Source organism: Actinophytocola oryzae (genome assembly GCF_004364325.1).
GTDB classification, from domain to species: domain Bacteria; phylum Actinomycetota; class Actinomycetes; order Mycobacteriales; family Pseudonocardiaceae; genus Actinophytocola; species Actinophytocola oryzae.
In genome coordinates this window covers 1-45003 of the sequence record NZ_SOCP01000034.1, presented here as the reverse complement: position 1 = coordinate 45003, position 45003 = coordinate 1, and the positions used below count along the sequence as shown (strand labels likewise).

At 68.7% G+C, this 45003-nt stretch carries 34 protein-coding genes and 2 tRNA genes; 19 read left to right on the top strand and 17 right to left on the bottom strand.

The genetic code is table 11. The features are described from left to right. The first annotated feature begins 339 nt into the window (after positions 1-339). The gene (locus CLV71_RS46410) at positions 340-1329 is read left to right on the top strand and encodes a DUF1996 domain-containing protein (RefSeq protein ID WP_208298064.1); all 990 of its coding nucleotides are present in this window, start codon (positions 340-342) and stop codon (positions 1327-1329) included. 3 nt (positions 1330-1332) lie between these two features. On the opposite strand, the gene CLV71_RS46405 is transcribed toward CLV71_RS46410, so the two are convergent. From CLV71_RS46405 to CLV71_RS46395, 3 genes are read right to left on the bottom strand one after another with little or no spacing between them, the layout of a single operon-like run. Next, the gene (locus CLV71_RS46405; RefSeq protein WP_133909373.1) at positions 1333-2019 is read right to left on the bottom strand and encodes a carbohydrate-binding protein; all 687 of its coding nucleotides are present in this window, start codon (positions 2017-2019) and stop codon (positions 1333-1335) included. A gap of 6 nt (positions 2020-2025) precedes the next feature. Then, positions 2026-2685, bottom strand: coding sequence for a response regulator (locus CLV71_RS46400; protein ID WP_133909372.1), 660 nt, complete (start codon positions 2683-2685; stop codon positions 2026-2028). Beyond that, positions 2682-3866: a sensor histidine kinase gene (locus tag CLV71_RS46395; RefSeq protein WP_133909371.1), complete on the bottom strand. Its 1185-nt coding sequence runs from the start codon at positions 3864-3866 to the stop codon at positions 2682-2684. Before CLV71_RS46395 ends, CLV71_RS46400 begins: the two co-directional genes overlap by 4 nt. A gap of 294 nt (positions 3867-4160) precedes the next feature. Here CLV71_RS46395 and CLV71_RS46390 point away from each other — a divergent pair, with 294 nt between their 5' ends. From CLV71_RS46390 to CLV71_RS46335, 12 genes are all read left to right on the top strand, one after another. Further along, positions 4161-4973: an Asp23/Gls24 family envelope stress response protein gene (locus tag CLV71_RS46390; RefSeq protein WP_133909370.1), complete on the top strand. Its 813-nt coding sequence runs from the start codon at positions 4161-4163 to the stop codon at positions 4971-4973. A gap of 121 nt (positions 4974-5094) precedes the next feature. After that, positions 5095-8760: an nSTAND1 domain-containing NTPase gene (locus CLV71_RS46385; RefSeq protein WP_166664543.1), complete on the top strand. Its 3666-nt coding sequence runs from the start codon at positions 5095-5097 to the stop codon at positions 8758-8760. Between the two features lie 51 nt (positions 8761-8811). Next, positions 8812-9078: a hypothetical protein gene (locus tag CLV71_RS46380; RefSeq protein ID WP_133909368.1), complete on the top strand. Its 267-nt coding sequence runs from the start codon at positions 8812-8814 to the stop codon at positions 9076-9078. Positions 9079-9134: 56 nt separating this feature from the next. Next, positions 9135-9824, top strand: a complete 690-nt coding sequence (locus CLV71_RS46375) for a hypothetical protein (protein ID WP_133909367.1) — start codon at positions 9135-9137, stop codon at positions 9822-9824. A 29-nt stretch (positions 9825-9853) separates the two neighbouring features. Beyond that, positions 9854-10516: a YwqJ-related putative deaminase gene (locus CLV71_RS46370; protein ID WP_133909366.1), complete on the top strand. Its 663-nt coding sequence runs from the start codon at positions 9854-9856 to the stop codon at positions 10514-10516. A 481-nt stretch (positions 10517-10997) separates the two neighbouring features. Further along, positions 10998-12779, top strand: a complete 1782-nt coding sequence (locus CLV71_RS46365) for a serine/threonine-protein kinase (RefSeq protein WP_166664542.1) — start codon at positions 10998-11000, stop codon at positions 12777-12779. Positions 12780-12914: 135 nt separating this feature from the next. Further along, complete coding sequence (locus CLV71_RS46360) at positions 12915-13640, top strand: FHA domain-containing protein (RefSeq protein WP_243867518.1); 726 nt, start codon at positions 12915-12917, stop codon at positions 13638-13640. A 216-nt stretch (positions 13641-13856) separates the two neighbouring features. Further along, entirely contained in the window at positions 13857-16064 is a 2208-nt protein-coding gene (locus CLV71_RS46355; RefSeq protein ID WP_133909363.1) for a septum formation family protein, read from the top strand. Beyond that, positions 16061-17134, top strand: coding sequence for a serine/threonine-protein kinase (locus tag CLV71_RS46350; RefSeq protein ID WP_243867516.1), 1074 nt, complete (start codon positions 16061-16063; stop codon positions 17132-17134). The genes CLV71_RS46355 and CLV71_RS46350 overlap by 4 nt, the downstream gene beginning before the upstream one ends. Continuing rightward, positions 17131-17664 (top strand): hypothetical protein, encoded by a 534-nt coding sequence (locus tag CLV71_RS46345; protein WP_133909362.1) that lies wholly within the window; start codon positions 17131-17133, stop codon positions 17662-17664. Before CLV71_RS46350 ends, CLV71_RS46345 begins: the two co-directional genes overlap by 4 nt. After that, positions 17657-20140, top strand: coding sequence for an Hsp70 family protein (locus CLV71_RS46340; RefSeq protein WP_133909361.1), 2484 nt, complete (start codon positions 17657-17659; stop codon positions 20138-20140). Before CLV71_RS46345 ends, CLV71_RS46340 begins: the two co-directional genes overlap by 8 nt. Beyond that, on the top strand, positions 20137-21087 hold the full coding sequence (locus CLV71_RS46335; protein WP_133909360.1) for a hypothetical protein: 951 nt from the start codon (positions 20137-20139) through the stop codon (positions 21085-21087). The genes CLV71_RS46340 and CLV71_RS46335 overlap by 4 nt, the downstream gene beginning before the upstream one ends. Positions 21088-21624: 537 nt before the next feature. Here the strand turns inward: CLV71_RS46335 and CLV71_RS46330 are convergent. The 10 genes from CLV71_RS46330 to CLV71_RS46290 all read right to left on the bottom strand — a co-directional run bounded on the left by CLV71_RS46330 (position 21625) and on the right by CLV71_RS46290 (position 33866). Then, complete coding sequence (locus tag CLV71_RS46330; RefSeq protein WP_133909359.1) at positions 21625-22077, bottom strand: PIN domain-containing protein; 453 nt, start codon at positions 22075-22077, stop codon at positions 21625-21627. A 545-nt stretch (positions 22078-22622) separates the two neighbouring features. Next, entirely contained in the window at positions 22623-23195 is a 573-nt protein-coding gene (locus CLV71_RS49040) for a hypothetical protein (RefSeq protein WP_208298063.1), read from the bottom strand. 119 nt (positions 23196-23314) lie between these two features. Beyond that, complete coding sequence (locus CLV71_RS46320) at positions 23315-24655, bottom strand: FixG Ig-like domain-containing protein (RefSeq protein WP_133909358.1); 1341 nt, start codon at positions 24653-24655, stop codon at positions 23315-23317. Between the two features lie 8 nt (positions 24656-24663). Next, positions 24664-25326: a hypothetical protein gene (locus tag CLV71_RS46315; RefSeq protein ID WP_243867514.1), complete on the bottom strand. Its 663-nt coding sequence runs from the start codon at positions 25324-25326 to the stop codon at positions 24664-24666. A 718-nt stretch (positions 25327-26044) separates the two neighbouring features. Then, positions 26045-26215, bottom strand: a complete 171-nt coding sequence (locus tag CLV71_RS48275; protein WP_166664541.1) for a hypothetical protein — start codon at positions 26213-26215, stop codon at positions 26045-26047. A gap of 186 nt (positions 26216-26401) precedes the next feature. Continuing rightward, a complete protein-coding gene (locus tag CLV71_RS46310) occupies positions 26402-27382 on the bottom strand; it encodes a hypothetical protein (protein WP_133909357.1) in 981 nt (326 codons plus the stop codon). Next, a complete protein-coding gene (locus CLV71_RS46305; RefSeq protein ID WP_133909356.1) occupies positions 27382-29343 on the bottom strand; it encodes a dynamin family protein in 1962 nt (653 codons plus the stop codon). The genes CLV71_RS46310 and CLV71_RS46305 overlap by 1 nt, the downstream gene beginning before the upstream one ends. Continuing rightward, positions 29343-31154 (bottom strand): dynamin family protein, encoded by a 1812-nt coding sequence (locus CLV71_RS46300; protein WP_133909355.1) that lies wholly within the window; start codon positions 31152-31154, stop codon positions 29343-29345. The genes CLV71_RS46305 and CLV71_RS46300 overlap by 1 nt, the downstream gene beginning before the upstream one ends. Then, positions 31151-33004 carry a dynamin family protein gene (locus tag CLV71_RS46295; protein ID WP_133909354.1) on the bottom strand — a complete coding sequence of 618 codons (1854 nt, stop codon included), beginning with the start codon at positions 33002-33004 and terminating at the stop codon, positions 31151-31153. The genes CLV71_RS46300 and CLV71_RS46295 overlap by 4 nt, the downstream gene beginning before the upstream one ends. 73 nt (positions 33005-33077) lie before the next feature. Beyond that, the gene (locus CLV71_RS46290; RefSeq protein ID WP_133909353.1) at positions 33078-33866 is read right to left on the bottom strand and encodes a Crp/Fnr family transcriptional regulator; all 789 of its coding nucleotides are present in this window, start codon (positions 33864-33866) and stop codon (positions 33078-33080) included. 1107 nt (positions 33867-34973) lie between these two features. Between CLV71_RS46290 and CLV71_RS46285 the strand changes: the two genes are divergently transcribed. Continuing rightward, positions 34974-35276 (top strand): hypothetical protein, encoded by a 303-nt coding sequence (locus CLV71_RS46285; RefSeq protein ID WP_133909352.1) that lies wholly within the window; start codon positions 34974-34976, stop codon positions 35274-35276. Between the two features lie 345 nt (positions 35277-35621). Here CLV71_RS46285 and CLV71_RS46280 read toward each other — a convergent pair. From CLV71_RS46280 to CLV71_RS46270, 3 genes are all read right to left on the bottom strand, one after another. Further along, positions 35622-35694 (bottom strand) — tRNA-Glu (locus tag CLV71_RS46280). A gap of 43 nt (positions 35695-35737) precedes the next feature. Beyond that, positions 35738-35809: transfer RNA gene (locus tag CLV71_RS46275), tRNA-Gln, on the bottom strand. A gap of 46 nt (positions 35810-35855) precedes the next feature. Next, positions 35856-36674, bottom strand: a complete 819-nt coding sequence (locus CLV71_RS46270) for an HAD family hydrolase (RefSeq protein ID WP_133909351.1) — start codon at positions 36672-36674, stop codon at positions 35856-35858. 305 nt (positions 36675-36979) lie between these two features. Between CLV71_RS46270 and CLV71_RS46265 the strand changes: the two genes are divergently transcribed. The 3 genes from CLV71_RS46265 (at position 36980) to CLV71_RS46255 (ending at position 41882) form a co-directional block, all read left to right on the top strand. After that, entirely contained in the window at positions 36980-38242 is a 1263-nt protein-coding gene (locus CLV71_RS46265) for an FAD-dependent oxidoreductase (RefSeq protein WP_133909350.1), read from the top strand. Between the two features lie 75 nt (positions 38243-38317). Then, complete coding sequence (locus tag CLV71_RS46260) at positions 38318-40360, top strand: hypothetical protein (protein WP_133909349.1); 2043 nt, start codon at positions 38318-38320, stop codon at positions 40358-40360. Beyond that, positions 40353-41882: a hypothetical protein gene (locus tag CLV71_RS46255; protein ID WP_133909348.1), complete on the top strand. Its 1530-nt coding sequence runs from the start codon at positions 40353-40355 to the stop codon at positions 41880-41882. Before CLV71_RS46260 ends, CLV71_RS46255 begins: the two co-directional genes overlap by 8 nt. A gap of 39 nt (positions 41883-41921) precedes the next feature. Here CLV71_RS46255 and CLV71_RS46250 read toward each other — a convergent pair whose 3' ends face one another. Further along, positions 41922-42623 carry an IclR family transcriptional regulator gene (locus CLV71_RS46250; RefSeq protein WP_208298062.1) on the bottom strand — a complete coding sequence of 234 codons (702 nt, stop codon included), beginning with the start codon at positions 42621-42623 and terminating at the stop codon, positions 41922-41924. Between the two features lie 89 nt (positions 42624-42712). Between CLV71_RS46250 and leuC the strand changes: the two genes are divergently transcribed. Next, entirely contained in the window at positions 42713-44149 is a 1437-nt protein-coding gene (gene leuC / locus CLV71_RS46245) for a 3-isopropylmalate dehydratase large subunit (protein ID WP_424923968.1), read from the top strand. A gap of 14 nt (positions 44150-44163) precedes the next feature. Then, positions 44164-44763 (top strand): 3-isopropylmalate dehydratase small subunit, encoded by a 600-nt coding sequence (leuD, locus tag CLV71_RS46240; RefSeq protein ID WP_133909346.1) that lies wholly within the window; start codon positions 44164-44166, stop codon positions 44761-44763. The last annotated feature ends 240 nt before the right edge of the window (positions 44764-45003 follow it).

Here is a 45003-nt window from a genome sequence, read left to right as displayed (position 1 = left end):
ATAGACCTAACAACCGGGCCGATCTCTTTGACGGCCTCATACTCGGGAGTGTAATGGTGATCCGTTCGAGTGTCGTGTCCGCCACCGCAAAAGAGCCGGAGTCGGCCCGACGCGGTCTGTACACAGCGGACACTGAGCGGGTCCCGTCGTCCCCCCTCCACGCGGTACCCCGTCGTCGATTTGGGCCCTGTACCTGCGGCTGCTGGGACTTTTGACTCACGACCCGCAGGCGGCGGCGACCTACCTTTCGGCTGGGAACGTCGTTTCCCGCGAGTGAAGGAGGAACCTGTGTCAGGTGACAGGAGAAGTCCGCGTCGGGCAGTGAAGCCGGTCGACAGAGTGACACCTGCGGGTCGGCTCTGGCTGGTCGTCGCAGGCGCTGTGCTGGCGGTGGTCGGGGCTGTGGTGGTGCGGGGCGGGGACACGGAGGCGGTTTCGGCGTCCGGGCACCAGCACGCCGGCATGACCATGGCGGCCGGTACGTGGATCCCGGTGGACCAGGCGAAGTGGAACGCGCAGCTGGCCGCGTTCCGGGCGATGACACCCCGACCGGTGCCGCCCAACGCGAACCGCAACGCCGAGTTCAACGCCACGTGCACGTACGGCCATTCGGCGCCGGATGACCCGATCGTGTTTCCCGGGCAGCCGGGGGCGTCGCACATGCACTCGTTCATCGGCAACGACCGCACCAACGCGAGTACCCAGTTCGAGGACCTGATGCGGTTCACCGCGTCGAGCTGCCAACCGCTGCAGGACCATTCCGCGTACTGGGTCCCCACGCTGTACGAGCGCGACCAGCCCGTTCAGCCGAGGCAGGTGGTCGTGTACTACGGGTCGCTGCTCAGTGACAAGTCGCGGACGGTCCCGCTGCCGCAGGGACTGCGGATGGTCGTGGGGGACGCCATGCGTCAGGTGCCGACCCCGGTCGGTGCGGTCAACCAGTTCTACTGCGCGGGTGGCCCGCTGGACGGGGCGAGCCGCAGCCGGGACGGCAACTGGCCGGTGTGCCAGGGCGGCACCCTGCACTTCACGATGCGCTTCCCCGACTGCTGGGACGGCCAGCACCTGGACAGCCCGGACCACAAGAGCCACGTCGCGTGGGGTGTGGGCGGCCGGTGCACCGAACAGTTCCCGGTGCCCATCCCGGCGATCACGTTCTCCATCTCCTACCCGACCAGCGGCAGCGTGGACGGTTTCCGGCTGGCTTCGGGGATGGCCTCGTCCATGCACGGTGACGTGTTCGCCGCGTGGGACGAGGACGCGATGGGGCATCGAGTGAAGGACTGTGTCGTCCAGGTGGTGCAGTGCAACACCGCCGGGCAGTACTGACCGCTAGCTCAGCACGATCTCGTTGATGTCCGGTGCCGAGCCGGTGTCGTTGAAGAACCTGATCCAGCTGTCCCCGGCGGGCACGAACACCTCGAGTGTCGTGGTCGCCGGGATCAGCAGGCTCGCCGCACCGGCGAGCTGTCGGGTCTGCGTGGTGCCGTCGTTCACCGCGACCTTGAGCGTGCGCGGTTCCTCTGTCTCGTAGACGATCGTCAGGGTACGGGTGCCGGCCGTGGGCACCGCGGCGACGCGGACGGCGAGCAGGTTCGGCCCGCCGATGTAACCCACCCGGCTGCCGCCGCGACAACTCGCGCACTCGATGACGCGTGCGCCGGTACGGAGGTTCGCCGGATCGGCCGCGTGCACGGTGATGCTCTGGAAGGCGGGCGGCGGGGATGACGTCACCGGGGCCCGCGGTGGCGGTTCTGCCGCAGGCGGCGTACCGGGTGAGGCGGCGGCCGACAGGGTGACGACGGGCGGCATGACGAGAACGGGCGTGGTGACAACGGAAGGGGGAGTGGTGGACGACGGTGGCGGCGTCACCGGAGTGGGCGGGGGGAACGGCACGACCAGCGGCGACACGAGTACCGCCGTCGCCGCGACCCCGACGGCGAGCACTGTCCACCCCAGACGCCGCAGCAACACCCGGCGGTCGCGGGCACCTTCCCGGTCCGACCCGTCCTGTTCCACCGCGGCCTACCGCTTGCTCGTCCAGCGCAGGACGGCCTCGGTGCGGTTGCCCACGCGCAGCTTCGCGAAGGCGCGGTGCAGGTGGTTCTTCACCGTCTTCTCGGTGACCACCAGCCTGCGCGCGACGGCCGCGTTGGACAGCCCTTCCGCCACCAACGCCAACACGTCCTCCTCGCGCCGCGTCAGTCCCAACCGGAGGCGGTGCAGGCGCTGCCACTCGAGCTGTTCGTGTGCCGCCCGTTCACGGTCTGCCTGCTCGCGTACGGCGGCCACGGCGACGGCGGCGGCAGGGGCGGAGAGCCACCCGTCACCACGGGCGACCGCGAGCACCGCCCTGAGCAGCTCGTCGGGACCGAACTCGCCGTGCACCAGGTAACCACGCGCGCCGCCGCGCAGCATGCCGCCCACGAGCCCGGGATCCGCGTCACTGGTGAGCACGAGCACAGTGGTGTACCGGCACAGTTCGCCGAGCACCGACAGCCCGTCCGCGACGGGCATGCGGTGGTCCAACAGGGTCACGGCGGGGCGCAGCCGCCGCGCGAAGGTCAGCGCCTGTCGCCCGTCCCCGGCTTCGGCCACGACCCGCACGGCGTCGGTGCCGTCGAGGAAGCCGCGGATCGCCGCCCGCACGATCGGGTTGTCGTCGACGACCAGGACGTCGGTCATGACGCGAGCCGAGCAGGGAAGGCGACGGGCACCGACACCTCGATCGTCGTGCCGTGACCAGGCTTCGACGTCACGGCCAGCACGCCACCGGCGTTGCGAGCACGCTCCGCCATGCCCACGAGGCCGTAGTGGTTCGCGGTGGTGAGGACGGACAGGTCACCGGGCACGCGGAAGCCGCTGCCGTTGTCATGCACCCGCAGCCGGAGGTGATCGGTCAGGGTGAGGGTGACCGTGACCTGTCCGGGTTGGCCGTGCTCGACGGCGTTGCGCAGGGCCTCGTGGAGGATCCGACTCAGTTCGTAGCGCACGCCGGCAGGCGGGTCCACCGGCACGGCGGTGAGACTCACCGGGATCCCGGACAACGTGCCGCAGTGCGCGCAGATCCGCGACAGTGTGGTGGCGAAGTCCTGGTCAGGTGCGTCCAGCCGAAGCCCGGTCAGCAGTTCGCGTGCTTCCCGCGCGGCTGCCATGGCCCCGCGGGACACCGTGCTCGCCAACTGCTCGGCGAGCTCGGGCTGTCTGCGCAACGAGGACGGCAACGCGAGCGCGGCGAACGAGACGCCACGCAGGGTCTTGCCGACCGAGTCGTGCAGTTCACGGGCGAGCCGCGCCCGCTCGGAGGCGGCCGCCGAACGCTGGGCAGAGGCGACCACGTCCACGGAGAGGTCGACGTACCGCACGAGGGCGCCGGTGGCGACCGCCGCCGCGATCCCGGCAAGGATCTCGATCGGCGGAAACGCCAACGTGAACACGGTGATGTGCGGGCTCGAGGCGCTGGACCGCAACAGGTGTCCGGCGACCGCGTAGCCGAGCGCGGCGTGCAGTGCCCAGAGCCCCAGCCCACGCAAGCCGAGCACCACACCGCCAAGCGCACAGGCTCCGGCCGCGAAGCAGAAGAAGGGCACCCCGCCCCCGCAGACGATCAGAACTCCCAGCACCACGATCGAGTCCACCGCGACCACGGGCACCGGATGCCGCACCACCGAGGGGTGGCGAGCGAGGACCACGAGCGCAGTGGCCGTGGCGACCACGACGACGACGAGAACGGCAAGTGCGGACCTCGGATCGGGAAGAACCCGCAACCCGACACCGGCGGCCGTCAGGGTGAGCGCGGCCCGCCCGAGCAGCACGGCACGCCCCAACGCGGCGGCAGCCACGACCCGGTTCGCGGGGAGAGTCACGCGCCCAGCACCTCCCACCACTCCACATGACCTCGTCGTCAGCACTGAGGGTGACTGAACTGTAGCGCAGATCGACCCTGCTGTGAGAGCGCTCTCTCAGCGTTCGCGGTCTCGCCCCACGGCACCAGATTCGGCACAGTTTCCCCGCTACCCGTAACGAGATCGGCCGGTCACGGGAGCGACTGGACAAAGAGAGCCCAAAGGTGGGGGTATGTGACGGGGATCACGATTGGTCCCCCTATCATATCGCCGTCTGCTCGCTCCCTTCCCCGCTCCCGAAAGGGGTCCCCACCCATGTCCGACATCATGAACAACATCTTCGGTCGTTCCCGGAACGAGTCGTCCGCACCCACTGAGCACGCCGCGGTCGGGACCACCGCACCGGTCGAACCTGTCCAGTCGGACCTGGCCGTGAACCAGGAAGCCAGTGACACCACGGTGATCGACGCCGACCCGGCAGGCGACCCCACCGCCACCGAGGACGCCGAGACCGCGGAGCACGCCGACGCCGAGAACGTGGACGACGCCGAGGACACCGACGCGCCGGGTGACGGCGAAGCCACCGACGAGACGGCCGTAGACGCAGACGCCGAGAACGCCGACGCCGAGAACGCAGACGACGACGGCGAAGCGGTCACGGACGTCACCGAGGAGAGCGACGAGACCACCGAGAACGCGGCCGACGACACCGATGACGACGCGACCGCGGAGCAGGCCGAGGACGCCGTGACCGACGTGGAGAACGACGACGCCCCGGTCGCGGAGACCGAGGCCGTCGTCGTGCCCGTCGTGGTGGAAACCCGTGCCGCCGCTGACACTCGGGGCAGCACGACCGTCGGCGACGGCGTCGTCGCGAAGCTCGTGCACATGGTGGTCCGTAGGACCGGCGGTGTGCACGACCTCGACGAGGAGGGCAGCTCGATCGCCGTGGACGACGACGTCGCCACGATCAAGGTCTCGCTCGTGGTCGAGTACGGCCACGCGGTCAAGCCGCTCGCCGGGCAGATCCGGGTCGACGTGATCGAGGCCGTCGAGCAGTTCCTCGGTCTCGACGTGGCGGCGGTCGACGTCCACGTCAGCGACATCCACCAGCCGGACGCCCTCTGAGCTGAACGCGACTCGGTCCCGGGTGCGACGCCCACCCGGGACCGAGCCGGCGCCGCCGCTGGATCAGTGGTGGGACTCGTGTAGAGATGGGTGAGGCGACCAGGTTGGCAGGGGGATGTGTATGCCTCGCCCCGAGAGGGAGTTGGCCGGCTCCGGTCCGATCGTGTCGTTTGCCGCCGGGTTGCGGGAGTTGCGTCGACAGGCAGGTGGGCCGGGGTACCGGGAACTGTCCGCGCGGGCCGGGTTCTCGGCCGCGACGTTGGCCAACGCCGCCGGTGGGAACCGGCTGCCGAGCTTGGCCGTGACGCTGGCCTACGTCCGGGCGTGTGACGGAGACCCGGTCGTCTGGGAGCAGCTGTGGCGGCAGGCCGCCGCGACCCGCCCGTCGGAGGCGGACGAGGATCCGCCTTACCAGGGGCTGTTCAGCTACGGCGTGCACGACGGCGCCCGGTTCTTCGGGCGGGAAGCGATGGTGGCGCGGCTCGTCCGACTGTTGGAGCGGCAACGGTTCGTGGCGGTGTTCGGGGCCTCGGGCAGCGGTAAGTCCTCGTTGCTGCGCGCGGGGCTGGTTCCGGTCCTGTCCACTGTCACGGACAGGACCGGGGACGACGTGGAACCTGCCGGGCGTGCCGTCGTGCTGATGACGCCAGGCGGCGATCCCGAGACGGCGGCGACGGAGGCGATCGGATCGACACCGGCCGACGGCGAGCTGGTCCTGATCGTCGACCAGTTCGAGGAAGTGTTCAAGCTCTGCCCGGACCCGGCCCGGCGCACGGCGTTCGTGGACCGCATCGCGGCACTGGTCACAGATCCTGCCCCGAAGGCAACAGTGGTACTGGGAATCAGAGCGGACTTCTACGCCCGCTGCGCGGATCTGCCGGTGCTGGCCGGGTTGCTGGCCGGCGCGAACGTTCCCGTCCCGATGCTGACCGAGGACGAGTTGCGGGACGTGGTGACCAAACCCGCCGCCCTGGCCGGTTCGACCGTCGAACGCGCTCTGGTGACGAAGATCCTCACCGAGGCGTCCGGACAACCCGGCGCGCTGCCGCTGCTGTCGCACGCGTTGTTGGAGACGTGGCGACAGCGCCGAGGTGACGTGTTGGGCGTGACCGGCTACGAGGCCGCGGGCGGGGTGGCAGGCGCGATCGCCCGCACCGCGGAAACCCTCTACGACAGCTTCGACGACGACCTGCGCGACACCGCGCGGCAGGTGTTGATCCGGCTCGTCGCGTTCGGCGAGGGTGTCGAGGACACCCGCCGCCGGATCCCACGCGCCGAGCTGGACCTGCCCGGCGTCGACTCGGTACTCGACCGGCTCGCCGCGGCCCGGCTCGTCGTGCTCGGTGAGGACACCGTCGAGATCGCACATGAGGCTCTCATCCGTGCCTGGCCACGACTGCGACGCTGGCTGACCACCGACCGGGAAGGTCTGCGCACGCACCGACAGCTCGGCGAGGCGGCGCAGACGTGGATATCGCTGGACCGCGACCCTGGCGCGTTGTACCGGGGTGCTCGACTCGCTGTCGCCCGTGAGTGGGCCACCCGCAACGCCGGGCGCGCCGCCACGACCGCGACAGAACGGGCGTTCCTGGACGCGTCGATCGGCCTGGCCGACCGGGAACGTGCCGCCACCGCCCGCCGCCAGCGACAGCTGCGCTACCTCGTCACCGCGTTGAGCGTGTTGTTGGTGGCCGCCGTCGGCGCCGGTGCCGTCGCACTCGTCCAACGCAGGGACGCGGTCGCGCAGCGGCAGACCGCGGTGTCCCGCCAACTCGCCGCCGAATCGCTAGGGCTGGCAGGCACCGAACCCGTCACCGCCATGCTGCTCGCCGCGCAGGCCTACCGCACGGCACCGACGACCGAGGCACGCGGTGCTCTGCTCGGCATGTCGCGCTTTCGAGGTCACCTCGGCAAACTCCGCGGCCATACCGGCGCCGTCTCCGAGATGGCCTTCCTCCCGGACGGCAACACGTTGCTCAGCGTCGGCCGCGACCAGAACCTCGTCCTGTGGGACACCGGCCGACGCGCCAGAAACGCGAGGCTCACGGGCCACCACACCTGGTTGACCGCCGCCGCCGTGAGTCCGGACGGGCACACGGCCGCCACCGGCGGTGACGACGACCAGATCGCGATCTGGGACCTCGACCGCCGTGCCCGCGTCGCGACCATGCCCAGCTCCACCGAACGGGTGCGGGACATCGTGTTCAGCCCGGACGGCCGCGTCCTGGCCACGACCGCCGACAACGAGGTGATCCTCTGGGACGTGGCCCGACGCACCCGCCTGACCACGCTGTCAGGTCACACGAAACCCGTGCGTGCACTGGCGTTCAGCCCTGACGGAGGCACCGTCGCCACCGCCTCAGAGGACTCGACGGTGATCCTGTGGGACATCAACAGGTCCGCTCCGGTGGCCACGTTGACCGGCCACGCGGAGGGTGCCTACGCCGCAGCCTTCAGCCCGGACGGCGCGATGTTGGCCGTAGGTGCCGACGACACGACCGCGGTCGTGTGGGACGTGCCCACCCGCACCCGGCTGACCACCTTCACCCACCACAAGTCCGGACAGATCCTGGCACTGGCGTTCAGCCCCGACGGCCGCACTCTCGCCACTGCCGGAGACGACACGGCGGTGCTGTTGTGGGACACCCGTCATCGGGTCCTGCGGGGGCGGCTGACCGGTCCCCGCACGGCGGTCTACACCATGGCGTTCAGCCCAAGGACCTCGATGCTCGCCGCCGGCGGCGAGGACGGCTCCATCCTGCTGTGGGATCCCGACCAGCCTGCCGTCGCCGAACACCCCAACATGGTGAGCGCTGTGGCGTTCGGTCCCGGCGGTCACACCGTCGCCACGGCGAGCGGCAACCGGACAACCCTGTGGAACACCACCGACCGCAGCCTCCGCGCGGTCCTCAGCGATGGTGCGGTGTTCACCAACGCCGTCGCCTTCAGCCCTGCCGGCCACCTGCTGGCCACCGTCACCCAGCCGTTCCCCTGCTGCCCGGACGGTGCCGAGGGCAACACACTCACCCTGTGGGACCTCGACACCGGCATCCCCACCCGGCTGACCGGACACACCGGGCAGGTACTCAACGTCGCGTTCAGCCCCGACGGCCGCCGCATCGCCACCGCCAGTGTCGACCGGACCGCCCGCATCTGGGACGCCGCCACCGGCGCGGTGCTCAGGACGTTGACAGGGCACGCCGGAGCGGTCAACGGCGTCCAGTTCAGCCCTGACGGCCGGCTGCTGGCCACCGCAGGCCACGACCAGACAGTCAAGCTCTGGAACCCTGTCACCGGGGCGCTTCTCGCCACGCTCACCGGCCACACCAGCTGGGCAAGAACCGTCACGTTCAGCCCGGACGGGCGCCTCCTCGCCTCCGCAGGCCACGACCAGACCATCATCCTTTGGGACGTCGCCACCCGCACCCGGCTGACCACCCTCACCGACCACGCCGACGCGGACTTCACCGGCGTGGCGTTCAGCCCGGACGGACACACGCTCGCCTACACCAGCGGCGAAGCGACCATCACCCTCTGGGACATCCCGCGCCGGGCCATCACGGCCCGCCTCACCGGCCACACGCAACCCGTCCACGCCATCGCGTTCAGCCCCGACGGGAGCACCCTCGCCAGCGCGGGCTCAGACCAGACCCTGATCCTCTGGGACGTCAATCCCGAGCAGGCGATCACCCACATCTGCACCGCGGCGAACCGAGATCTCACCCCCGACGAATGGCGCCACCACCTACCCGCAACGCCATACACCCATACCTGCACGAACAACTGAACGACGTCGAGGTCCGCGTCGACCGGCGCGACTGCCAGACCCCTCCGGTGGGTGGGCATCGACACCGATGACATCGACGCCCGTTATCCCGGCCTGCTCGGCGCGGTGACAACCGGTTGGCGGGACCCGCAAGTCGGCCCGGACTTCGTCGCGGCCGTCGAGCAGCAGTTCGGCGCGGGCCGCACCACTGCCGCGCTGGCCCGGAGCCGAGATCGCCGAGGCCTTCCGACACGGCCACCGCTTGGCGACGGCACGGACAGTTCCCTGACGGGCAGTGAATCCCGCCCCGAAGCGGTGCCTCGTCGAGGTGGGGTGTGACCATGGCGTGGCCTAGCGTGACTCTGTGTTGCCGGACACAGGGAGCGGATCGCACCATGGCTGTGCTCGAAGAGACCTGGGAATGGGTCTACCCGTCGTTGCGGGATCTCGAGGCCGACGTTGTCGAGAACCCCGATCGGACATGGGAGGAGCGGCGCGCCTACCTGGTCGAGCGGCTCGGTCTCACCGACCCGGCCGACCATCCGGTGGCCGAGGCGTTGGTCCGGTGGCTCGACGAGCTGCCGGACGACGATCGTGCCGTGCTGATCGGTGGTGAGGACCTCGAACGCCAGGCCTACGAGGTGATACGCGTGTTCGTCGACGCCGCCTCCGAGGTAGCCGGGGACGAGCCCGCGGACGAGTCCTACGACCAGGCGGCGTGGCAGTCCTTCCTGCTGGAGTACGGCCCGCACTGGGACGGGACAGCGCAGACGTGGGAACAGTTCCGGGACTGGTTCGACTACCACGGCCGTGAACGCGGCCTCGGTGTGCCGACCAACGGCCTGCTCGCGTATCTCGCGGCACAGTCGCCGGAAGAGCGAGTCGCCACCTTCGCCCAGTACGGCGTCGTGATCGCGGTGGCCCAGAACGCAGCCGAGAACTCGCCGCAGCTCCCGTCGGTGGCCGAGGTCGAGGACGCGCACATGTCCGACCTGCTGGCCGAGGAACCGGCGTTCGCGCAGATTCCCGAGGACCGCAGGCGTGAGCTGATCGCGGAAGCGCTCGGAGAACTGACCCAACGCTAGTCCACTGACTCACGAGGAGGTTTCGGGCAATGGAACCGAACGGCGAGAAGCTCGAGCTGGAGTTCAAGGAGGCCGTGCGCAAACGGGTGACGTTCAACCTGCCCGACGACGGTGACCGGGTGTCGGCGCTGCGTACCGTCGGCCCGCCTCAACCGGAGGGCGACTGGACGGACCGGACCGGAGCCGACAGCAACCACGCGGCCGAGGGACCCGGCCCGGCAGGCCACCCACTGCGTCAGCCCACGGCGCTCGAGAACGACTCCACCTACATGGGCGAGCAACTGGTCACCGACTTCAGCAAGGCGAAACGCCCGGGAATGTCGGGCGCGCTGCTGGTCGGCGATGACATCGAGGTCAGCTCCAGCATGAAGGGCGGCACCCCCGACCTGCACCCGCTGGTAGCCGAGATCCTCGACGAACTGGAGGGCGATGGCGGCAGAACCGGCCGCGGACACGGCCGCTGCGCCGAGGTAGGCGCGATCTCCAACCATCTGTGGATGATCGACCCCGACGCGACCATGACCCGCACGGAGGCCCAGGCGTACTTCGAGAGGCGCGGCGCGGCGACGATCGCGCACACCCTCACCGCGCAGGACACCCTCCAGGTCACGGCGGCGTGCCCAAGCTGCGAGTACCTCACCGACAAGCTCTGCGTGGCGACGATTCGGCGTCCGCCCCCGGACATGAGCTGACGCTTTCGGGCGTCGGCGCGGGCGCGGTATCGGTTGTGGGTGGGGGAGTTGACGAGGCCCCCCGGCGATGATGCGAGTCCCAGTGCACGGCGCACCGACACCCTTTCCTTTGACTACCGAATCGGTCGAACACCACCACACGACTGGCGTACCTCAGGAGCAGCGCCGTCACGCATCGTTGCTGTGCCAGGTGAATCGCGATCTCGTGTCGTCGGACATCACTTCCCGCGCGGCAACCAGTGCGGATCCTGGTTCGCGTTGAACCGCCTGTTTACCTTCGGTAGACAGGACGAGTGACGAGAGATGGCGGTCGGGGCGCACCTTTGCCGTGGAAGTCATCGCGCTCGTGGGCAAGTACCACTACGTTCTCCTCTTCGAGAAGGAGCTGTTCGCCGGCATGCCGCGACGGTCTGGGAGGATTCCCAGCGAAGTCGGAAAGCGGCTCGTCCGAACGGATACGACGCGACGAGGAGGGCGAATCGTGCAGACGGAGCGAGTCGTGGCCAACAGGTACCGGCTGGAAGAACAGATTGGCTCCGGGGGCGGCGGAATTGTGTGGCGGGCCACCGACGAACGCCTCGGCAGGCCGGTCGCGCTGAAGCGAGCCCTGGACGGGGACGGGGACCCGCGGCGGTTCCGGCAGTTGGAGCGCGAGGCGAAGCTGCTCGCCCAGTTGAACCACCGGCATGTCGTGACGATCTACGATGTGCTGGACGACAACGGCGAGTGCTGGCTGATCATGGAGTACGTGCCGGCGCGGAGCATGGCCGAGGTGGACGTCCTCGCCCCTCGGCAGGCGGCGAAGCTGGGCGCGCAGATCGCCGACGCGCTCGCGGCGGTGCACGCGAAGGGCATCCTGCACCGCGACATCAAGCCCGGCAACGTTCTCATGATCTCCGACGACGAGGTCAAGCTCGCCGACTTCGGCATCTCCCATGACGCCGCGGGTGACGCGACCGTGACCGGCTCTGGTCTGCTCACCGGGTCACCGGGGTACGTGGCGCCGGAAGTGGCCAACGGTGCCGCGCCGACGGCGGCGTCCGACGTGTTCTCGCTGGCATCCACGCTGTTCGCCATGGTGGAGGGCGAGTCACCAGTCGGGTCGACGACCGACGACATGCGGCTGCGCCTTCGACGGGCCGCCAACGGCGCCATCGCCTCGCCGCGCAGGAGTGGCCCGCTCACGCCGATACTGGAGCGAATGCTGCGGGTCGACGCCGGACAACGTCCCACCGCGGCCGAGGCGCACGAGATCCTCGCGGACGTCGCCGGCGTGCAGGCGACCCGGCGCGCGGAGCGCCCGAGGCGCGCTGGGCGCCGCAGGCTTGTCGTGACCGCCGGAGCGCTGGTCGCGGTCGCGGCATTGGTGGTGGCGAGCGGCATCGTGTTCTTCGATGAGCCCGGCACACCGATAGGGCCCGTGCTCGGTGCCGACGAGCGCACCGCCGATCCGTGCTCGCTGATCCGTGACGCGGCCTTGGACCCGTTCGGCAACCCCAACCTTGTCTCGGACGATTCCGGGTTCAACCAGTGCAACGTCATCGTCAAGGAGGACGGGAAGGAGGCGAACCTCAAAGCGTTGATCGACATCACACCCAGCGAGCCGTCGCCCGTGCAGTCACAGGACAAGGGGCGGTACCGGCTCGTGACCGAACCGGCGGGTGAGGGGTCCTGCAGCCGCCGGCTGCTGTTGCCCGACCGCTACGAGATCCGGCTCGAGGTGACCAGGGCCGACGCCATCGACGCCGACGCGTGCGCGATGGCCGACATCGCCGTCCAGAGCGCCGACGCGGTGATCACCACAGGACCGATTCCGGCGCGCTCACCCGGTAGCCAGATGTCGGACCCGGACTCCTTCAGCTGGAAGGACGCGTGCAGGGCCAAGGACTCGCCGTCGTTCCCGAATCGGCCCGGGATCGACCGCGAGAACCCGGATGTCGGCTTCGGTCGCTGGACGTGCACCTGGACCAGTACTACCGACGGGATCGTTTACGTCCTGCGCTTCACCCGGTCGAGGCCGTTGAGCAAGTCCGATGCGAAGAGTTTGCTGATCGACGGCCGGTATTCCGTGATCGGGGTTCCCGGAGACGCACCTGGCGACGACACGTGCGAGATCGACACGCACAACTTGACCTACCGGGACGCGTACGGCTTTCCCAAGGACGAGGTGTTGGAAACCACCATTGTCGGCAGGAGCCTGTCGCCGGACGAGCGGTGTGACCTCGCGATCCAGTTGGCCACCGCCTTCTTCCCGCCACGGTGACGTGGGAACCCTCCCGCGGGTTCCGGGCAGGCTGGTGGGCGTGCTGCTCCCACGAGGCGCCAGGAGGCGGACATGCGAGGAGAACGGCTGAACGAGCTGCCTGCGAACCACCACAGCCTCGCCCTCGGAGTCCCCGTGAGTGTCGCACCGAACAGGCTGCACGTGCTTGCTGCGACCGGCGGCATCACCGTCGGCTCCAAGGAGGGGCGGACCATCCTCTTCGGACGGAGCAGGCCGGATGTGCACGTCTGCGTCGGCGAGGACGACCTGCGCATCAGCAGGGAGCACGGGGCGCTCACCTGGCGTGGTGACCAGTGGTGGATCAGCACACTGGGTCGCCTGCCGTTGCGGCTGCCCGGGTCCCGCCTGCTGTTCCGGCAGGACGAGCCGATCCCGTTGCGGACGGGATACACCCCGCTGTTCGTCCGCGGTTCCCACGAACGACTGCACCTGCTCGAAGTGCACGTGCAACCCAGGGACGGTGACCGACCACCGACCGACCACCACGCGCCGACCATGCCTCCACGGACGTGGCACCTCACCCCCGTGGAGAAGCGCGTGGTCGTCGTGCTCGCCCAGCGGTACCTCCTGCACGAGAACCACCCGAATCCCCTGACCTGGCGTCAGGTCGCGGAACACCTCAACGAGATCCGGCCCACCGACGACTGGAACCACAAGAAGGTCGAGCGTGTCGTCGCCGAGGTGCGGAACCGGCTGAGCGGCCACGGTGTGTCCGGCCTGACCCGCGAAGAGGTCGGTGAGCCCATCGGGAACACGCTGAACCACAACCTCATCCGCGAACTGATGGAGAGCACCACTCTCGTACCACCGGACCTGCGCATCCTCGACCACGACGGCTGAGACCCGCACGGGGAGGGCTCGTGCACACGCTCGCACCGCCCTTCGCTCGGAGGAGCGTTCGCGACCTGACTCGCCGTCAACGGATCGCTGTCGGGACCCCTCCCGAACCCCTGCTGCCATGGTTGCGGACATGACGCCGACGGGAACCGCTTTCCAGAGCTGTCCTCGGCGAGCCGGATCGCGCTTTCCACGTATCACGTCGTGATTGGAGCAGGCGTGCGGGACGACGGGGCACGAGGGGAGCGGAGCCGGGCGGTCGCCGCCGCCGTCAGAACGGCGTTGCGGGACGTCGGTGGGCCGGATCTGTACCGGCACAACGCCTTCCGGCTCACCGGCCTGCCCACCGACGCGGGACGCCAGGCTGTCCGGCAGCGGCAGCGGCAGGTGCTGCCTGCGTTGCGCATGGGCGCGGACGTCGATCTCGGGCACGGTATCCCGGTCACCGCAGAGGAAGTGAACCAGGCGTTCGACCGCATTCTCGAGGATCCTCGGCGGCGGCTCGTTGACGAACTGTTCTGGTTGTGGGGAAGCGTGCACGGCGGCTGCGAGTGCACCACGAAGCTGCACGCCGACCACGACGCGGCGGTGCGGGCGCACTGCGCCGTGCTCGACCTGGAAGCCGATCCCCCGTTGGACGACCAGCTCGACGACATCGAGCGACTGTGGCGGGAGTCGGGCCGGTTGTGGGAACAGGTCCTGCGCCGGGACGGGTTCTGGGGGCACGTCCGGCACCGGATCGCGGCACTGGACGAGCGGCAGCTCGACGAGTCCGTCATCGACGTCCTGCGCGAGCAGGTCCCCGTCACCCTGCTACGGCCGTTGGTCGTCCTCGCCACCCGGGCAGACGAGGGAGACGAGGGCTGGCTGGCCGACGAGGCCCGCCGGTGGCCCCTGCCCGCGCGGATCGTCGACGACGAGCTGGAGGGCGCCGTGAAGCCGCTCTACGAGGAGGTGGAGAGCGCCACCACCACCGCGCGCGACCACTGTCTGTCCGACCGGCCGTCGCGCGCCGGGGAGATCATCCTCGAGGAGGTCGTACCCCGGCTGGAGCGGCTGACCGCGCTGGTCCCCCCGGCCCGGCATCGCCGTACCGGCACCGCGCGCGACGGCGCCGCCATAGTGCTCAACAACTCCGCGATGGCTCTGTTCGACAAACGCGGCCTGGTCTCGAAGTCCCGGGTGCGCGAGTGGCTGGCCACCGCCACGACACTCGCGTCGGATCCGCACACCGTCTCGGCCGTCGAGGACAACCGGGCGACTCTGAACCAGGTGTTGTCGGTCCTGGAGCACACCAGGACCCAGGTGGACCAGCTGGTCGAGGTCGGGCGCACCGAGGTGGCGCGAAGGATGCTGCGCGACCTCCGGCGGCGCCTGGCCGGATCGACCCTGGCCAAGGACATCGACCGGATGCTTGCCGAACTGGGTGAGGTGAAACCGGCCCGGGCCGCCCGGACGTCCTACGATCCAGTGCCGTCCCAACGAAACGGGTACGACCGACCCTACGGCGGTCACCCGGTTCGGCGCCGCCCGGTGGCACGGTTCTTCCGCAGGCTCGTGGCGTTCGCGGCGAGTGCCGCCGCCGTGTTCGGGCTCGGCGCTCTCCTGTGGCACTGGCTCAGCCCCTCGTTCCAGGTGCAGGGTGTGATCATCTATGGGGAGACGGTGTCCCAGAACGTCGAAGTGGGCACCTGTATACCGGAGAAGAACGACGTGACGGGCGATCTGGGCAACGTCCCGGTGGTCGTCTGTGGTGCCGAGCACTGGGGCGAGGTGCTGGGATACGTCCGGCTCGCGGCGACACCGTCGCCCTATCCCGGCACCGACCAGGCCCATCGCCTCGCCGAGTACCGGTGCAGGGAGCTGCTGGCGCGGCAGGGGCTTTCCCAGCGCCTCTACGGGGTCTGGCACACCTCTCCCGACAAGGACGTCTGGAACGACGGCGGACGGCGGTTCGAGAACTACGCGACATGCGTGGCGCACCGCCTCGACAACCGTCCATTGCCCACCAGGCAACTGGTTCACCCCGGTCGCGCGAAGCTGGATGTTCCGGTCCGGATGGGGGTGTTCGACTCCGACGTACGGACCAACGCGCCCGTGGGCACCTGTGTCAAGGACAAACAGAGCTTGGACGAGTCGGCCTGGGACGTACCCATCGTCGACTGCGACCAGTGGCACTGGGCGGAGATCCTGGGCTACCCCCAGTTGTACCGCCCCGAGGACCCCTGGCCAGGCGACGCCACGGTCTACGCGGCGGCTCGGACGGCATGCCAGCGGCTGGCCACCACGCGTGCCCTCCCCGTGGACTTCCGGGTGGACGTCCTGTATCCGGGGCAGGAATGGTGGCAGGAAGAGATTCCTAACATCTACGCCGCTTGTGTGGCAGCCCGAACCGACGACGGCACCTTCAAGGGCGGGACATCGTGACAGGGTTGCTCAACCGGGGTGACCACGTCACCGACACGCTCGTGGTCGACCGCAGACTCGGCGAGGGCGCGTTCGCCGAGGTCTACCGCGTCCGGCACGCGCACCTGGGCCCGCAGGCGTTGAAGATCTTCAAGCGGGTCGCCTCGGTCGAAGGCACGAAGGCGCTGCTCGGCGAGGCCCAGCTGCTGTCCACCCTGGGGCACCCCAACATCATCCGGGTCTTCGACGCGAACACGGTGCGGACGCCGGAAGGCATGCGCGGCTACTTCACGATGGAGTACATCCCCGGTGGGAACCTCGAGCAGCTGATCAGGGAGCACCGGCCCGCGGTACCGACGGAGATCGTGATCACGGTGCTCGAGCAGATCGCCGAGGGACTGGCGATCGCCCACGACCAGACTCCGCCGGTGCTGCACCGGGACGTGACGCTCGCGAACATCCTGGTCGGCCGCGAGGACACCGGCCCGAGGGTGCGGATCAGCGACTTCGGGCTGGCCAAGCGCGCGGACCCGGTCACGCGGCTGGCCGCCGCGCAGGGCACCTACGCGTTCATGGCGCCGGAGGTACTGCGCAACGAGGACTACTCGTGCGCCGGCGACGTCTGGTCGGTCGGCACCATCGCCTACCTGCTGCTCACCAACCGATTCCCGTTCGACGACGACGGGCCGTTCCCGTGGTTCTCCCGCACCGGCTTCAGCCGAGGGCCGCTTCCGCCGAGCAGCTACAACCCAGAAGTCGACGCCGAGCTGGACCGCCTTGTCCTCGCCGCGCTCGAGACCGACCAGCGCGACCGCCCCGCGACGGCCCGCGTGCTCGCGGACGCGCTGCGCGAGCGTCGTGCGGCCGCCGGAGACGATCGCACACCGGTATCCCACGCCGAACCCGCCACCACCGTCCCGCCGTGCGAGCGGGCCAGACGGCTCGCCGAGGCCGCGATCGCACTGTCGCGCGTTCCCGGCGAGTTGGCACACGCCGCCGATCTCATGGAGGAAGCCATCGACATCGCCTCCGCCTACCGGCGGCTTCACCAGTTCCGGATCGAACTCTGGCGACGAGGGGTGACACTGTGAGCCGCCAACTCGCGCGCCTGCGTGCGGAACTGCGGCAACGCAGGCACCACCGCGCCTTCCGGATCCCGCCACCGGTGTGGGACGAGCCGGTGCGTGCGCAGCTGGCCGGCCTGATCGCGGCCACGAAGCCGTCCGGCGACCCCCGGTCCGAACTGGACGACAGGGCGCTCGCCGCCGCCGTGACGGACCTGTGGCACGCCGAACGCAAACTCGGCCAGCCGACCGAGAACCCGCTCACCCTGACCCGCCAGGCCACGCGCTACCTGCGCGGCTGCCGCAGGATGCTGGCCGACGCCGGGCTGGTCATTCAGGACCACGACGGAGACCTGCTGCACCACGGCCGGTCCATCACGGTGCTCGTCTCCCACGAGGATCCCGCGCTCACCGACGAACTGGTCCTGGAAACCGTGAAACCGACCATCTACCTCCGCGACCGCCGCATCCAGAAAGGCGAGGTGATCGTCGGTCGCCCGCCGTCGGGCGGCGCCACGCGGCACGACACGGACCCTCCGAGAGGCGATCATGCGTGACACCATCGATTTCGGCATCGACCTCGGCACCACGAACAGTGCGATCGCGGTAGTAGAGGACGGCGCCGTCACTGTGATCAAGAACGAGGACGGGGCGGACATCACGCCATCCGCGGTCTGGATCCCCAAGCCCAACGAGATTCAGATCGGCCGCTGGGCTCGCAACGGTTTCGAGATCGACCCGGAGAACTACGCGTCGGAGTTCAAGCTGGAGATGGGACTCGCGGACGCCGGCAGGTCGTTCCACAGCGGGCAGGTGACCATGACCCCGCAGCAGCTGTCGGCCGAGATCCTCAAGGCACTCCGCGCGGACGCGGCGAGCCACTGCGGTGCCGCGCCCGACATCGCGGTCATCACGGTCCCCGCCGCCTTCGCGTTGAACCAGAACAAGGCCACGAGCGACGCGGCCACGCTCGCGGGCCTCGGCACGATGTGCCCACTGGTACAGGAACCGACGGCCGCCGCCTTCGCCTACGGCTTCCAGGAATCCGACGAGCGGGCCTACTGGATGGTGTTCGACTTCGGCGGCGGGACGTTCGACGCCGCGGTGGTCAGCAAGCGCGACGGTGACCTGCGGGTACTCAACCACGCGGGCGATCCCTACCTCGGTGGGAAACTGATCGACTGGGCGGTCGTGGAGCGCATCCTCGCCCCCGCGGTGAGCCGCGACCTCGACCTCCGGGACTTTCGCCGGGACAACCCCGCGTGGCGCGAGAACTTCGCGAAGCTGAAGTCCGCCGCGGAGACCGCGAAGATCCAGCTCTCCCGCCGCGACCAGGTCAACCTCCGCGCCGAACTGGCCACCGTGGAAGGGCGGAGCCAGACGTTCGAGTACGCGTTGCGTCGTGACGAGGTGGACGCGATCGCGGAACCCTTCTACGCCAGGGCCGTCAACCTGTGCCGCAGGGCGCTCGCCGAGGCTTCGCTCACGTCGGACGACATCGACCGCCTGCTTCTGGTCGGCGGTGTCACGCTCTCCCCGGGGCTGCGAGAACGGCTGAGCGACCCCCGGGAGGGGCTCGGCATCGAGTTCGCGCTCAACCTCGATCCGACCACGGTGGTCGCCCGAGGTGCGGCCATCTTCGCCAGCACGGTCCGTCGCCCGCGGTCGCGGCAGGCACCCCCGGCACCGGGCGAGTACGCCGTGGAACTGGACTACGAGCCCAGCGTCACCACGACCAGGCCCACCATCGCGGGCCGCCTGAGCGGTTCGGCCTCGATCGACTGGACCACCTACTCGGTGACCGTGAGCAACCCCGACGGCAGGCCGCCGTTCCGCTCCGGCCGCATCGCGCTCAACGCCGACGGCGTCTTCGTGACCGAGGTCGAGATCGACGAGCACCAGACCTCGAGGTTCACCGTCGAGCTGACCGACGAGACCGGGACACGGAGGAAGCTGTCCCCCAACAGTCTGTCGATCACGCACCGCGACGTGGAGTTCGGTGGCGTGCGGCTGGCACGGTCGCTGGGCATCCAGCTCGTCGACCGCACGTTCGCCCCGTTGCTGAGCAAGGGAACGACGCTGCCCACCGACGTCAGGAAGGTGTTCCGCACGTCGGACGCGTTCCACCGCTCCGACTCCGACGCGGTGGTCCGCATTCCGGTGATACAGGGCGAGCGTGACCGCGCGGACCGCAACCAGCAGGTCGGTGTGCTCGAGATCCGCCCCACGGATGTGCGCATCGACCTGCCGTCCGGCACGGAGGTCGAGGTCACCTTCGAGGTCGACACGTCGAGCCTGGTCACCGTGATCGCGGACGTGCCACTGGTGAAGGCGCAGTTCGAGGCGGAGATCAACCTCACCGACACCCGCACGCCGACCACGGAAGCGTTGCGGGAGATGCTCGACGACGCCGAGTCCCGCCTCGACACCCTACGGCGCACGGCCGCGACCGGCACGTCGTCGGACGCGCGGCAGCGACTGCGGAGGCTGGAGGAGGAGGGCACCGTCGCGACGGCCCGCGAGCAGGTGCGGGCGGCCCCGGTCGAGATCGGGGCGGCGGCGTCGGCCGAGGAACGCATCCGGGACCTGCAGGCGGAACTGGACGACGTCGAGGACGCCGTGCGACTCCCGCAGCTCCGGCAGGAACTGGACGAACTGCTGCTGCACGCCGAGGATCCCGTCGGGCAGTTCGGCGACGCGTCCGACCGTCAGGAACTCGCGGAGCTGCGGCGCCGCGCACAGGAGGCCGCCGAGGCCGGGAACCCCACTGCGGTGCGCGAGCTGATCGAGCGGGCCAACGTGTTCCTCGTCGAACTTGAGCGGCGCAGTCCGGACTGGCCGGTCAAGCTCTACTTCGGCCTGGTGGCGGCGCTTTCGGGTGCTGGCGTGCGAGGGGCGGACCAGCTCGTCCGGGAGGGCAAACAGGCCATCGCCGCCAGGGACGAGGCCCGGCTCCACGCCGTCAACCAGCGGTTGCTCCGCCTCCTGCCCGCCGAGGAAAAGAACAAGATCATCGGCTTGGTCGAGTCGTGACCGACGAGGTGCGTGCGGCGCTGGCGGCGCGGCTGACGGTGAGCCGGGCACAGTCCGCCGCACGGGCAGGCGACCTCGACAAGGCGGCCGGCCTCCTGACCGGCCTCGATCCCGCCGCGGTCACCGAGGCGACCCTCGACCTGCTGGCCAGGGTGCACGCACAGCGCGGCGACCTCGGCGAAGCGGACGAGTGCTGGGCGAGAGTCCAGGCGCTCACACCGGATCACCCGGCCGCCGCCGCAGGCCGGCGTGTGATCCGGGAGATCACCGAGGGCAGGCGTCGCGCCACACCACTCCTTCACACCGGCCGACTGGCGGCCGCGATGGCGGCCCTCGGTGTCCTGGCCGCCGGCGGCCTGGCCTGGACCGCCATCGACACGACGGACCCGGCCGCTCCCTCGGTCGACCTGGCTGCCCGGCTGCGTGCCGAAACCCGTCGTTCCGACAACCTCGAGGAACGCGTCTCGACGATGGAGTCGGAACGCAGGGCACAGGACACCGACACCGCGGAAGCGCGAAGCCACCTCAACGACACCCTCGCGGCGATCGCCGACGCGCTGGCCATGCCCGGCGTGTCGGTGAGCGTCCACGACTCGGACGTCCGGGTGCTCTTCGAGCAGGGCCTGTTCAGCCGTGGCACCGACATCACCGCCGAGGGAACGGCTCTGTTGGGGGAACTCGGCCGCAGACTGGCGACCATGGACGTGCTGACAACAGTGGTAGGACACGCGGCAGCGGTACCAGGAGGCCGAACAACGGGCGGTTCGACCGTCGCCCTGGCCAGAGCTCAGTTGGCAGCCAACCACCTGGCGGACAGTGGTGGCCTTCCTCTTACCGCATTCACCCTGACCAGCGCGGACCAAACACAGAACCCTTTCCCGGACCAGGCACGCAACCGCACCGTGTCCTTCCTGATCACGCCGACGAAGCTCACAACTCCGAAATGACGACACCGTCCTCCGTGCAGGCCACCCGTGGTTGGAATAACCAAGAGGGATCTTGGAAAGAGGCCGTCCTCGCCATACGGGCTGCGCCGTCGATCCCAACTCTCGCCACGAGGTTCCGCGCTACGACCCTCTGACTGACGTTCTCACCTGAACCCATCCTTTCTGCCGGCTGGTCTCGCCGGCATCACTGTCCTGCTGGTACGCCAGCAGAGCGACGATGGGCCCAAAATATCTCTACGAGCACGCCGATGATGGCCAACAATCCTTGCCGGGAGCGCCATTTTTCGCGACCTCGGTTACCTGCCCGATGTTGTACTGCCCGGCTTGCCTTGTTCTCACGGTTACGCGTGCTCGTTCAGATACAGCAGCATCGCGTGCACGAGGGTTCACGGCAGGGCGAATTTCGAGCAAGTTCATATTCTGCCATATGTAACGAAATTCAGGTGGCGTCTGTCGTCAACTCTTTATCGTGGCGGACATAAGAACCGGACCGTAAGTGGCGCGTCATGAACGGCATCGGCGACTCAGCGTGAGCATTCAGCCCACGAGGCATTCCACGCGTACCCTTCCTGGGGCACGCATGCCTGGCTGCGCGCCGTCGAGGATCTTGTCCAGTTCACGGAGGGCAGCAGCGGCTCGGTTGGCCATCTTCTCCGAGCCCGCGTACTTCTTGGCATCGAGTTCATCGACGACCACGAGCGGCACGACCAGCCGTGCCGTGGTCGCTTTGGTCACCGTGTTCCACGGAATCGCGCCGGGCGGGTGGTAGTGCATCAGGCTGTTGGTGTCATACACCAGGATCTGCCCAGGCGACGCAGCGAGGGCACGCGACCGCTCGACCTGAGCAGCCAGCGCGGTCAGATACGTGAGCTGCGCTGCGGCCTCCTGCCCACACGGGTCGGGCACTGGCCGAGCGGGATCCGCCGACGCGATGTCGTAGTCCCCGTCGAACAGACGCCAGTAATGGGCCGTGTACAGGTGTGTGGCCACGTCCGGCTCGACGAACCCCGCCCAACGCGGTCTCACAGTCCTCGACCCAGCACAGATAGTCCTGCACAAATGGGCTTCGGCCCAGATCCCGCAACGCGTGCACCACCCCACCCAGCGCCCCGGCCACCTGGTCAGTGGCGACACTGCGCGACAGCCGCATGACGCTACTGTCCCACTGACGACACGTCAGGAGTCCCCACCACGCGGGCACCCCACTGAAAGGTGTGTCGACGATGCGCTTCGCCTCCCCGGTGACCAGGCCGGGGCAGTCGACCCGCTGACCTTGGGATGAGTGGACAAGAACGCGGCGACGGCGGCTGCGGTGTCGTTCTGCGCACAGGGTGACCGGCCGGCCACGGTGCCGGTCATGAGCGCTGGTTATGAGGAACGAGCCGAGAATCCCGTGTCGGGGGCAGCGGGTTCCAGCCCTGTCGCGGGCCATGACTGCGGTGCAGGGCCGAAGGCGCGTCGGGCGGCTCGGACGGCTAGGGCGGCGCTGGTGGCGTTGGCGCCGCCGCCGATGATTGCGCCGATGCCGAACGGGGCTACCCGGCCGAGCACGATGATTCCCTGCTTGGTGCCGTACTTGGTGATGAAGTTCTTGCCCAGGACGCTGTTGATCTGGCGTAGCGTCGCCGCAGGCACCTTGCTGACGAGCTGGCGGCCCAGTGCTGACCGGTACGTTCGGCGACCTTGCCGATGGTCGCGGAGCCAGGCTGGCGGAGCAGGACCCCCATGACGAGTGTCCGACGGCGTTCGATCTCGTCCAGCCAGACCCCGTGGACCACGGCGACCGAGAGCACGAACAGGGTGCTCAGCTCGAGCGAGGAGAAGGCCTCGCTCGCCGACAGCGCCAGCGCGATCCCGGTGCCGACGGCGGGCGCGGCCGCGGCGCCCCCGACCGCGGCCCCCGTGCCCGTCAGGGCGCTGACGTACATCCGTTCCAGGGTGCGGACGACCTCCGCGGGTGTGGCCTCCGGGTTGCGCTGGCGGGCCCGGGCGATGTTCTTGCGGACCAGCGGGGTCTGCAGATCGATGGCCTTGTCCAGCAGATCGAGGACCGGCCGCCCCCGACCACTCGAGGCCGGGACCGGTCCTTTGAGAATGTTAGAGGCCACACCAAACTTCCTTGAGTCGTCACGTTCCTCGCCCTGCCTCGCACCCGAGCGGCCTGAGGCCGCCGAACGCACCTGCCCCACCGACTCTCGGTGGGGCTGGCCCAACCGTAGGGATGTTGTCACGTCGTAGCCAGGAGCAGGCAGTCGTAGTTGATATTGTTACCGGCTGGCCTGTTAAGGTCTTGGCAGAGCGTCACGGATGCCTGGCTGGACACCGGTCCCACCCAGATGAGGGTCGTGAACGTCGAGCCGTAGCTGGCCTTTACTTTCGGGCAGGCCTCGTCTCGCTTAGTGGCGTATACGGGGGGTTTGCCGTCCTCGGCGTAGGTGCTCAGCACAGGGTTGACCTTCGCCCAGCGCTCGAACCGGGCGGCCTCCACCTCGAGGAGCCACGCGCCGTGAGCTTGGGCCTCGTCCGCGGTTAGCGGCCTGAGGATGGCGACGAATTTTTCCGGTGCGCAGGGCATTGCTGTGTAGCGCACCTTGGTGGTCGAGGGCGCTGCGCCGACGGCCGACGTGGGGCTTGCGGTCCGCGGTGCCGCCGCGGACTCCGCATCCGATGATGCGACGGCGGAGCCTACCCGCAATCCGGTGATCAGCAGGAGAAGACCACATCCGAGGATCCATATCCCTCGCACCCGGTGGTGGTGTCTGTTCCAGCTCCCGAATCGCCTTGCCAGGTCTGCCGTCGTGCGCCCGAGATCGGCGGACACGCCGTACTGTGTGATCTCACTGCCATCGTCGAGAGCCCCGCCGACCGACTCGTGGTCCTCCACCTCAATGCTGATGGGAACCGTCCACGTGCGGTCCGCCCATTCTTGGTTGGGGAAGTCGATCTCAACAGGGGTTTCGGCACGCTTCCCGGGAAGGAGGTTCAACCACTCACCCCGGAGGCGAACCGCCTCCTTCGGAAGAACATCGGCCGTGTCCTCGAACAGCTCGTGCACACGCGGCCTGACATGCAGTTCCCCGTTGCCGTTGTTCGTCAGCTCCAGCGACGCGGTGTAGGTTCCCGCGGACGACACACGGCTGCCCAGGATCAACTGACTGGCCACTACCGCATTCGCGGGGATGGTGACGCGTAGCTGTTCGCTCTGCACCCGAACCCGCCCGGTGTCCCTGTCTGTCACCACTACCCGAAACGGATTCGGCCCGGCCATCGGCTCGGTGGCGGTACACCGAAGAATCAGCCTGCGTTCGACCGTCCCGTCTCCCGGCAGGTCGATCGTCTTGTCCGGATGAAGTGTCGCCACACTCTCGCGCAGGCCTTCGATCCTGAGTTCGAGCCGTTTGGGCGATGATGTCCTGTTGCTGATCTCCACGTAGAAGCGGTTGTCGCGGTCGAACGCTATCTGTTCGCTCCCATGCCTGACGAGAAGGCCAACATCGTTGTCCACTGCGTGGATATTCAGCTGATTGCCGTTACCGACCTGCACACCCACGTTGTCGAATACGTCCATGCCGGCACCTACATGGAGCGAAGGTCGATGGACATGGTGTTGTGGTCACCGACCTGCACGCCCGTGTTGTCGTGCACGTCATTCTTGTACTGACGGGAGTCGGTGAGGATCATCAGCTTCCGCGCCGCGTCCAGCACCTCCGCGTCCCGGCCGACTTCCGCTTTGGTCAACGCGGCGGCCAGCTCTTCTCGGTGCTGCTCGGGGTCGGCAAGTTGCGCATCGAGAATTATCGCCTCTCGCGAGCTCGACTCACCCAGCTGGGCATCCCTTCGGCGTAGAGCCGCGCGAACCGCACTCTTCAGTCCGTCGTAAGCTTCCACGACCGCCTTCGACGACGTGTTGCTCACCCCTGCGACCGTACCCGCGCCCAGCGCCGCGAGAACAAGCTCAACAGATTCGACCACCCGGTCACCCTCCCTCGCCACGGTTTCCCCGATCGACACTTCCATCGATCTGGGCAAGCTATCCGAGAGCATAAGATCAGGACAACCCAGTGTGACGTCACCGAGAAATGTCTGCGATGTCAGGACGCTGACGATGCGCCGAAGCTCGTCGTCCGGCAAGCCTTCACTTTTGCCGATGACACCAGGCGGCAGTAGTCGAGATATCGAAAGGAATACCTCGGCGCGCGAGGACACGAGCACGGTCAGCGAAATGAACGGCACGGCCATCGCGTGAGTAAGACGGATGGTCCGAACAGCTGGAGCCAGGCTGCCAGTGGAACTGAGTGTGGACGTTGCCTGTCGATGTCCGATGTCAGTGCGGCTCGCCGAGCTACGAGCCGAGCAGATCGAAATGAAAACCGATGATGAACAAGTGCGAACGCGATCCAGCGCATAGGCCGGCCAGCGTTATCCCGTCCGATCAACCTCACTGTCGTCGCTGCCATTCCGTATACCATCAGGCCATAACCAGAGCCAATGACGACCCAAATTATTGACAACGGATAATACCATTTCCAGGACGGCCATAGTCTGTCAATCACCGCGATCACGATCACACCGATGATCGTCCCAGTGAAAGGCGACACCTCAAAGGAGGGCAGGTATCTGATCAATTGAGCGGCAAGCACGTAGCATACGATCACTACAGCCAGCTGATATCGAGTTCTCGTCGCTCTACGCGCGTCCCGCAACTCAAGAGGCGTGAGGACGGGCTGCGTGACCTCGCCACCCCGAAGCACGTTGAAGTTCGCATAACGGCGCTTCTCACGTTTGAGTGCGACCTCGACGGCAGCCAGGCGGAATATATTTGCCGTATCGCTCGCCATGCGCTTGGAGTTCAGCCCGTCCGCCACGGTCTTGCGCCAGTCATGGCGCACCCTTTGTTCCGCAACGCGTTTCCTGAGGTCGCCCCAGTTCCGGGCACCGACCTTCCTGGCGATATCCCTCAGTTTTCCGGACCGATCAGGTCCAACACGATGGCAAGTCCGGCCATGAACTGAAGTACTTTGCCGACTCTCGCCCACACCGGAACCGGAAGACCCCAGAGTTCGAACTTGTTGACATTCGCCCCGGTCCACCACGTGCGCCAAGCTTCGATGTAGCTGAGTTCCTCCACGAGCGGAAGTTTAGTGATGTGGCCCGGTCAGGTCCTGTCCGCAGCTGACGACAGTGGCCGCACCGGTGAAGGCGAGTAGCCGTCCTCGAGCTCGTGCAAGGTGGTGCGGATGCCCAACCAGGCGGCCACCCGGTGGTATTGGCACGTCAGGATCATCCGCGAAGCCAGCGCGGGAGTGTCGGGTGCTCAGAGTCCGTGGTGATTGCCTGGTTCGTGGCCGCTTCCGTGCGCGTGGCCCCACCGGTGGTGGTGCCATTCGAAGGTCCAGGTTCCCGACGGCTCGACGTGGTCGCTGTGGTGCCCGTGCCCAACAAGGTGCGGGTGCCCGTCGTGATGGTGCCCGTCGTGATGGTCGCGTTGGCCGTGGTCGCGCGGTTCGTCGAACGAGTCGTGGGCATCTGCCGCCGGGTGCTGCCTGCCGCGGTGGTCGGTCAGCGCCCACTCCTCCACCTTGTTCCGCGTCGCCACCTGCCGGGCCGCGATCGCCAGTGGCAAGATCGCGATCGTTGGCAAGGCGTACCCGTTCATGGCCCGCCGCGCCGCGGACTCGCCCCAGCGGACACCGCCCTCCCTCGTGTCGGGGGCCGGGCCGCTGTCGGGCACGTGCAGCCAGGCCTCTGTCCGGTATTCCTTAGCCGGTATCGCCACCTCCGTGCGTTGGAACTCCGCCAGGGACAGCCCCGGCGGCCGGAGCAGCGCGATACCACGGTGGATCTGCGACGTCACGGCGAGCGCGAGGTCGCTGCGGTCCGTTGTCTCCAGCGCGGTTCGCACCTCGGCCGAGTCGACCAGCCTGCTGACGTCCACGATCCCTTCGCCGATGTACCCGTTGGCCGACCGCCAGACCGGGCTCTGTGCCAGGGCTGCGCGCATCCGGATCCGGCCGGACGCGCCGGGGAACAAGTTCAGGTGGTAGAGCCCGTCGCGGAGCCCGAGGATCAGCGCCGGTGCGATCGCGGTGTCGTCGGCCCACGCCGGGAAGATCACGAGCTGCCCGTCGCCCTGTTCCTGGCGTTGCACCCGAACCGTGCTCAGTCCGCACCGGCGTAGCACATAACCGACCAGGCGCCGCAGCCTGTTTTGCGCGTCGCGCTGCCCCCGGTACGGCTGGTGGCTGTACCTGCGCAGGTCGACCGCCAGCACCAGCCGTCCTCGTCCATCGAGCATCAGGACACCGCCAGCTCGTCCATCAGGTCGCCGAGGTCGCTGATCGCCTGCTGGAGGATCTGGTCGACCGCCTTGTACTCGGCGCGGAGCCGGTCGACCTCGGCGGCGCCGGCCTCGTGCGCCTGCTTGGCGTTCCTGACGGACTCATGCACCGAAGCGATCCGGTTGGCCATCCCGGCGGAGACGGACTCCTCGATCGGCAGCATGAGTTCCTCGACGAGTTCGGCGGCCGCTGCGGCCGCGATCTCCGGGGCCTTGATCCGCAGTTCCTTAGCGATGTCGTCGCCGACCTTCGCCCTCAGCTTCTTCTCTATCCGGCCGAGGTTGTTGTTGCCCTGCCACAGTGCCTGCACGACGAGCGTGCCGATGAGCGTGGGCAGACCGAACGGGGTGAACATCCACGCCGTGTAGATCGCAATGGTGGGCAGGATCGCCCTCAGCGCCTCCTTAGGGCCGAACCGGGCACCGATCACGCCGCCTGCCAGTCCACCCAGCGCCAGGCCACCGACCCCACCGATGACGCGCGCCAGCGTCGACTGCTCATTCGCGTCCGCGCCAGCGGCCGACTGCGCGACCCCGCTCAACGCGAACCGCAGCTTCTCCAGGTTGGCCTCGAAGTCGCCGAGCCGGGTGTCCAGCAGCTTGTCGACGGCATCCATCTCACGGCTGACCAGTGGCCCGAGCCGCTCCTCTGCCCAGTGGGCCATCCGGCCCTCGAGCAGGTTCATCGTGCTCTGGGCGATCTCCGCCGCCGCGTCCTCGGCGCGCTGCTTGACCTCCCACGGCACCAGGCTGAGCTTGGTCTCGATCGGTGCCTCCGCCGCGATCAACGGCGCCTCGCCCGCCACCGCACGCAGCCCCTCTGCCAGCACCGACTCGATCCGCCCCTGTATCAGCGCACGCTGGTTGGCCAACTCCGCCGAGATCTGTCGCGCCTCCTGTTCCAGGCCAGCCAGCGGGCGCTGTGCCTCCTGCCAGCAGTTCGCCATCTTCTCGCTGTCGGCGTCCAGCATCGCCAGCCGCTGGGGCATCGAGCGGTCGAGTTCGTGGCTGAGGTCGCGCATGACCCGTGCCCTCGGGAAGATCTTGGCCTTGTGCCGGTCCTGGACCAGGAACCGCTCCAGCGCACGTTCCAGCACCGCGACACCGGATGAGGAGAACCGGCTCTCGTCCCCCGCCACCCGCGCGCGCAGCGCTTCCCTGGCGTCCACGAAGAACGTACGGCCCACGTCGACGTCCTTGCCGCGCACGGCGGCCAGCCGTGCCCGCGCGTCGGCCATGACACCGGCCCGCTCGTGGGCGTCGATGTCGTCGAAGCGGGTGAACACGAAGAACGGGTCGTGCGACCCGAGGTGGTTGGTCAGGAACCGGGTCTCCGCCGTACTCATCGCGGCAATCGCGTGCTGCACGAACACGACCGCGTCTGCCTTGCGCAGTTCCTCCTGCGTGATCCGGTCGCGGGTGTCGTGCACGTTCAGCCCGGGTGAGTCGACAATCACGACGTTGTGCCTGCACAGCTCCAGCGGCCACGACACCTCCGCCAACTGGTAGGGGTTCGGCTTGCCGGGGTCCTTGGTGTCCACGGTGATCCGATCGATCAGGTCCTTCGGGTCGATCTCGACCGGAACAGCCGCCGGGTCGGCCGGCACCAGCTTGGCGAGCCGTTCGCCGCCGTACCGCACATAAGTGATCACGGCGGTGGTCTCGACCGCCTTCACCGGTAGCACGAGCTCCCCGAGCAGCGCGTTGACCAGTGTGGACTTCCCGCGGTTGAAGTCGCCGACGAACATCACCCGGAACGCGTCGTCCTGGACGACGTCAACCTGGGCGGCGATGGTGGCCGAGGCACCGGAGTCGCCGAGCCGTTCCGCGGCGGCCTCCAGTCGCCCGCAAATCTCGATGAGCCGGTCGCGCTGGACGTCAGCGACGGCGAAGTCGCCGTTCTGCGATGCCGTGGACATCAGTTCCCCTTCTCGGAAAGGTCGGAAACGGATCGGGTGAGTTCGGCGCGGATGCGGCTCGCGAGACTCGCCGCCGCGGTCGCCAGCGCGGTCCAGTCGACGGTCTGTTCCTGCCCCGCCCCGGCACCGAGAACGTCCACATAGGATTCTCGCCAGGCGCGGTGGCAGTCGTGGAGGTGCTCGACGACATCCCGGTACAGCTCGTCGGCGGTCGCTGCGGCCTTCTTCGCGAACGTGGCGATGATGTCGTCCACGGTCTGCACGAGCAGGGCGTCGATCCGCTGCCGCTGAGCCTCGATGGCCGAACGGATGGCCGCCTCGGCGATCACGCTGCTCAGCACGCTGAACCCGAGGCTGTAGATCACCGGCAACCGCGCGTGCCGGGCGGCGGCGATGAGGTAGCCGATGGCGGCGCCGCCCTGCGCCCCGACCCGGGCGGCGATCCGGAGCTTATCGAGGTCGTCCTTGACAGGCGGGGCCGAACCCCCAGCCCGTTGCCCAGTGTTGAGTCGCAGCGCCGCGGGCCGTGGGCTCGGCCCGGCCGCCGGCTGCCTGCGGCGCACCTCAGTGTCCAGCCACTCGCCGTCGCCCGCGAGCCGGGTAAGCAGCGTGCTCTCCGCCGACCGCGCGGCGACCGACAGGTGCCAGCGGATGCGGGCAGGCAGCTCGTGCTGCCACCACGCGTGCGGGTCACGCGCGGTCGCGAGCTCCTCGCGCAGCTTGTCCAGGATGTCGTCGCGTTCGGCGTACAGCACGTCCCGGAGCTGCTGTGCGGTCGCCAGCCGCCGGGCCCCGACGTCGATCCGCAGTTCGTCCCAGACCCGTTCGTCCTCGGCCCGGTCGGCCGCCGCCTGTTCCGCGCGGCGCCGCTGGTCCGCTTCGGACAGCCGGGCAGCCGCCATCGCCTCGGCGGCCAGCCGCGTCATGCCGTCGCAGTGGTCCGCAGTGCCGGCCGCGATCCGCCGGTCCCGCCACCGGCCCCGGTCGGTCTCCCCCGCCCAGCCGCCGATCAGCTCACGCAGGTCCGCGAGCCGCGGCCCCTGCCCGCCCGGCTCCGGTGCGGCCAGTACCGGCAGCGCACCGCGGCCAGGCAACGCGCCGAGCCGTTCCCGCAAGCCGGTGAGGACACCGTCGCGGTCCCCCTCGTCGACGCGGTCGAGCATCGTCACCACGACCGCGATGTGCGGGAGATGCCTGCACAGCAGCTCCTCCGCCAGCAGCCCGCGTTCCGTCGTGCCGAGCGGTGAGAGCGCGGAGACCACGAACAGCGCGCCGTCCGCAGCCGACACCGACCGGCGCAGTTGCTCATACCCATCCGTGCCACCGTCGTTGACACCCGGCGTGTCCACCAGCTCCAGGTTCAGTCCCGTGAGCCAGGTGCCCGCCACCTCGGCGACCGCGTTCCCCGGTCGGGCGGGGCCCGCGTCGGTCCCGTCCGACGGCGCAGGCCGGTCGACCAGGTCGCGCCACAGGTCCGGCCGGTCGAGCGCGCCCGTCTGCCGCCTGCCGTCCGGCCATGTCAGGCGCAACGCCTCGACCTGCTCCACGCCACGCACCGCGACCTCGGCGAGCGTGCCGGGCAACTGGCCGGTGGGAAGCAACTCCCGCTCGATCACCGTGTTGACCAGCGTGGACTTGCCGCGATTGAACTCGCCGACGACGGCGACCCGGAACGTAGGCCGTCCCCGTTGCGCGGCAAGCGAACCGAGCGCGGCGGCGACGGCGTCGAGCCGGTGCCCGTCGGCGAGGCCACGCGCCTCCCGGAGCCACCCGGGCAGCAAACGTGCCAGGTCGGACCGTGTGCTGTTCATGATGCTGTCTCCCCTGCACCGATTCGGACCGGCCGCCTGCTCATCGCGGCACGCAGCCGGTTGATCTGTTCGCGTCGCTCACGTGCGTCCTTCGCCGTGGCCGCGGCGCACGCGATCTCTTCTGCCAGCACGGCACGGGCTGCGGCCTCCCGCGCCGCGAGATCCTCGATCTCGCCCGACCAGTCCCGCAGGTACCGACGGCACACACCGTCGACGCGGCCGGTGTAGTCGACGAAGAGCCGGTCCACCGCCGCGCGGACGAGCGCGGCCACGGCCGACCGCGCATCGGCCAGCACCGGCGACGCCTCCGCGACGAACCGCGTCCGCATGGCCGTGACACCCGGTGCTCCGAGCATGCCGCCCACCAACGCGCCCAGCGCGGTCCCCACCAGCGGGAAGGGGAAGAGCACACTCCCGGCCGCCGCACCGATCGCCGCGCCTCCACTGGTCCGCAGCGCCGCCGACGACGAGAGCCGACTGCCGACCGCGGTCAGCGTGTCGTCCGCACCGTCCAGGTCCGGCACCGGCACCCGCGTGGCGCCGATCGCGGCCGGGATCTCGGGCACCCGCTCGTCACCGGCAAGCCGGGCCAGCCTGCGGAACTGGTCGGCGAACTCGTCGGCCAGGTCGGTCGCCGACGTGCGCAGCACCGCGTTGGCGTCGGCACCCGCGGTGGACAGGATCCGTTCCGCCTCGGCACGCAGCCGGGTGCGCATGGTCTCGACGGCCACCTTCGCCATCTTGGCCCCGGTGGTGACCGAGTCCCGGTTGACCGCCGTGCGCAGCCGGGTCTCCAGGTCGGCGGCGAAGCGGGGACGCGACGCGGCCTCCAGCGCGACATTGATCGCGCGCCTGCCCGCGGAAATGGCCTCCTGTGACCAGTTCTCCAGGAACGCGCGCAAATCCGGCACCACGAGCCGGGCGATCTCGCGTTCCGCCTCGGCCAGCCGCTCGCCACGCCGTAGTGCCGCCTGCTCTACGGCTTGTAGCAGTTCGGCGAGCAGCCCCGACAGCGTCGCCGCGATCGCCGACTGCCGCCGTTCGTTCGTCAACATCACCAGGTCGGCCTCCACTTGGGAGAACGTCTGGCCCGCATCGGGGTCGGCCACCGTGCGCAGCACCGACTCCGGCACGCACGGGAACACCATGGGGTCCGCGATGCCCAGCTCACGCAGCCTGCGCACGGTCGCGTCGAGGACGTCCGCCCGTTCCGCCTCGTCGACCAGGTCGATCTTGGTGAGCACGAAGGCGCACCGGTCGTGGTGGTCATGCAGCGGGCCGGCCAGGAAGTCGGCGAGCGCCGAGGACATGGCGGCGACGGCCGGCACGACGACGAGGACGAGGTCGGCGCGTTCCGCCGCGGCGACCGCACGGGCCCGGTGGCCGGCGTCGTCCACACTGAAACCCGGGGTATCGGTGATGGTCACCCCTTCGCCGAGCAGCGCGGACGGCCACGACAACGTCAGGTCCCGGACCTCGTCGGCGGCGTCGCCGGTGAGCAACCGGTCGAGCGTTCCCTTCAGTGCACCGTGCCCGCCGGACGCCGCCGACACCGCCGCCCCGTCGGTCACCTGGGCCGTAGGCCCATACCGGATGGTCAGCGTGGTGCGGGTGGTGACCCGCGCCGACGAGGGCAGCAGCCGCTGCTTGAGAAACGCGTTCAGCAACGTGCTCTTGCCGCTGGAGGTCTCGCCGAGCACGGCGACGTGCAGTTCGGCGTCAGCCATCCGCTCCCGCGCCCTGGCCACCCGCGCCGTGGCCGTCGCGCGCTGGACGGCGGTGAGGTCGGCGCGCTCCAGGGCGGCGGCGATCCATTCCAGGTGCTCGGCACAGGTCAGTACTCCAGTCACTCGAGGTCCTCCCTTCGGCCGGTGTTGCGATTGGAAGTGTCGTGCCAGCACGGCCGTTCACCGGCACAAACCGTCATTTGACCGTGTCCTCGGCCGGATAGGCGATCGCGCGCAACATTTCGAGATTTCGCACGACCGGCCTCCGGCCCGACGTGTCCACCAGGTTTTGTTGCTTCAGCTCCCGCAATGCCCGCAGCACGCTCGATTCACGCATGCCGATGAGGCTGCCCAGCTCAAACTGGGTGAGGTCGACGCCGATGAGGACACTCTCGTCGGTAAGTGCCACCCCGTGGTCGTCGGCGAGTTCGACGAGGACGCGCGCCAGCCGGATCAGCGGTGGCCTGCCCGAGTTGTCGACCCGGCGCCTGGTGGCGGTGGTCAGCTTGCGCCCCAGCGCGTTGGTTAGTAACACCAGCGAGGCCGGGTGCCGGGAGGCGAGCCACAGGAAGTCGGTGGCGGCGATCTTGGCCGCGTAGACGGGTTCCTTGGCGCAGGCGATGACCGTGGCGATCCGGCGACCGCCGCCGGACGCCGCGAGTTCACCAACCACGTCACCGCCTGCCCTGATGGCGAGCAACGCCGACCGCCCGTCCCCGAACTTCGCCGTCACCTTCACGTACGAGGACAGCAGCAGGTAGATGTCGGTGTCTGTGCCGTCCTGTCGGACCAGCACGGCGTTGCGGTCGAATCGCACCAGCACGCTCGCGTCGAGGAACTCCTGGAGCACTCCGGGATCGAGCCGAGCGAGAAGTGCGGAATCCGACCACCGTCCCCTTTCCTCCCGGACGATCGCGCGCAGATCCGCAACGTGCTCGCGAACCATTGAGCCCTCCCGTAGCGAAGGTGGTTCACCGAAGTCCACAATGTCGAACGGTAGGTCGATAATTCCGACGGCGCCGTTACCATGTTCTTGTTCTCGGTCAGAAGAAAGGCGTTAACCACCCGTGCGTACAACTACGCCCCGGATCGGCGAGATGCGTCGATGAGCGGGATTAGTTGTGTGTGACGTCGTTGCAGTTGCCGCCGGTGTGATGGCCAAGGGGATGCCGGTGGTGTCGGTGATCAGGTGGTGCTTGGTACTGGGCTTGCGGCGGTCGACCGGACTCGACCCCGTGTGTGGTCCCTCTTTTAGGGCACGCAGGTGGGTGGAGTCGACCAGCGCTGCGGACAGGTCCGGCAGCCCTACTGCCCGCAGCTCGGATGAGCAGCCATTCGGCAAGGTTGGTGTTCTGCAGGGGCACGGGTTGTCGGACTCGGTGTTGCCGCAGCTGATTGCGGCGAGCAGCACGGCGAGGATGCACCGGGTACTGACGCGGCCCGGCAGAGACGGGTGCGAGCACACCCCACGGGGGCCGCCAGCTTCCTGCCCGGTCATGCGGCGGCGAGCACGCTGGACATCCCGCGGCGGTCCCAGGTCGCCGCACGTAGGTCGGCGTCGTGTTCACGGACACGCAGCGCCGCCAACCAAGTCAGCACGCCGATCCCTCGGCCAGCCCAAGCACCACCCCGGCGACAACCTGATAAACGTCAGACAAAGCATCTCCAGCCCGCGAAATTCCCGACCACCTGGAGTCTCGACAGACCATGCCACCGCGTTACACCATCGGAAAGTATCTACGCCTTGAATAACAACCCGAGCCCGATGGTGATTGTCCAACCTTGACCACACAAGGAAACCACAAACATCACAGTGTGATCATTCAGCACCTTCTCCACAAAGGATGAATAAATATTTCAAACGAGTAACGAACCTTGCGATGAAACGATGCCGTTGACGAACCCTTCCGCATGACTTGCTTCCTGAAGGAGGTTATAGGTGACAATTCTCCATCGTCCGAACAGTGTCACCGAAGGCAAGGACGACGGCACATCGTCAGCGACGTCAAGTGGCATGCTGAGACCGCGTCGTTCCCGGTGGCGTTTCCGCGCCCTCGCCGTTGCCCTTGCGTCTCTTGGTCTCATGTTCGGCATGGTCGCTCCCGCCCAGGCATGGACAGGAGGAAACGTATGGGTCAACTTCGGGTCGTGGAACTGCCCGGCGGGCGGCTCGGTCGTCGGCATCTACTGGGCAGTCGACGCCTACTCGAGTGGCCCCGCGACCGGTGACTGGGGTGACAACGTGATCTATCCGCGGGTACGTGTCGGCTCCGGCTCCTTCAACACGCTGAGCTACCAGCTCATGTGCAAGAAGTGGGGTTGGTACACGTACCGAGGTGTGGTGAGTCAGCGAACTCTCACGCCGTACAAGTCGGGACTGAGCTACACATACTGAGCACGACCAGCTGACCCGCCTGTCGGCCACCCCTCGCCACATTGGCGAGGGGTGCCGACAGGCACGGTGGAGCGAACTTCGCAGGTACTGACCCGGTCATACAACGGGCTGATCGCACCGGCAACATCCAGGAGTAGCCCTTACAACAGCCTCACGAGTTGCCAGAAACAGCAAAAAAGCAAATTACAATCACACGATTGAATTACCAAAGCGACACCACGTAAGAACACGCCGTCGCGAGTCGCGCCACTGCCGGGTTCACCCTTGAGCGCGGCATGCCACGAATCCATGTCACACACAACAGACCAGGCCGTCTCCCGAGGGAAACGGCCTGGTCAGACTATGTAGCCCCGACGGGATTTGAACCCGCGCTACCGCCTTGAGAGGGCGGCGTCCTAGGCCGCTAGACGACGGGGCCGCGACCAGAGTGAACTTTATCAGACTCGATTTAGTTCTCTCTGCTGGGGTACCAGGACTCGAACCTAGACTAACTGAACCAGAATCAGTCGTGCTGCCAATTACACCATACCCCAAGGTCACCACTGGGCGTGTTCGCTCCCAGCGGCACCGGAGAAGATGTTAGACCACGCCCTCGCGCAGGCGGTAATCGGCCCCTTCGGACGGTGCCAGGGGCGGCGTCCGGTACTCGCTGACCAGTAGTTCCGGCAGGTCAGCCAGGGCCTCGATGGTCTGGACGCCGGGTTCGGGGGACCTGGACGGCCCGGAGCGGGTCAGCCACACGGCGTGCAGCCCCGCATCCCTGGCGCCGATGGCGTCCGTGTCCAGGAGGTCGCCCACGTGCATGGTCTCCGACGGCGGCACCCCCATCCGTGCGCAGGCCGTGTGGAAGATCACTGGGTCGGGTTTCGCGGCGCCCAGTTCGCCCGCTATGACCAGCGTGTCGAAGAAGCGGGCGATGCCCAGGCCCGCCAGCTTCGCTCGTTGGTGGTTGCCCGACGCGTTGGTCACCGCCGCCAGTTTGAAGCCCGCGGCACGCAGCCAGTCCAGGCACGGGACGGCGTCGGCGAACAGGCGCCACGTCGTGCGGAGCTGGGTGCAGCGGCGCTCCTCGAGTGCGGCCACCACGTCGTCGTCCAGCAGGGCGCCCAGGTCTGCGAAGAACGCCTTCGTCCGGGTTTTGTGCATCGCCTCGTACGACAGTTCGCCCGAGACCACCCTCTGCACGTGCTCGTCCGTCGTGCGCTGCCAGCGTGACCACATGTCGTCGCGGCCTATGAGGTCGCACACGGCCCGCCTCGCCGAGCTCGTGAAGTCGACGAGGGTGTCGTCGATGTCGAGGCAGACGGCCCGTATCCGCGGCGGCCGGTGTTCCGCCGCCAGCTCGGGTGAGCGTGAGCGGTCGGAGGCAGCAGGGAACGGCACGAGCCCAAAGGTCATCAGCAGAGGTTAGGCCGCCAGGGGCACCCAGCGATTCGGCTATAGAGGTGATTGTTCGTGGTCTGACACGATCAAGTGCGCGTCACTCCACCGGAAGCCGATTAAGCTGTATCGCTTCCCGCGAGGGTCGCGTTACCAGCCTGTCGGAACGTGACGAACACGGTCTCGGCAGTGCGGTCTCCTCGAAACGGCTGAAGCCGGCCCACCCTCCGTTATGGCCCGATCAGGGTATTCGCCTTGACTGATCTGGGGCTGAGGTGCATCCTGAGGTTATTCAACGCCGATTGAATTGAGGAGCTGGGGTCATGGCAACGGCGGACCTTCCACGAGAGCGAAACCAGTCGGAACAGACCACCTGTCTCGTCGTCGGTGGCGGTCCCGCCGGAATGGTGTTGGGACTGCTGCTGGCGCGTGCCGGGGTCACCGTGACGGTGCTGGAGAAGCACGCCGACTTCCTCCGCGACTTCCGGGGCGACACCGTGCACCCCACGACCCTCGACCTGCTCGACGAGCTGGGCCTTGGCAAGGAGTTCGCGAAGCTGCCGCAGAGCCACGTCCAGCAGGTCGGCCTCCCGACACCCGCCGGGGTCGTGCAGTTCGGCGACTTCACCCGGTTGAAGGGCCCGCACAACTACGTCGCGATGGTGCCGCAGTGGGACCTGCTCGACCTGCTCGCCGACGCGGCCAAGCAGGAGCCGTCGTTCACGCTGCGCATGGAAACGGAAGCCGTCGACCTGTTGAGGGACCACGGACGGGTGGTTGGCGTGAAGTACCGCACGGCCGCGGGTGACACCGGCGAGATCCGCGCCGACCTCACGGTGGCCTCGGACGGCAGGCACTCCGTCCTGCGCACCTCGGCCGGCCTGCGCGTCAGGGACTACCCGACGCCGCTCGACGTGTGGTGGTTCCGCCTGCCCCGCGAGGCCGACGACCCCAAGGGTGTCGTCGGGCTCTTCAGCAGTTCGCGCGCGGTGGTGATGCTCGACCGCGACGACTACTGGCAGACCGCGACGCTCATCCGCAAGGGCTCGGACGCCGACCAGCGCACGCAGCCGGTGTCGACGATGGTCGCGAGCATCGCCGACGTGGCGCCGTGGCTCGCCGACCGTGTCGACGCGGTCCGGTCGTGGGACGACGTGAAGCTGCTCGACGTCCGCGTCGACCGGTTGCCCCGCTGGTACCGCGACGGCCTGCTGCTCATTGGTGATGCCGCGCACGCGATGTCACCCGTCGGTGGCGTCGGCATCAACCTGGCGGTGCAGGACGCCGTGGCCACGGCCCGGCTCCTGGCGAAGCCGTTGCTCGACGGCACGGTCGGCACCCGTGACCTCGCGAAGGTCCAGCGGCGCAGGCTGCTGCCGACCCTGGTCGTCCAGGGCGTACAACGCTTCCTGCACGCCCGCGTGCTGCGGCCCGCGCTGGCGGGCGAGGTCGAGATAGCCCGCGCGACGAAGCTGCCCCTGCCCGTCCGCGTGATGCGGCGGTTCCCCTGGTTCCGGCGTATCCCGGCATATGTCGTCGGCCGGGGTATCCGGTCGGAACACGCCCCTGACTTCGCCCGTCGCTGACAAAGGTCCGACAAAAGATCGGACAACTCACACAGCCGAGTGTATTTGTCGGACACACTCGGTAATGTGGGCGCGGTGGATGGCGACCGACTGCGGCGTTTTCTCTTCGCGTTGCGCAGAACTCCCATTCCGACCGCGCCGCCACAGCACGACGGCTACCAGGAGGCACTGGGGCTCAACCTCCTCGCGACGGGACTGCGGCTGGAACACGTGGACCGGATGAGCGAGGCGCTGACGCTCGCCGACTCCACCCACATGGCGCGCACGGTCAGCATCGACATCAACATGAACGCGCTGACCGCCGAGCAGAAATGGGCCCTGCGCACCGATCCGGGAACCGAGGAGCCGACATCGGTCTGGCTGCCCGTCTCCCGCCAGTCCCGCTTCGACCAGGCCTCGTTCGTGGTGCGTGACGGCGCGGGCAACGTGGTGCCCCGCACCACACAGGTCGAGAACGGGCGGGCGCTCATCCACGGACTGTGCCGTGCTTTCCGGATGTTCCTCACGTCCGACCGGCGCACCGAGGACCCCAAGGAGCTGCTGCACGGCATCCGCCACAGCTACAACCGGTCCCGTTGGCTCATCGAGGCCACGATCGCCGCCATGGTGACGAGCGGCCGTCCGATCGTCGGCGCGCTTCCGCCACCGCCGGCCGACGGCGGTAGGGCGACCGACTCCGACAGCATCCGCGACAAGGCCGCCGCGGCCGTGACGCAGCTGTTCGAACCGGACAGCCCGTTCCTGCGGCTGCTCGACATCGCCTCGTCGGAGTACCTGCTCGTGGTGGCGATGCCCACGAACAAGGCGCAGGTGTTCATCCGGTACGAGGCGCCGGTCATCCCGGCACGCAGCAAACACGTGAACCCGCGCAACTTCCTGGCGCGCTGGGTCGGCATCCGGCACGAGTTCACCGTTCGGTACTCCACGCTCATCCCGCGAGCGGTCAGCTCCTACCACGTGACGGCCGAGGTGCCCTCGGAGATCCAGGTCCGCAGGTACTTCCTCACCACGGACGTCGACGCGCCCGCGCTGCAGTCGCTCGTCGCGGACATGCGTGCGGTGGCCGACAGCTACGACAACCTCCGCACGATCGCGCCGAAGCTGCTCGAACTGGAGCTGCAGGGCATCGCCAGCAGGCTCGCGGAGTTCGGCAGGCGGCGCCAGACCGACCTCGAGTCGTTCCGCGCGTATATAGAGGAGAGGTACGCGACGTTCTCGAGCCGCCCGCCCCGGTTCCCGGCCAGACCCGCCGCGATCCAGAACGGTGACACCGGGCTCGTGCTGGAGCAACCCATCGTCACGCGGCTGGAGCGGTTCGCGAACCTGTACGAGGCGGACTACTTCCGCAAGCTGGCCGACGGGCTCCTGCCGAGGGAGGCGCTGCTGCGGCTCGCGAGCGAGCTGGAGGAGACGCAGGTGGACCAGGACGTCCACGTGGACAACGACCCGCGCGAGAACGCCGGCCACGCGCAGTGGCAGCGCCGCCCGTTCGGCGCGGACCCCGACTCGATCGAGCCGGTCACCTCGACCGTCTACATGGCGCTCGTGGACGACCCGCCGTCGCTCGCGTCCAACGTCGCCAAGCTGCTGCTGGCGGTGCTCATCCTCGTCGTCGGGTTCGGGGTCGTGATGGAGCCCGACTTCTTCAGCGGCGTCCCGGTACTGAGCGAGTTCGGCGCGTGGTTCCAGCCGAGGATCGAGGACGGCGGCCCGATCTCGTCCGCGGACGCCATCGTGACGATGCTCCTGCTCGTGCCTGGCCTTCTGCTGTCGCGACTGGAGATCCCGTCGAACAAGACCGTGCTGGGCCAGCTGCGGCTGTTCCCCCGGTACGTGGCGTACACGTCGGTGATGATCGCCGGGGCGCTCGCGCTGCTCGTCGCGTCCGGACGGGCCGGGTCGCTGGACAAGCCGTTCCTGTACGCGATGCTGGCGCTGCTCATGCTGTTCCTGCTGGTGGGGCTGGACGGCACGGGCAAGGCGATGAAACGGCGGCGACGCGTGCCGGTCAACAAGGTGAGCCCGATCTGGCTGGTGCAGGAGATCCGCAGGCGCCCGGTGCGCCGCTGGAAACGCTGCCGCGCGGAGTTCTCCACGCTGGGTACAGACGATGCCTAACCCGGGACTCCGCCACCCCGCGCTCGCCGCGGTCGCCGCACGCGCGGCGACCGCGGGTAGTCCCTCGGTCCTGTTCGACATCACCCACGACGGTCCGGAGACGGGGCTCCCGGCGGTGGAGGTCGTGCCGCCGACCGCACCGGACCGGACCGCGACCGAGACGCTGGCCTTCCACGTCGCCGGGGTCGGGTTCCAGGTGCACACGTGGACCCCGGTGACGCCGAGCAAACAGCAGGACGGCGTCACGACGAGCCGGATCGCGGTGCGGCGGGAGGAGACGAACGGGCACGCACGCGGCCTGTTCGCGGGCAGCGTGGTCATCAACCCGGACTTCCTCTACGACACCGAACACAGCGTGGAGATCCTCGTCACGCTCGACCACGACCCGTGGCGCCCGACCTACGCCGACTCGTTGATGATCACCCTGGCGTACCAGGGGATGACCGAGGCGGCCACCGCGGGCGGCGGGGCACCGGTGCTGTTCCTGCAGTCCCCGGTCGCGCCGTTCCGCGACCCCGGCAGGCAGTTCCGCGTGGACGGGTCGGGCGAGGCCCCGAGGGTGGCCAACGGGATGGCGCTGCGGATGCTGGTCGGCCTCGAGCACGACAACCACGGCACGCGGATCGCGGTGATGAGCGCGCTGGCCTTGCTGGCGACGGAGAACGGGTTCGGACTGCAGGTGGCCGACCGGCGGTTCGGCCGGGTGCGGGGCGAGTGGTGGTCGGTGCTGCCGCCGGACCGCGGGCGTTACGAGGAGCGGAAGGCGGCGCTGTTCGGCTGGGCACCGGCGATCCGGCCGAGCGCGGTGCAGCTGCTGACCTTCGTCGGACCCGCACGGCTCGGCTCGTCCGCGGCGATCGCGTCGGACCTGATGTCCCGCAACGTCGGCATTCTCGCGGTGTCCGAGTCGTCGATGCAGGAGATCGCGTTCATCAACATGGTGGTGCCGCTGGCCCCCGCACGGATCGGCCGTGCCCGCCTGTCCAGCGCGACGGTGGGCATCGCCGACGGCCTCGGGCAGACGGCGAGCGAGTGCGGTCTGACCCGCAGACAGGCCGTCCGGGGCAAGAGCCGCATCTCGGACTCCGCGGCGACGGACTACCGGGTGCTGCGCACCGGACCGATGCGACCGCCGATGAAGGAGTCCCTGGCGACGGTGGACCACCCGCTGTGGCTGTCGTGGAGCGTGCCGCTCTCCGACGCGCTGCGCAGGCTGGACGTGGCGGAGCTGGTGGCCGAGCAGCTGCTCGCGGCGACGGACCGGGTGGCGCTCGCGCGGATCGACTACTACCGGGCGAGGACTCACCCGAACGGGTACGTCACGGGCCGGGCGAAGATCGCCGTGTCCCTGGTGGACGGGGTGAAGGAGGCGCAGATCCCGGGTCTGCTCAGCGAGCTGTGCCCGTGGGCCCAGCGTGAGTCGATCGCCCGCCTCCAGACCGACGACCTGCCCGCGAGCGCCATCCGCCTGCGCCTGGCCTGGCGCGAACGCTGGCTCGGCCACACCGGCACGGTCTCCTGACGTCTACTTCGGACGGGCCGGGACGATCACTGTGGACGGTCAGAGGCGGGACTGCAGCGCCTCGGCGGCGGCCAGCAGGTCCGCGGCCCAGCGCGCGCCGGGGCGGCGGCCCATGCGGTCGATGGGACCGGACACGGAAACCGCGGCGACGACCTGACCGGCCGCGTCGCGGACGGGAGCGGAGACGCTTGCCACGCCTGGTTCCCGCTCGGCCACGCTCTGCGCCCAACCGCGGCGGCGGACCTCCAGCAGTGCCCGCTCGCCGAACACGGCGTCGGTCAGGAGTGCCCGCTGGGTGGCCGGATCGGTCCACGCCGCGAGGACCTTCGCGCCGGAGCCCGCCGTCATGGGCAGGCGGGCGCCGACCGGCACCGTGTCACGCAGGCCGCTCGGCGGCTCCGCGGTGGAGATGCAGACGCGGTGGATGCCGTCGCGGCGGTAGAGCTGGACGCTCTCGCCCGTCCGGTCGCGCAGCCTTGGCAGGACAGAGCTCGCGGCGTCGAGTAACGGGTCGACCGCACCGCCCGCCAGCTCGGCCAGCGCGGCGCCCGGCCGCCACCGGCCGTCGGTTCCCCTGCGCAGCAGGCGATGCACCTCGAGACCGACCGCGAGCCGGTGCGCGGTCGCCCTCGGCAGGCCGGTGCGCGTGCAGAGCTCGGCCAGGCCACAGGGTTCCTTTGCCACCGCTTGAAGCACGGCCATTGCCTTGTCCAGTACGCCGATGCCGCTATGCTGTCCCACGTCTCGATACTAAGTTCCCGCTATATGGGATGTCCAGTGTTTCAGAACGTGGGAACCCCGAACTGCCGAAGTTGATGGGTGAGAAGGCAATGGGAAAAACACTCGCCGAGAAGGTATGGGCTCAGCACGTCGTCCGGCAGGGATCCGGCGCGGAGCCGGATCTGCTGTACATCGACCTCCACCTCGTGCACGAGGTCACCAGCCCGCAGGCGTTCGAGGGGCTGCGCCTGTCGAACCGAACCGTCCGCAGGCCGGACCTCACCATCGCGACCGAGGACCACAACGTCCCCACGGTGAACATCGACCTGCCGATCGCCGATCCCGTGTCCCGCACACAGGTGGAGACGCTCCGCAAGAATTGTGCGGAGTTCGGTGTCCGGCTGCATCCGATGGGTGACGCCGAGCAGGGCATCGTGCACGTGGTCGGGCCTCAGCTCGGCCTCACGCAGCCCGGCATGACCGTGGTGTGCGGCGACAGCCACACCTCCACCCACGGCGCGTTCGGCGCCCTCGCGTTCGGCATCGGCACGTCCGAGGTCGAGCACGTGCTCGCCACGCAGACGCTCCCGCTGCGTCCCTTCAAGACGATGGCGATCACGGTCGACGGCGAGCTGCACCCCGGCGTGACGGCCAAGGACGTCATCCTCGCGGTCATCGCGAAGATCGGCACCGGCGGCGGGCAGGGCTACGTGCTCGAGTACCGGGGCTCGGCCATCGAGAAGCTCTCGATGGAGGCCAGGATGACCGTCTGCAACATGTCCATCGAGGCGGGCGCCCGCGCCGGCATGATCGCCCCGGACGAGACCACGTTCGCCTACCTGAAGGGCCGCCCGCACGCGCCGAAGGGCGAGTTGTGGGACGAGGCGGTGCGGACCTGGCTGTCCCTCCGTACCGATGAAGACGCGAAGTTCGACGAGGAGGTTCACCTCGACGCCGACGCGCTGACCCCGTACGTGACGTGGGGCACGAACCCCGGCCAGGGTTTGCCGCTGTCCGAACGGGTTCCCGACCCCGAGCTGATCGGTGACGACAACGAGCGCGTCGCGGCCGAGAAGGCACTCGCCTACATGGCCCTGGAACCGGGCATGCCGCTGCGTGACATCCGCGTGGACACGGTTTTCCTCGGCTCGTGCACCAACGGCCGGATCGAGGACCTCAGGGCCGCCGCGGCCGTGCTGAGGGGTCATCGGGTGGCCGACGGCGTGCGGATGCTCGTGGTGCCCGGCTCGATGCGGGTCCGCGAGGCCGCCGAGTCCGAGGGGCTGCACCAGGTCTTCCTCGACGCCGGCGCGGAGTGGCGGCAGGCGGGCTGCTCCATGTGCCTGGGCATGAACCCCGACCAGCTCGCACCCGGGGAGCGCAGCGCGTCCACATCGAACCGCAACTTCGAGGGCAGGCAGGGCAAGGGCGGCCGCACGCACCTGGTCTCCCCGCTCGTGGCCGCCGCCACGGCCGTTCGCGGCACCCTCTCCTCCCCGGACGACCTGCTCGCGGGAGCGACCACCAGTACTGGCGACCTGGCCTGAAAGGGGCATAACCGATGGAACCGATCACCACGCACACCGGCGTCGGGGTGCCCTTGCGCCGGTCCAACGTGGACACCGACCAGATCATCCCCGCCGTGTACCTCAAGCGGGTGAGCCGGACCGGCTTCGAGGACGGACTGTTCGCGGCCTGGCGTGCCGACGACCAGTTCGTGCTGAACCTGGCACCCTTCCGGGCAGGCAGCGTTCTCGTCGCGGGGCCGGACTTCGGCACCGGGTCGTCCCGGGAGCACGCCGTCTGGGCGCTGTCGGACTACGGCTTCCGGGTGGTCATCTCCGCCCGTTTCGCCGACATCTTCCGTGGCAACGCGGGCAAGGCTGGTCTGCTCGCGGCCCAGTGCGAGCAGTCGGACGTGGAGCTGCTGTGGAAGCTCCTGGAGGCCGAACCGGGCACCGAGGTGACCGTCGACCTGCAGGACAAGACGGTGCGTGCCAAGGACTTCACGGCGGTGTTCCAGATCGACGACTACACCCGCTGGCGCCTGCTCGAGGGGCTCGACGACATCGCTCTCACCTTGCGGCACGAGGGGGAGATCGGGTCTTTCGAGGCCTCAAGGGAACCCTGGAAGCCAACTACCACTACACTCGCGTCCTGAGGCCATCAACAGTGCTTGATGTTCGCTCAGCAAGCTCCGGCGACAGTGCTCGACGTTCGCTCCGCAAGGTCCGCGACAGTGCACGATGTTCGCTCCGCAAGCTCCGCGAATAGGGCAGCCAGGCAACGAAACCAACCTCCTCTAACGGGGAAAATGGGCGAGTCGCGTGGAAAAAACGCCGAGTTAGGCATACGGTGGCCAAGAAGTCGGCCGTTTTGGCCGAGAACGAATGTGGTCAAC

Coding starts and splice junctions, on each gene's coding strand:
- CLV71_RS46400 (WP_133909372.1), bottom strand. CDS start 2,685: ATGACCGACGTCCTGGTCGTCGACGACAACCCGATCGTGCGGGCGGCG.
- CLV71_RS46390 (WP_133909370.1), top strand. CDS start 4,161: ATGTCCGACATCATGAACAACATCTTCGGTCGTTCCCGGAACGAGTCG.
- CLV71_RS46385 (WP_166664543.1), top strand. CDS start 5,095: ATGCCTCGCCCCGAGAGGGAGTTGGCCGGCTCCGGTCCGATCGTGTCG.
- CLV71_RS46375 (WP_133909367.1), top strand. CDS start 9,135: ATGGCTGTGCTCGAAGAGACCTGGGAATGGGTCTACCCGTCGTTGCGG.
- CLV71_RS46370 (WP_133909366.1), top strand. CDS start 9,854: ATGGAACCGAACGGCGAGAAGCTCGAGCTGGAGTTCAAGGAGGCCGTG.
- CLV71_RS46340 (WP_133909361.1), top strand. CDS start 17,657: ATGCGTGACACCATCGATTTCGGCATCGACCTCGGCACCACGAACAGT.
- CLV71_RS46320 (WP_133909358.1), bottom strand. CDS start 24,655: ATGGACGTATTCGACAACGTGGGTGTGCAGGTCGGTAACGGCAATCAG.
- CLV71_RS46315 (WP_243867514.1), bottom strand. CDS start 25,326: ATGGCCGTGCCGTTCATTTCGCTGACCGTGCTCGTGTCCTCGCGCGCC.
- CLV71_RS46310 (WP_133909357.1), bottom strand. CDS start 27,382: ATGCTCGATGGACGAGGACGGCTGGTGCTGGCGGTCGACCTGCGCAGG.
- CLV71_RS46305 (WP_133909356.1), bottom strand. CDS start 29,343: ATGTCCACGGCATCGCAGAACGGCGACTTCGCCGTCGCTGACGTCCAG.
- CLV71_RS46300 (WP_133909355.1), bottom strand. CDS start 31,154: ATGAACAGCACACGGTCCGACCTGGCACGTTTGCTGCCCGGGTGGCTC.
- CLV71_RS46285 (WP_133909352.1), top strand. CDS start 34,974: ATGGTCGCTCCCGCCCAGGCATGGACAGGAGGAAACGTATGGGTCAAC.
- CLV71_RS46270 (WP_133909351.1), bottom strand. CDS start 36,674: ATGACCTTTGGGCTCGTGCCGTTCCCTGCTGCCTCCGACCGCTCACGC.
- CLV71_RS46265 (WP_133909350.1), top strand. CDS start 36,980: ATGGCAACGGCGGACCTTCCACGAGAGCGAAACCAGTCGGAACAGACC.
- CLV71_RS46255 (WP_133909348.1), top strand. CDS start 40,353: ATGCCTAACCCGGGACTCCGCCACCCCGCGCTCGCCGCGGTCGCCGCA.
- leuC (WP_424923968.1), top strand. CDS start 42,713: ATGGGAAAAACACTCGCCGAGAAGGTATGGGCTCAGCACGTCGTCCGG.
- leuD (WP_133909346.1), top strand. CDS start 44,164: ATGGAACCGATCACCACGCACACCGGCGTCGGGGTGCCCTTGCGCCGG.